Annotated in this window: 50 protein-coding genes (1 of these 50 running past the window's edge); 34 read left to right on the top strand and 16 right to left on the bottom strand. The window is 68.5% G+C overall.

Translation table 11 applies throughout. The annotated features are described in order from the left end of the window. A protein-coding gene (locus tag ACLJRL_RS22910) for a M protein (protein WP_410658283.1) crosses the window boundary here: on the bottom strand, positions 1 to 479 show its 5' portion. It extends 190 nt beyond the left edge of the window; the window shows 479 of its 669 coding nt (coding positions 1-479); the start codon lies at positions 477 to 479; its stop codon lies beyond the left edge, outside the window. Between the two features lie 308 nt (positions 480 to 787). On the opposite strand from ACLJRL_RS22910, the gene ACLJRL_RS22905 reads away from it, so the two are divergent. Next, a complete protein-coding gene (locus tag ACLJRL_RS22905; protein ID WP_410658308.1) occupies positions 788 to 1,393 on the top strand; it encodes a maleylpyruvate isomerase family mycothiol-dependent enzyme in 606 nt (201 codons plus the stop codon). 2 nt (positions 1,394 to 1,395) lie between these two features. Here the strand turns inward: ACLJRL_RS22905 and ACLJRL_RS22900 are convergent, their stop codons facing one another. From ACLJRL_RS22900 to ACLJRL_RS22885, 4 genes are all read right to left on the bottom strand, one after another. Next, complete coding sequence (locus ACLJRL_RS22900) at positions 1,396 to 2,730, bottom strand: copper resistance protein CopC (RefSeq protein WP_410658282.1); 1,335 nt, start codon at positions 2,728 to 2,730, stop codon at positions 1,396 to 1,398. After that, entirely contained in the window at positions 2,727 to 3,305 is a 579-nt protein-coding gene (locus tag ACLJRL_RS22895; protein WP_410658281.1) for a hypothetical protein, read from the bottom strand. The genes ACLJRL_RS22900 and ACLJRL_RS22895 overlap by 4 nt, the downstream gene beginning before the upstream one ends. 132 nt (positions 3,306 to 3,437) lie before the next feature. After that, positions 3,438 to 4,124 (bottom strand): winged helix-turn-helix transcriptional regulator, encoded by a 687-nt coding sequence (locus tag ACLJRL_RS22890; protein ID WP_410658280.1) that lies wholly within the window; start codon positions 4,122 to 4,124, stop codon positions 3,438 to 3,440. 38 nt (positions 4,125 to 4,162) lie between these two features. Continuing rightward, a complete protein-coding gene (locus ACLJRL_RS22885) occupies positions 4,163 to 5,002 on the bottom strand; it encodes an AfsR/SARP family transcriptional regulator (RefSeq protein ID WP_410658279.1) in 840 nt (279 codons plus the stop codon). 220 nt (positions 5,003 to 5,222) lie between these two features. Here ACLJRL_RS22885 and ACLJRL_RS22880 point away from each other — a divergent pair, with 220 nt between their 5' ends. The 17 genes from ACLJRL_RS22880 (at position 5,223) to ACLJRL_RS22800 (ending at position 29,647) form a co-directional block, all read left to right on the top strand. Next, on the top strand, positions 5,223 to 7,499 hold the full coding sequence (locus tag ACLJRL_RS22880) for a TOMM precursor leader peptide-binding protein (protein WP_410658278.1): 2,277 nt from the start codon (positions 5,223 to 5,225) through the stop codon (positions 7,497 to 7,499). Between the two features lie 41 nt (positions 7,500 to 7,540). Further along, complete coding sequence (locus tag ACLJRL_RS22875; protein ID WP_410658277.1) at positions 7,541 to 8,986, top strand: SagB/ThcOx family dehydrogenase; 1,446 nt, start codon at positions 7,541 to 7,543, stop codon at positions 8,984 to 8,986. A 471-nt stretch (positions 8,987 to 9,457) separates the two neighbouring features. Next, positions 9,458 to 10,576, top strand: coding sequence for a sensor histidine kinase (locus ACLJRL_RS22870; protein ID WP_410658276.1), 1,119 nt, complete (start codon positions 9,458 to 9,460; stop codon positions 10,574 to 10,576). A gap of 133 nt (positions 10,577 to 10,709) precedes the next feature. Then, positions 10,710 to 11,612 (top strand): helix-turn-helix transcriptional regulator, encoded by a 903-nt coding sequence (locus ACLJRL_RS22865; RefSeq protein WP_410658275.1) that lies wholly within the window; start codon positions 10,710 to 10,712, stop codon positions 11,610 to 11,612. Between the two features lie 154 nt (positions 11,613 to 11,766). Further along, complete coding sequence (locus ACLJRL_RS22860) at positions 11,767 to 12,744, top strand: DUF1702 family protein (protein WP_410658274.1); 978 nt, start codon at positions 11,767 to 11,769, stop codon at positions 12,742 to 12,744. After that, positions 12,741 to 14,705, top strand: coding sequence for a CRTAC1 family protein (locus ACLJRL_RS22855; RefSeq protein ID WP_410658273.1), 1,965 nt, complete (start codon positions 12,741 to 12,743; stop codon positions 14,703 to 14,705). The genes ACLJRL_RS22860 and ACLJRL_RS22855 overlap by 4 nt, the downstream gene beginning before the upstream one ends. A 5-nt stretch (positions 14,706 to 14,710) precedes the next feature. Then, positions 14,711 to 15,700 carry an enediyne biosynthesis protein gene (locus ACLJRL_RS22850; RefSeq protein ID WP_410658272.1) on the top strand — a complete coding sequence of 330 codons (990 nt, stop codon included), beginning with the start codon at positions 14,711 to 14,713 and terminating at the stop codon, positions 15,698 to 15,700. After that, complete coding sequence (locus tag ACLJRL_RS22845) at positions 15,697 to 17,040, top strand: cytochrome P450 (protein ID WP_410658271.1); 1,344 nt, start codon at positions 15,697 to 15,699, stop codon at positions 17,038 to 17,040. The genes ACLJRL_RS22850 and ACLJRL_RS22845 overlap by 4 nt, the downstream gene beginning before the upstream one ends. A 5-nt stretch (positions 17,041 to 17,045) precedes the next feature. Further along, positions 17,046 to 17,603: a DUF5987 family protein gene (locus ACLJRL_RS22840; RefSeq protein WP_410658270.1), complete on the top strand. Its 558-nt coding sequence runs from the start codon at positions 17,046 to 17,048 to the stop codon at positions 17,601 to 17,603. After that, positions 17,600 to 19,252, top strand: a complete 1,653-nt coding sequence (locus ACLJRL_RS22835; protein ID WP_410658269.1) for a GMC family oxidoreductase N-terminal domain-containing protein — start codon at positions 17,600 to 17,602, stop codon at positions 19,250 to 19,252. Before ACLJRL_RS22840 ends, ACLJRL_RS22835 begins: the two co-directional genes overlap by 4 nt. 2 nt (positions 19,253 to 19,254) lie before the next feature. Continuing rightward, entirely contained in the window at positions 19,255 to 20,226 is a 972-nt protein-coding gene (locus tag ACLJRL_RS22830; RefSeq protein WP_410658268.1) for a carboxymuconolactone decarboxylase family protein, read from the top strand. 380 nt (positions 20,227 to 20,606) lie between these two features. Continuing rightward, positions 20,607 to 26,429, top strand: coding sequence for a type I polyketide synthase (locus tag ACLJRL_RS22825; protein ID WP_410658267.1), 5,823 nt, complete (start codon positions 20,607 to 20,609; stop codon positions 26,427 to 26,429). A 1-nt stretch (position 26,430) separates the two neighbouring features. Then, entirely contained in the window at positions 26,431 to 26,871 is a 441-nt protein-coding gene (locus tag ACLJRL_RS22820; RefSeq protein ID WP_410658266.1) for an acyl-CoA thioesterase, read from the top strand. Between the two features lies 1 nt (position 26,872). After that, positions 26,873 to 27,469, top strand: a complete 597-nt coding sequence (locus ACLJRL_RS22815) for a flavin reductase family protein (RefSeq protein ID WP_410658265.1) — start codon at positions 26,873 to 26,875, stop codon at positions 27,467 to 27,469. Between the two features lie 29 nt (positions 27,470 to 27,498). Then, the gene (locus ACLJRL_RS22810; RefSeq protein ID WP_410658264.1) at positions 27,499 to 27,720 is read left to right on the top strand and encodes a DUF6222 family protein; all 222 of its coding nucleotides are present in this window, start codon (positions 27,499 to 27,501) and stop codon (positions 27,718 to 27,720) included. A gap of 158 nt (positions 27,721 to 27,878) precedes the next feature. After that, positions 27,879 to 29,420: an acyl-CoA carboxylase subunit beta gene (locus ACLJRL_RS22805; RefSeq protein ID WP_410658307.1), complete on the top strand. Its 1,542-nt coding sequence runs from the start codon at positions 27,879 to 27,881 to the stop codon at positions 29,418 to 29,420. Between the two features lie 11 nt (positions 29,421 to 29,431). Continuing rightward, a complete protein-coding gene (locus ACLJRL_RS22800) occupies positions 29,432 to 29,647 on the top strand; it encodes an acyl-CoA carboxylase subunit epsilon (RefSeq protein WP_410658263.1) in 216 nt (71 codons plus the stop codon). 40 nt (positions 29,648 to 29,687) lie between these two features. On the opposite strand, the gene ACLJRL_RS22795 is transcribed toward ACLJRL_RS22800, so the two are convergent. Further along, on the bottom strand, positions 29,688 to 29,879 hold the full coding sequence (locus ACLJRL_RS22795) for a hypothetical protein (protein ID WP_410658262.1): 192 nt from the start codon (positions 29,877 to 29,879) through the stop codon (positions 29,688 to 29,690). Positions 29,880 to 30,178: 299 nt separating this feature from the next. Here ACLJRL_RS22795 and ACLJRL_RS22790 point away from each other — a divergent pair, with 299 nt between their 5' ends. The 8 genes from ACLJRL_RS22790 (at position 30,179) to ACLJRL_RS22755 (ending at position 35,203) form a co-directional block, all read left to right on the top strand. Then, positions 30,179 to 30,328 (top strand): hypothetical protein, encoded by a 150-nt coding sequence (locus ACLJRL_RS22790; RefSeq protein ID WP_410658261.1) that lies wholly within the window; start codon positions 30,179 to 30,181, stop codon positions 30,326 to 30,328. 112 nt (positions 30,329 to 30,440) lie between these two features. Beyond that, positions 30,441 to 30,749, top strand: coding sequence for a DUF6235 family protein (locus tag ACLJRL_RS22785; RefSeq protein WP_410658260.1), 309 nt, complete (start codon positions 30,441 to 30,443; stop codon positions 30,747 to 30,749). Positions 30,750 to 31,050: 301 nt separating this feature from the next. Next, entirely contained in the window at positions 31,051 to 31,536 is a 486-nt protein-coding gene (locus ACLJRL_RS22780; RefSeq protein WP_410658306.1) for a DUF6423 family protein, read from the top strand. A gap of 8 nt (positions 31,537 to 31,544) precedes the next feature. Further along, on the top strand, positions 31,545 to 32,876 hold the full coding sequence (locus ACLJRL_RS22775) for an NAD(P)-binding protein (RefSeq protein ID WP_410658259.1): 1,332 nt from the start codon (positions 31,545 to 31,547) through the stop codon (positions 32,874 to 32,876). Further along, on the top strand, positions 32,869 to 33,345 hold the full coding sequence (locus ACLJRL_RS22770) for a DUF6187 family protein (RefSeq protein ID WP_410658258.1): 477 nt from the start codon (positions 32,869 to 32,871) through the stop codon (positions 33,343 to 33,345). Before ACLJRL_RS22775 ends, ACLJRL_RS22770 begins: the two co-directional genes overlap by 8 nt. After that, complete coding sequence (locus ACLJRL_RS22765; protein ID WP_410658257.1) at positions 33,317 to 33,862, top strand: carboxymuconolactone decarboxylase family protein; 546 nt, start codon at positions 33,317 to 33,319, stop codon at positions 33,860 to 33,862. The genes ACLJRL_RS22770 and ACLJRL_RS22765 overlap by 29 nt, the downstream gene beginning before the upstream one ends. A gap of 276 nt (positions 33,863 to 34,138) precedes the next feature. Then, positions 34,139 to 34,330, top strand: a complete 192-nt coding sequence (locus ACLJRL_RS22760) for a hypothetical protein (RefSeq protein ID WP_410658256.1) — start codon at positions 34,139 to 34,141, stop codon at positions 34,328 to 34,330. Positions 34,331 to 34,594: 264 nt separating this feature from the next. Continuing rightward, on the top strand, positions 34,595 to 35,203 hold the full coding sequence (locus ACLJRL_RS22755) for a DNA-binding response regulator (RefSeq protein WP_410658255.1): 609 nt from the start codon (positions 34,595 to 34,597) through the stop codon (positions 35,201 to 35,203). Positions 35,204 to 35,513: 310 nt separating this feature from the next. On the opposite strand, the gene ACLJRL_RS22750 is transcribed toward ACLJRL_RS22755, so the two are convergent. Continuing rightward, positions 35,514 to 37,829, bottom strand: a complete 2,316-nt coding sequence (locus ACLJRL_RS22750; protein ID WP_410658254.1) for a sensor histidine kinase — start codon at positions 37,827 to 37,829, stop codon at positions 35,514 to 35,516. Between the two features lie 347 nt (positions 37,830 to 38,176). Between ACLJRL_RS22750 and ACLJRL_RS22745 the strand changes: the two genes are divergently transcribed. Next, entirely contained in the window at positions 38,177 to 38,797 is a 621-nt protein-coding gene (locus tag ACLJRL_RS22745) for an L-threonylcarbamoyladenylate synthase (RefSeq protein WP_410658253.1), read from the top strand. A gap of 54 nt (positions 38,798 to 38,851) precedes the next feature. Here ACLJRL_RS22745 and ACLJRL_RS22740 read toward each other — a convergent pair whose 3' ends face one another. From ACLJRL_RS22740 to ACLJRL_RS22730, 3 genes are all read right to left on the bottom strand, one after another. Then, positions 38,852 to 39,538: a winged helix-turn-helix transcriptional regulator gene (locus tag ACLJRL_RS22740; RefSeq protein ID WP_410658252.1), complete on the bottom strand. Its 687-nt coding sequence runs from the start codon at positions 39,536 to 39,538 to the stop codon at positions 38,852 to 38,854. Between the two features lie 49 nt (positions 39,539 to 39,587). Beyond that, entirely contained in the window at positions 39,588 to 40,394 is an 807-nt protein-coding gene (locus tag ACLJRL_RS22735) for an AfsR/SARP family transcriptional regulator (protein ID WP_410658305.1), read from the bottom strand. 179 nt (positions 40,395 to 40,573) lie between these two features. Beyond that, positions 40,574 to 41,179 (bottom strand): DNA-binding response regulator, encoded by a 606-nt coding sequence (locus ACLJRL_RS22730; protein WP_410658251.1) that lies wholly within the window; start codon positions 41,177 to 41,179, stop codon positions 40,574 to 40,576. A gap of 449 nt (positions 41,180 to 41,628) precedes the next feature. On the opposite strand from ACLJRL_RS22730, the gene ACLJRL_RS22725 reads away from it, so the two are divergent. Continuing rightward, positions 41,629 to 42,624 carry a DUF1702 family protein gene (locus tag ACLJRL_RS22725; protein ID WP_410658250.1) on the top strand — a complete coding sequence of 332 codons (996 nt, stop codon included), beginning with the start codon at positions 41,629 to 41,631 and terminating at the stop codon, positions 42,622 to 42,624. Positions 42,625 to 42,699: 75 nt separating this feature from the next. Here the strand turns inward: ACLJRL_RS22725 and ACLJRL_RS22720 are convergent, their stop codons facing one another. Then, complete coding sequence (locus ACLJRL_RS22720; RefSeq protein WP_410658249.1) at positions 42,700 to 43,398, bottom strand: AraC family transcriptional regulator; 699 nt, start codon at positions 43,396 to 43,398, stop codon at positions 42,700 to 42,702. A gap of 511 nt (positions 43,399 to 43,909) precedes the next feature. On the opposite strand from ACLJRL_RS22720, the gene ACLJRL_RS22715 reads away from it, so the two are divergent. Beyond that, positions 43,910 to 44,515, top strand: coding sequence for a DNA-binding response regulator (locus ACLJRL_RS22715; protein WP_410658304.1), 606 nt, complete (start codon positions 43,910 to 43,912; stop codon positions 44,513 to 44,515). Positions 44,516 to 44,528: 13 nt separating this feature from the next. Here ACLJRL_RS22715 and ACLJRL_RS22710 read toward each other — a convergent pair whose 3' ends face one another. Then, positions 44,529 to 45,638 carry a glutamate--cysteine ligase gene (locus ACLJRL_RS22710; RefSeq protein ID WP_410658248.1) on the bottom strand — a complete coding sequence of 370 codons (1,110 nt, stop codon included), beginning with the start codon at positions 45,636 to 45,638 and terminating at the stop codon, positions 44,529 to 44,531. Positions 45,639 to 45,765: 127 nt separating this feature from the next. Here ACLJRL_RS22710 and pip point away from each other — a divergent pair, with 127 nt between their 5' ends. Further along, entirely contained in the window at positions 45,766 to 46,713 is a 948-nt protein-coding gene (gene pip / locus ACLJRL_RS22705; RefSeq protein ID WP_410658247.1) for a prolyl aminopeptidase, read from the top strand. Between the two features lie 501 nt (positions 46,714 to 47,214). Here pip and ACLJRL_RS22700 read toward each other — a convergent pair. Together ACLJRL_RS22700 and ligD (ACLJRL_RS22695) are read right to left on the bottom strand one after the other, a co-directional pair. Next, on the bottom strand, positions 47,215 to 48,468 hold the full coding sequence (locus ACLJRL_RS22700) for a DUF222 domain-containing protein (protein WP_410658246.1): 1,254 nt from the start codon (positions 48,466 to 48,468) through the stop codon (positions 47,215 to 47,217). Between the two features lie 184 nt (positions 48,469 to 48,652). Then, positions 48,653 to 49,618, bottom strand: a complete 966-nt coding sequence (gene ligD, locus ACLJRL_RS22695) for a non-homologous end-joining DNA ligase (RefSeq protein ID WP_410658245.1) — start codon at positions 49,616 to 49,618, stop codon at positions 48,653 to 48,655. 46 nt (positions 49,619 to 49,664) lie between these two features. Here ligD (ACLJRL_RS22695) and ligD (ACLJRL_RS22690) point away from each other — a divergent pair, with 46 nt between their 5' ends. The 3 genes from ligD (ACLJRL_RS22690) (at position 49,665) to ACLJRL_RS22680 (ending at position 53,503) form a co-directional block, all read left to right on the top strand. Next, entirely contained in the window at positions 49,665 to 50,582 is a 918-nt protein-coding gene (gene ligD / locus ACLJRL_RS22690; RefSeq protein WP_410658244.1) for a non-homologous end-joining DNA ligase, read from the top strand. A gap of 125 nt (positions 50,583 to 50,707) precedes the next feature. Continuing rightward, positions 50,708 to 52,072 carry a pyridoxal phosphate-dependent decarboxylase family protein gene (locus tag ACLJRL_RS22685; protein ID WP_410658243.1) on the top strand — a complete coding sequence of 455 codons (1,365 nt, stop codon included), beginning with the start codon at positions 50,708 to 50,710 and terminating at the stop codon, positions 52,070 to 52,072. Between the two features lie 42 nt (positions 52,073 to 52,114). Then, positions 52,115 to 53,503, top strand: a complete 1,389-nt coding sequence (locus ACLJRL_RS22680) for an amino acid permease (RefSeq protein ID WP_410658242.1) — start codon at positions 52,115 to 52,117, stop codon at positions 53,501 to 53,503. Here the strand turns inward: ACLJRL_RS22680 and ACLJRL_RS22675 are convergent. Together ACLJRL_RS22675 and ACLJRL_RS22670 are read right to left on the bottom strand one after the other, a co-directional pair. Next, the gene (locus ACLJRL_RS22675) at positions 53,481 to 54,473 is read right to left on the bottom strand and encodes an ROK family transcriptional regulator (protein WP_410658241.1); all 993 of its coding nucleotides are present in this window, start codon (positions 54,471 to 54,473) and stop codon (positions 53,481 to 53,483) included. The two genes, ACLJRL_RS22680 and ACLJRL_RS22675, sit on opposite strands and share 23 nt — an antisense overlap. A gap of 13 nt (positions 54,474 to 54,486) precedes the next feature. Beyond that, positions 54,487 to 54,909, bottom strand: coding sequence for a winged helix-turn-helix transcriptional regulator (locus tag ACLJRL_RS22670; protein ID WP_410658240.1), 423 nt, complete (start codon positions 54,907 to 54,909; stop codon positions 54,487 to 54,489). 145 nt (positions 54,910 to 55,054) lie between these two features. Here ACLJRL_RS22670 and ACLJRL_RS22665 point away from each other — a divergent pair, with 145 nt between their 5' ends. After that, positions 55,055 to 56,443 (top strand): MFS transporter, encoded by a 1,389-nt coding sequence (locus tag ACLJRL_RS22665; RefSeq protein ID WP_410658303.1) that lies wholly within the window; start codon positions 55,055 to 55,057, stop codon positions 56,441 to 56,443. Positions 56,444 to 56,734: the final 291 nt, after the last annotated feature.

Genomic DNA, 56,734 nt, shown 5'->3' with positions numbered 1-56,734 from the left:
TCGGCGACCAGCCGCTCGCCCTGTCCAGTGGCGTCGGCGAGGAGTTTTCGTGCTCTGGCCTGGGCGAGCTCGTCCTGTTCGGCGAGCGCGCGCATCGCCTGCGCCCGGCGCAGGGTCATCGCGCGTTCGAAGTCGTCAGTGATCTTCTTCCGCTCCGCGTCGGCCTTCGCGGCCTCTTCTTCGGCGCGCGCGGTGATGTCGTCGGCCTCTTCGCGGGTGAGCTCGAGCATGCGGCGCGACCGTTCCTGCAGCGCGTCCGGCGCTATCGGGGTCCGGCTGATCCGGTCGACGCTGTCGCGGAGGTCACTGTTTTCCTCTTGCGCGGCAGTGAGTCTGGCGGCGAGGGCCTCGCCGCGGCGGATCGCCTCGTCCCGTTCGGCGGCCACGCGCCTCAGTTCGGTCTCCACCTCGCGGACGAATTCCCGGACCTGGGCGCGATTGAAACCACGCCACGCCAGATCGAAGCCGGGCATCTCCATTAGTCACCTCCACAGTGGTCGATCCGTCGCCGGTGGCGCAATTGTGCGGTTTTCCTTGCCACACGCGGCTTTCTTCGACCAGTGTGCCTGAAGCCGCAACGACACGCGCCACTGGTGGGTGATCTTGCGCCGAACGGTCCGGCGCAAGCGGTGAGAAGGGTGAACATCGAACTGGTGGCACAATAGAGAATCGATCGATTTTCACCCGCTGGAGGTGACGCGTGACGAGCAGCCGAATTCGGGTGCCTGGCTGGAATACGGCGACCGCGGCCGAAGGGTACCGGCAGGTCAGAGAGAACATCTCGATCTTGCTGGCCGACCACCCTGGCACGGGCGACCGGATCGTCCCGGCCTGTCCACAGTGGACCGTCCGGGGCCTGCTGGCGCATCTGACCGAGATCTGCGACCGGGTGATCACCCGATTCGGTGGTGAGCCCTGTCCGGTCCCGGAGGCGGCCTCGGTCGCGGAATTGCTGCGGCTCTGGAACGAGCGCGGGCCCGAGGCCGACGCCCTGCTCGCCGCCGACGGCGACGGCAAGAGCCGCGGCGACATCATGGTGATGGACGCCTTCACCCACGAACTCGATCTCCGGTACGCGCTCGGCGCCCCGCTGCCCGAGGCGCACGCGGCCTGGCTTCGCGGGTTCGAAGTGCTGGTCAGCGGCCTCGGCGCATCGCTGACCAGGCACGGACTGCCCGGGATGCGGATCGAGACCGAGGGCGCGACGTGGATCGCCGGCACCGAGCCGGTCGCCGCGGTGCTCTCGGGTCCGCCCGCCGACCTGTACCGCTCACTCGCCGGACGCCGGAGCCCCGCTCAGATCACCGCCCTGTCGTGGCTGGGCGATCCCGAGCCGTGGCTCCGGGCCTTCACCTGGGGGCCGTTCGCCCCGCCGGAGGAAGCGACCGAGTAGCGCTAGCCCGTCGGGGACATCGAGGACAGCGCCGCGGCCAGGGCGAGCACGACGGCCACGATCAGCACCTCGACCCCGACGCTGACCCGCAGCCGTCGCAGGTCGGCGGTCAGCACGCCGGTGCCGCCGCGGCCGGAGAAGCCGCGGCGCACCGCGTTGCGGCTCAGGTTCGCCACCAGCAGCAACGCGGCGAACCCGGCCAGCTTCACCAGGAAGACGATGCCGTACGCCGACGACCAGAGCGCCTCCACCGACGGGACGAGCCGGAAGCCCAGGTAGGCGCCGCTGATCACCATGATCACGATCGACGTCGTGGCGATCGGGTGGAAGCGGTCCAGCGCCGGTTCGATTTCCGAGGCCGGGTGCTTGCCGCGCAGCAGCACGGCCAGCTGGATCAGCCCGCCGACCCAGACCGCCATCGCGCCGAAGTGGGCGAGGTCGGCGCTGACCGAGAGGAACATGATCTTGTCGGCCACCGCGTGCCCGGTCGCGGAGAAACTCAGCATCACGAGGAAGCCGGCCGCCATGCCGAGGTTCTCGTAGCGGGAGCGCAGCCGCTCCGGCTGATCGGCCGCCAGCAGTTTCCGGGCGATCACGGCCAGCGCGACGATCGCGGCCAGGCGCAGGAGCAGCAGTTTCCCGTAGGCCACCCGCAGGGTCGCTTCGAGCAGGGCGGGGTCGAAGACGGCGTCCACGCCACGTCCGGCCACGTAGGGGCCTTGCAGCAGGAAGCCGGCGACGGCCGTGACGGCGGAGAGCCACACCCCGGCGCTGATCAGCTTCCGCGACAGCGGGTCGGTCCGGCCGCCCGGTCGGCAGACCAGCACGAACACCAGCCCGCCGAGCAATGCGACGCCGCCGAACGAGCCCCAGCGGAACGTGGTGAACAGCGCGTCCGTGACCGGATCCGTGCCGGTCGAGGCGGAGACCGCGCCGGCCGAGGTGATCAGCGGGCCGGTGCCGATGACGAACGCGATCGTGCCGCGCACCGGATGCGAGTCGGTCGAGACGAACGCGTACTCGACGAGGTAGCTGCCGTCGGGGAGATCGGGTTCCAGCTTGACGGCAACCTCTTCGGCGACTTCACCGGGTTGGAACACCGGGCCGGAGACGACGTCGGTGCCGTGGGCGTCGACGACCTTGATGGAGTTCGGCTGGATGCCGATGTTCTCCGAAAGGGTGACGGAGACCTGGGCGGGCGCCGAGGTGAGCCGGGCGCCGTCGACGGGGTTCGAGGAGAGGAGTTCGACGTGGGCCGAGGCCGGGGCCGCGGCGAGAACCGCGACCCCGAACCACGCTGCCACGAGGGCCAGGAGCGCGAAGAGCCTCCTGGTCACGACGCCGTGGTCGCCAGCTCGCGCCGGCTTTCCGGGGCGCAGGTGCAGCCGGTCAGCTTCTGCTCGGCGATCGACGCCCGGCGGTGCACGATCATCGCGATGATCATCGGGATGGTGACGATCGTGTTGTAGAACAGGTGCAGTTCCACGCGCGGGATGAACAGCTGGATGACGCTGCTCGGCGCGGTCCCGCCGCCGAGACGCCAGCCGCTCTGCGCCTGGATCAGCAGGAGCAGATGCTCGATGTGGTGCCAGAACTGCAGGCCCAGCGCCAGGTTCCACCACTGCCGCGAACGGCCTGCGAAGCCCTTGCGCAGGGCGAACAGCGCGACCAGCATGAGAATGGCGTAGCCGTAGTGCAGCCATTCGGAGCTGATCAGTTTGGGGAACGGAATGCCCAGCACGCCGCGGGCGTCGGGGGTCTTCCAGCCGAGAACGTAGATCTGGAACGCCTGCACGAGGTGTTCCGCCCAGTGGGCGACGACGATGACCGCGTAGACGGCGAGCGCCGCGCGATGGTATTTCCCATTGAGCGAGGCGAGCAGGCCTGGACGTGCCGAATCGAGTGCGGCCATAAAAGGGCTCCTTGGGCGAAAAGTCCGACCGGTGACGGAACATGACGATATCCCGCGCAGCGCGTGTTCCCGTTACTCCTGATTGCTGATCTGGCCTGCGGGATTACGCCATTCGGCCGGTTGCGCCGGTGGTCAGCGGACGATGATCCCGCGAGACACCGGGGGTGCGGCCGGGATGTGGAAAAGCTCGGTGAACAGTTCCAGGTATTCGAACGCGCCTTCGATCCGGACCTTGCCGGTCCTGGCCGCCTCGGCGGCGCTGAGTTCGCCGCTCAGCAGGTCCTTGATGAACGGGCCCAGCGGCTCGATCACCGCGTCGGCACCCGGATGCGCGCCGTCCGCGACCTTAAGTGCACCGTCCTCGACGATCGCGTGCAGGACCATCGCGCCCGGGTAATGCAGTTCGTAGGTGGCGTGGACCCCCTTGGCCTTCTCGCTCTGGAAGGTCGTGTACAGCGAAAGAATCGCCGAGTCCAGGGTGAAGACGTCCTCCGGCGCCGGCCGCCCGAGCGAACGCGCGCCCCAGAGGCCGAGGTCGAGCACGATCTGCTCGAGTTCGCTGCCGTACTCGGTGAGTTCGTAGACCACGGCGGCGTCGAGCTCGGGGAGCAGGCGGCGGTGGAGCACGCCGGACTGCTCGAGTTCGTTCAGCCGGGTGGAAAGCGTGCTCGGCGGGATCTTCGGCAGGCCCGCCTGCAACTCGGTGAACCGCTTCGGGCCCAGGACGAGGTCCCGGACGATCAGCAGTGACCAGCGTTCGCCGATGATCTCCAGCCCGCGGGCGAGACCACAGAACTGTCCATAGGTGCGACTGCTCATCTCGTCGATCCTCACTTTCGTTCCCGGTGCCGCCGTCGTCATGCGGGCTCGCCCTCGGAAAGCAGCCCGTGGTGCAGGACTTGCAGATCGTCACAGGGCTCGACGCCCAGTTCATTGTTGAGCCTGCCGCGCAGCTGGCGGTAGGTCGCGAGGGCATCCGAACGCCGTCCACTGCGCCCGAGTACCCGGATCAGCTGGCCGTGCAGCGCCTCGTCCAGCGGGTTCGCGGTGACCAGGGAGCGCAGCTCGCCGATCAGCTCGTGCCGCATCCCGGCCGCGATATCCGCCTCGATGCGCAGGTGCAGCGTGCTGCGCCGTTGTTCGACCAGGTCGACCGCGTAAGCCGACAGCACCGGTCCACAGTTGACGTTCGCCAGCGGCGGCCCGGCCCACAGGTCGAGCGCGGCACGGAAGGACTGCGCGGCTTCGATGTGCATCCCCTTCAGCTGCAGCTCCCGGCCGCGCTTCTGCAGCGTCTGGAACTCGAAGACGTCCACCTGTGACGGGTCGATCCGGAACACGTATCCGGGCGGCTTCGTCGCCAGCATGGTCTCGCCGAAGGGGGCGAGGTTGTTCTCGTCGATGCATCGCCGCAGCTGATAGACGTAGGTGTGCATCGTGGTGCGGACACTGCGCGGCGGGTCGTTGGCCCACAGCTCCTGGACGATCGTGTCGATGTGCACGATCTTCCCCGGGCTCATCACCAGCATGGCGAGCACTTGGAGCAGCTTCGGCGTCGTCGGCGCGTAGTCGATCCCGTCCCGCACGAGTTCGAGCGGGCCGAGCAGGCTGAAACGGATGGGGCTTGCGGACAGGTCCGGATTCGGGTTCGATGCCGAGCCGTGGTGCTTGTCCGATACTCGTGATCCGGCGTACATCGCAAGCGCCCTCCAGATCGATACGCGTCGTGGCCTGTTCCCAGTACGTCGACAGTGACAGAGGGGCCCCACGGCGGGCCAGTGAGCCGTCCACCAGACGTCGCGTGCGTGTGTCCCGATAAAACGTGGATTTTTCATGTCCGACCCGTGAAACGTGCACTGGCCGGTGCGCGCCCGGCGCAGCAGGATTCGGTGACCGCACCGACCTACGGGGGTTCCCATGCGCGAGGCAGTGTCGAACGGGTCCGGTTCCATCACCGGAGGTCTGGGGTTCAAACGGCATCTGCGGGCGGAGATCAGTGAGGGCAACGGCGCCTACCTGTTCTCGGAGCAGGGGGTGATCGCGATGCGCGGCGCGCAGGTCGCCTCGGTCGCGGCCCTGCTCGACGGGACCCGTGACCTCGACGGACTCCTGTCCGCCTGCCCGGAGGGGATGAACGTCGAACAGGTCACCGGGGTGCTGGCCCGGCTCGTCGAGGCCGGTCTGGTCACCGTGCGCGCCGCGGACGAACTGAGCGTGGACGAGCGCGCGCTGGCCTACTGGGACGCGTGCGGTCTCGACGCGTCCGCGGTGACTTCCAGGGAGAAGCCGTCAACGGTGAGCCTGACCGCTATCGGCCGCGGGGTCGACACCTCCCAGGTGCAGAACGCACTCGTCGCGAGCGGCATCGAAGTGGTCGGCGCGGCCGCGGAACTGGCGATCGTGCTGTGCGACGACTACCTCGACCCCCGGCTGGCCGAGATCGACGCGGAGCACCGGCGCACCGGGCGGCCGTGGCTGCTGGCCCGGCCGTCGGGTTCACAGGTGTGGATCGGCCCGATCATGCAGCCGGGACGGTCCGGTTGCTGGCACTGCCTGACCAACCGGCTGTGGGGACATCGGCACGCGGAGGCCTGCGTGCAGGAGGTGCTCGGGCACGACGGTCCGGCCGTGTTCCCGATGCCCGCCGTGCCGCCGCTGACCGCCGCCGCATCGCACCTGATCTCCCTCGAAGCGTCGAAATGGCTGGCAGGGCATCGTTATCCGGGGCAGCAATGCGTCTGGATCCTCGACACGCTCGATCTGCAGGGGCGGCTGCACGAACTGCGCCGTCGCCCGCAGTGCCCGGAGTGCGGGGACGAGAAGATCGTCGCCGCGCGCACCGCCGAGCCGATCGTGCTCAAGGAGGCCAAGAAGGCGACTTCGGGCGGGGGCGGGCACCGGACGATGACCCCGGTCGAAGTCCTCGACCGCTTCGGCCATCTGGTCAGCCCGGTCACCGGCATCATCAAGGAGATCGCCCGCGATCCGAGGGCGCCCGCGTTCGTGAACGCCTACCGCTCCGGGCTCAACGTCGCGCGCCGCGTGCGCGGTGAGGCGGGTCTGCAGGCCGGGCTGCGCGGGGACAACGGCGGCAAGGGCGCGAGCCCGATCGACGCCGAGGTCGGCGCGCTGTGCGAGGCGATCGAACGGTTCTCGGCGAACTTCCAGGGCGACGAACTGCGGATCCGTGACACCTTCCGCGCGCTCGGCGAGGACGCCGTCCACCCGAACTCGTGCATGCTCTTCGACGAACGCCAGTACGCCACCCGGGACGAGTGGAACGCGAAACACGCGGTCTTCCAGCACGTTCCCGAGCGGTTCGACGAGAAGGCCGCCGTCGACTGGACGCCGTTGTGGTCGCTGTCCCAGCAGCGCGCCAAGCTGATGCCGGCGGCGTATCTCTACTACGGCGTTCCGCTGGAATGCGGGATCTCCGGCATGCGCGCCGACTCCAACGGCTGCGCGGCCGGGAGCAGCATCGAGGACGCGATCCTGCAGGGGCTCCTCGAACTCGTCGAACGCGACGCCGTCGCGATGTGGTGGTACAACCGGCTTCCCGTGCCCGGGCTGGACATCGCCTCGTTCGACGACCCGTGGGCCGAGGAGATGGTGGGGCAGTACGCGCGGTCAGGCCGCGAACTGTGGGTCCTCGACCTGACCTCGGACCTCGGCATCCCGGTGATGGTCGCGCTGTCCAGGAGTGTCGCCGGCCCCCGCGAGAACGTCATGATGGGATTCGGCGCCCACCTGGATCCCAGGACGGCGCTGCGGAGGGCGGTCAGCGAACTCAACCAGATGATCCCGGCGGTGTTCGCGAACGACGTCGAACTCGACGATCCCGATGCGGCGCAGTGGCTGCGGCACGCTACGGTCGCCAACCAGCCGTATCTGCGGCCGGCGCCCGGACGGTCGGCGAAACGAGCCGCCGATTTCAAGTTCGTCCGGCGGCCCGACGTACGGGACGACGTGGAGTGCTTGGTACGCAAGCTTTCCGCCCTGGGGATGGAGACGCTGGTGCTGGATCAGACCAGGCCCGACATCGAGCTTCCGGTCGTCCGGGTGGTCGTGCCGGGGCTGCGTCCCTTCTGGAGCCGCTTCGCCCCCGGGCGGCTGTTCGACGTCCCTGTGAAGCTCGGCCGGCTCGCCGAGCCGACCCCCTACGACCGGCTGAACCCCTTCCCCATGTTCTTGTAGATCGGCTGGAGTAACAGTTGAGGACTGATCCCCCTGGCGGTGTGGCCGAGACGATCCCCCTGTGGTCGCTCACCGACGACAGCCTTGTCGAAATCGGTGAAGACGGCTCACTGGTGGTCGTCACGCGCTGGGGGGAGTTCGACTTCGACCATGCCGAGCCCTTGGTCCGTGAATCGTTGCGGCGGATGGCTTTGGGGCCGATCTCGCTGGCGAACGTGACGTCGTCCTGGGAGCCCGTGCGGCGGGAGCCCGATCTCGAAGGCGGGCTGAGCTGGACGGCCGACGGTGCCGACGCGCTGCGCCAGGCGCTCAAGGAACTGGGCGGTTCGGTGGTGCGATCGCTGGGGCTCGCCGACGGGAAGGGGCCGATGCTGTCGGTGATCCCGGTGGTGCTGGCCCCGGTGTTCGCGCCGGATCCGATCCCGGCCGCGCGCCCGATCCGGTTGTCCCGCTTCTGTTCCCTGCGTTCCGACGCCTACGGGATGGGGCTGGAGTCGCCGTCCGCGCGGTACCGCGTCGTGCTGTTCCAGCCGTGGGCGGTCCACGTCGCGGCGACCTTGGCGACGGCCAAGTCGGTGGGGGAGATCGCCGCCACCACCGGGATCGAGACCGGGGTGGTCAGCGCGATCGTGTCCTACCTCGTCGCGGCCGGGGTGGTCCAGGTCGCCGGGGAGCTCGGCCGGTTCGCCGAGGACGACGATCCCGAACTGGGCCTGTGGTCACCGGACGAACTGCTGTTCCACACCACGAGCCGGACCTGGCGGCCCGGTGGTCCGGCCGAACTGCCCGGTCTGGGGAGTCCGCCGGTGGTCAAGGCCGCCACCGGTGAGGGGCCCGTCCACGTCCTGTACCGGCCGGACCTGGCCGTGCGCGCGGAAACGGATCCGACGCTGACGGCGTTGCTGGAGAACGATCACACCTGTCCGGAGTTCAACGACAGCGTGCTGTCCGCCGAGCAGATCGGCGAGTTCCTGTTCCGCGGCGCGCGGATCCGGTCCATCGGCCCGGCGCACCTTCCCAACGGACCGAGTCACAACGCTTCGCAGCGGCCGTACTTCAGTGTCGCCTGCCTGTACGAACTCGAGCTGTACGTCTCGGTCAACCGCTGTTCGGGGGTGGACCGGGGGATCTACCACTACGACCCGCTCGAACACCGGCTCAGCCTGGTCAACGACGACGAAGCCGACCTCGCCGCGATGCTCGACATGGCGATGATCGGCGGTGGCAACCACCGGTGGCCCTCGGCGCTGATCACGGTGACCGCGCGGATGCCGCGGATGGCCTCGGTCCTCGGCGGCGGCGCGTACGCCACGACCCTGGCGCACGTGGGCGCCCTGCAGCAGACGCTCTACCTCGTCGCCAGGGCCATGGGGCTGGCCGCGCACGCCGTCCCCGTCGACGCCGGGGACCGGGTCGACCGCGCGCTGAAGCTCGAATGGCCGGCCGAGGTCGGGGTCGGGGAGTGCGTGCTCGATCTCCCCGCCTGATCGCGGCACTCGTGTCTTGAGTCAGAGATTCGCGTCGTAAGTCCCTTGCGGCAAGGGGGTGCTGGGTCACGAGGGTCGGTGACGCGGCACTGTGTGGATTTTGGGACGTCAGATGTCCCAAAATCCACACAGTCATCGACCCGGCGCCGGCACAAGCCGCCTTGAGGGGGACTTTGCCCTCATACGATGACCTCGTGGTTTGTTCGGTGAGCGACGCCCGTCGCTTGGTCGTGGTCCTGCTTACCCTTGCCCCCTTTTCCGGTGAAGGGCGCGATTCGTGTGTCCAGACAGCGAACACGCGTGTTTGGAGACCGAACATGCGTGATTGGAGTCGGAACACATGTCCACGCGGACTTCAGGCACGAATTTGCGTCGCAGGACACTAGGTCTCGGTTGTCCTACTTTTCCGCCACCGGTTCCGCGGTTGGTTACCTTGTGTATCCGGGGGTAACTGCGGGATCTGGGGTGGCCATGCTGAGTGCTAATCAGGCCGGGCTTTCGCGAAGAACGGTAGGCCTCGTTTTCTGCGGCACCGGGATCCTGGTGGCGATCCGCCCGATGGCCGAGGCCGACCACTGGTTCGACGCGCTCTTCGGCGTCCTCTGGGCCGCGGCGATGGTCGCGGCCCAGCTCGTGTTCCTGCACCGGCCGGTCCCCGACGGCGGGCGCGGAGTGCCGCAGCTGGCCCTGCAGGTGGCGCTGACGTACCTTCCGTTGCTCTGGTTCGGCCCGGCCTGGGTGGCGTTCAGCGGCTTCCTCGCCGGCAACCTCCTGCTGACCCTGCAGCGGACCCCGGCCGTCGCCGGTATGGGCGTCGGCGTCGTCGCCGTGCTGTCCGGGCTGATCGCGGCCTACGCCAACGCCTTCGTGGCCGATCCGGCCACCGTCGCGGTGCCGACGGCGGTGCTCGCGACGCTCGTCGTCGGGCTCGTCGTCCACGCGCTGACCCAGGCGGCGCGCTGGGCCGACGACCGGCGCGAACTCGCCCGGTGGGCGGTGACCGAGGAACGGCTGCGGTTCTCGCGGGACACGCATGATCTGCTCGGCCTCAGCCTGAGCGCCATCACGCTGAAGAGCGAGCTGACCAACCGGCTGATCGTCGAGCAGCCCCAGCGGGCGCAGGAGGAACTGGCGGAGATCCTCGTGATGTCCCGGAAAGCGCTCGCTGACGTCCGTTCGGTGGCCGCGGGCTATCGGGAGCTGTCCTTGTCCGAAGAATGCCGGGTTGCCAGATCCGTGCTGCGGGCCGCCGACATCACGGTGCGGGTGGACTGCGACGAGGTCGCGCTCTCCTGCCCGGCGGGGACGACCCTGGCGACCGTGCTGCGCGAGGGGGTCACCAACATCCTCCGGCACAGTACGGCGACCTGGTGCGAGATCACCGTGCGTGTGCAAGACGGGATGGTCCGGCTCGAGGTGCTCAACGACGGTGTCCTGCCGCCGGTCGATCCGGCGGGCTGCGGTCTCGGCAATCTCGCCTACCGGGTCGGGTTGCGCGGGGGCGATCTGCAGGCGGGCGTCCGCCGCGACGGGGCGCACCGGCTGACCGCTCGAGTTCCGCTGGAGACACCGGAACGCGCCGCGGGATGACCGTCCGGCGATCGCGCAGCCGAGAATAACGCCTGCGTAGGCCGTACCTCGATCGCCTGTCGAGTGCATTGAAATCGTTGCCGAGTTTGCTGACTGGCAGAGGAAAAGCGACAGCGAATCCGAGGTTGGTCTGATGCAGCTACGAACAGTCGCCACGGCGGCGAACGAGAAAGGCGTCATCGAACCCGGTCGGCTCCCCGAGCCGGCGTCTCCCTTGCAACCTGCGGTGCTGCAGGCCATCTCGTCGATGCACGCGAGGTACTTCGACCCGATCACTCTGGGCGACCTGGCATCCGAGGTCTTCGTCAGCCCGTTCCACTTCTCCCGGATCTTCACCAAGGCCACCGGGGTGACCCCCGGCCGGTACCTGACCGCGATCCGGCTCTTCGAAGCGAAACGACTGCTCCTGACGACATCGCTGACGGTGTCGGACATCGTGTGCAGCGTCGGCTACAGCAGTGTCGGCACGTTCACTAGCCGCTTCACCCGTGCGGTCGGGATGACCCCGACCCAGTACCGCGATCCCGAGGTCAGCGAGCTGCTCGTGGCGCTGGCACCGCATTTCCAGCGGCTGCCGTCGCTGGAGGCGTTGCACACCGCCGGAATGGGCTGCGCGTCGATGCGCACCGGTACCGGGACGATCAGCGTGCGCGTCGTGGCGCCGCGCGGGGCGGGTCCGGCGAGTGTCCTCATCGGACTGTTCGCGGAGTCGATCCCGCAGTGTGGTCCGGTCGCGTTCGGCGGCCGGGCGAACGTCCTTTCGGGCGACATCGAGATCGAGAACGTGCCCGAGGGGCGCTGGACCGTCATCGCGGTCGCCGAGCACGCCGCCGGCACCGCCGCGTCGACGTTCTCCGTGGGCACCCTGCCCGGCCGGGTGGACATCACCCGCTACGGCCGGGTCCATCTGCGGATGCCGATGCGCAGCCTGCAGCCGACCGACGCGCCGATGGCGATCACCCTCGCCGGTGGCCCGAGCTCCACCGGAAACCGGATGATCATGCCGGCTCCGAACTACCTTCGCGCGGTGGCTTGAGTAGCGCGCGTTACTCGGTGTATTCCCCGGTTCTCCCGGTTACGCAAACCGGGAGAACCGCGGGCGCAACCGTGGAGTAGCTGCCTTATCGCTACGCATGTGAGCCTTGAACAAGTCCGCAGAATTCGAATCCACCCGTTAGGGGGAGAGTGCGTTGGGCAATGGATGGCGCACGTTCAGACGTCGTATCATCACGCCGGACGTCTCCGAGACGTCGCTGGACAAGCGGGGTTTCCACAAGAAGAGCCCAGCCGCTCAAGAATTGCTGGAGACGGTCGGTGAGAAATTCCTGCTCGGGTACGCCCACGCGGTAGAAGCGCGGACCACCGAACAGGCCGAGGAATGGCTCGAGCGTATTCCGGTCAAATACCGCGGCTTCGCCTACGAAGGCGCGGGAATGGGCTACGGAATGCTCGACGGCCTGCCGGGCGGCGGGCGTGGGCATATCGCGGACTTCCTCGACGGTCCCGCCGAGAAGCACGACTACATCATCTACGTCGGCGTCGGCTGGGGGATGGCGCGGTTGCCGCGCTTCCGCTGGCCGTCCGCCGAGGACTTCGACCCGTTGCTGCGCTGGCTGGTGCTCGACGGGTACGGATTCCACCAGGCCTACTTCAAGACGGCCAAGTACATCGACGGGCAGTTCCAGGACCCGGACTTCGCCTGGCCGGCCGGCAACAACGGCTATTCGTTGCGGGCGATCGACCAGGGCATCGGCCGGGCGCTGTGGTTCATCTGCGGCACCGACGTCGATCTGGTCACCGCGGCCATCGCGAGATTCCCCCAGCAGCGCCGCGGAGATCTGTACGCCGGAGTCGGGCTCGCCTCGACGTATGCGTGCGGTGTCACCTCCGACGAACTCCTCAAACTCGCCGAGTTCGCCGGTGAGTATCGCGGGAATCTGGCTCAGGGCAGCGCTTTCGCCGCCGAGGCCAGGGTCCGCGCCGGACTGCTGATCCCCGAGACCGAGGTCGCCACGCAGGCGATCTGCGGGCTGCCGGCCGAGCGCGCGGCGGCCATCACCCAGGAGGTCCGCCCGGCTGTCGTGGTCGACGGCGAACTCCCGGCTTTCGAAACCTGGCGACAGCGCATCGCCGCCGAGGTACTCACTTCTGGAGGTGCAGGCAAATGACGGCGACCTTGGGCTGGCTCCGCAAGCAGCTTGCGGGCATCGTGGCGCTGTTGCTGATGGCGGGACTGTTCGTGGTGGCACAGCTGCCGACGGTCTCGACCGCCGAGGCGGACACCATGGCCTCGAAGTACGCGTTCGAGCCGTTGACGATCGCACTGCCGGAGGCGGCGAAGAGCCAGTCGATCCGGACGGTGAACAAGGAGTACGAGCACATCCGCGCCTGGATCTCGTCGGTCGGCGCCGCGATCGCGGTGAACGACCTCGACGGGGACAAGCTCGCGAACGACCTGTGCTTCGTGGACCCGCGCAGCGATCAGGTGGTCGTCACCCCGACGCCGGGCAAGGGCGGTGACCGTTACGCGCCGTTCGCGCTCGACACGGCGCCGCTGCCGATGGGCAAGTACATCGCGCCCATGGGTTGTGTGCCGGGCGACTTCAACGAGGACGGCCGGGTCGACCTGCTGGCCTACTACTGGGGCCGCACGCCGATCGTGTTCCTCGCCAAGCCTTCCGCGGCCACGCCGGCGGCGAAGTCCTACGTGCCGGTCGAACTGGTGCCGGGCAACAACGTCAAGAACGGCGAGTATTCCGGTCCACTGTGGAACACCAACGCCGCGACCGTCGGTGACTTCGACGGCGACGGCCACCAGGACATCTTCATCGGCAACTACTTCCCCGACAGCGCGGTGCTGGACGACCGGGTCTTCGGCGGGGTCGAGATGAACAAGTCGATGTCGCACGCCGACAACGCGGGCGGCAAGTACATCTTCCGCTTCACCGGCGCCACCCAGGGCGACCAGCCTTCGGTCACCTTCGTCTGCGACGACCAGGCCATCCCGGCCGACGCACGCGGTGGCTGGGCGCTGGCGGTCAGCGCGACCGACGTCGACGGGGACAACCTGCCGGAGCTCTACATCGGCAACGACTTCGGTCACGACCGCCTGCTGTACAACAAGTCCACGGCGGGCAAGGTCTCCTTCGCCGAGGTGAAGGGCGTCCGCGGCGGCACCGAGCCGAAGTCCAAGGTGGTCGGCAACGACTCCTTCAAGGGCATGGGCGTCGACTTCGGCGACCTGAACCACGACGGCCTCTACGACATGTACGTCAGCAACATCACGACGTCCTGGGGCATCGAGGAAAGCCACTTCCAGTTCATGAACACCGCCAAGGACACCGCGGATCTGCGCGGCCGTCTGCAGGGCGGAGAGGCACCGTGGGTGGACCGCAGCGCACAGGCGGGCACCGCGTGGTCCGGCTGGGGCTGGGACGTCAAGATCGCCGACTACAACAACAGCGGTGAATCGGTGATCACCCAGGCGACCGGCTTCGTCAAGGGCGACGTCAACCGCTGGCCGCAGCTGCAGGAACTGGCGACGTCCAACGACGAACTGCTGAAGCACCCGTACTTCTGGCCGAACATGGTGGCCGGTGACGACGTCGGCGGCGACCACACCCTGCACTTCTGGGCCAAGAGCGCCGACGGCCGCTACACCGACCTGGCCCCGCGCCTCGGTCTCGCGGTCCCGGTTCCCACCCGCGGTATCGCCACCGGCGACGCCGACGGTGACGGCAAGCTCGACTTCGCCGTGGCCCGCCAGTGGGAGCAGCCGATCTTCTACCGCAACGTCAGCCCGGACGCGGGTTCGTACCTGAACCTGAAGCTGCTCCACGACATCCCGGCCGCGGCCGGGATGTCGAAGGCGGCGGGCACCGCGGCGATCGGCGCTCAGGTCACCGTCATCACCCCCGACGGCAAGAAGTACATCGACCGTGTCGACGGCGGCAGCGGCCACTCCGGCAAGCGCAGCCACGAAGTGCAGATCGGCCTCGGCAAGGTCACCGGGCCGGTGAAGGTGTGCGTGCAGTGGCGTGACCTGACCGGGCAGATCCGGATGCAGGAGATCCAGCTGGCCCCGGGTAGCCACACGCTCCAGCTCGGCTCCCAGGTGAAGGGAAAGTAACCGTCATGGCAGAGCAGACAATCGCCGCCCCGAAGAGCAACAAGACGATCACGGCCCTTCGCCGGTTCGCGATCTCGATCACGGTCTTCAACATCATCGGTTACACCGTGCTCGGTTTCGAGCAGCCGTGGGTCTACCCGTTCATCGCACTGGGTACCGCCTACGCCACGGAAATCCTGCTGGAGATCCTCGGAGCGCGCGTCCAGAACCGCGACGTCCGCTTCAAGGGCAACGGGTTCAAGGGACTCGTGGAGTTCCTCTTCCCGGCGCATATCACCGGTCTCGCGCTCAACATGCTGACCTACGTCAACGACCAGGTCCTCGTGATGATCTTCGGCGTGGTCGTCGCCGTCGGCGCCAAGTGGATCCTGCAGGCACCGGTGCGCGGCCGGCTCCGGCACTACATGAACCCGTCGAACTTCGGCATCACGATCATCCTGCTGCTGTTCCCCTGGGCGAGCATCGCGCCGCCGTACCACTTCACCGAGCAGGTCGACTCCTGGGTCGGCTGGGTGATCGTCGGCATCATCATGGTGTCGGGCACGGTGCTCAACGCGATGCTGACCCAGCGGATGTGGCTGATCGGCGCCTGGCTGATCACGTTCGCCCTGCAGGCGATCATCCGAGGTCTGGTGTTCGACACCGCCATTCCCGGCGCGCTCGGGATGATGACCGGGGTGGCGTTCGTGCTCTACACGAACTACATGGTCACCGACCCGGGTACGACCCCGTCGAAGCCGGCGTCGCAGATCCTGTTCGGCTCGGGAGTGGCGATCGCGTACGGGTTCTTCATGGTGGTGCACGTGGCGTACGGCCTGTTCCTGGCCACCGCGCTCGTCTGCCTCATCCGCGGCATGTTCCTGTGGGGCCTGCACTTCTCGCAGAAGGCCACCGCGAAGTGGGAGGCCGACCAGGTGAAGGACGCCGAAGTCACGACCCTGCCCAAGCCGGTCGAGGAGAAGCCCGAGACCAGCACCGGAGCCGTGGCGGCATGACCCCAGAGGTGGTACCGACCAGGGCAGTGCCGCCCGGACCGCCGCGCCGAGCGACGTTCGGTCTGCTGAAGAAGCTCTTCACCGACCGGCTGGCGCTCATGTCGGACTCGGCGGGGGACTACGGGGACGTCGTCCGGATCGCCATCGGTCCGAAGACGATGTACCTGGTCAACCACCCCGATCTGGCGAAACACGTGCTCGCGGACAACGCGGCCAACTATCACAAGGGAATCGGCCTCCAGGAGGCGAGGCGGGCACTCGGCGACGGGTTGCTCACCAGTGACGGCGACGTCTGGAAGAAACAGCGCCGCACGATCCAGCCGGTGTTCCAGCCCAAGCGGATCGCGCGGCAGGCCTCGGTCGTCGCGAACGAGGTCGAAGGTCTGGTGAAACGCTTGCGTGACACCACCGGGCCCGTGGAGATCATGCACGAAATGACCGGGCTGACCCTCGGCGTGCTCGGCAAGACCCTGCTCGACGCCGACCTCGCCGGGTTCACCTCGCTGGGCCATTCCTTCGAAGCCGTGCAGGATCAGGCGATGTTCGAAGCGGTGACGCTGAGCATGGTCCCGCAGTGGGCGCCGCTGAAGAAACAACTGCGGTTCCGGGAATCGCGGCACGACCTCCGCCGGATCGCCGAGGAACTCGTCGAGCAGCGGTTCGCGAACCCGGTGGAGAACGGCGAAGACGTGCTGTCGCGGCTGATCGCCACCGGGGGCACCCGGGAGCAGATGCGCGACGAACTGATCACCCTGCTGCTGGCCGGGCACGAGACGACGGCGAGCACGCTGGGCTGGGCGTTCCACCTCCTCGACGAACACCCCGACGTGGCGGCGAAGCTGCGTGACGAGGCGGATTCCGTGCTGGGCGACCAGTTGCCCACCCACGACGACCTGCACCGGTTGCCTTACACGGCAAGGGTCGTCGAGGAGGTCATGCGGCTGTACCCGCCGGTGTGGCTGCTGCCGAGGGTGGCGCAGGCCGACGACGAGATCGGTGGCTACCACATCCCGGCCGGGTCCGACGTCGTCGTCGTGCCCTACACCCTGCACCGGCATCCGGCGTTCTGGCCGGACCCGGAGAAGTTCGACCCGGACCGGTTCGACCCGGACCGGCTGAGCGGGCGGCCCCGGTACGCCTACATCCCGTTCGGCGCCGGACCGCGGTTCTGCATCGGCAACAGCCTCGGCGTGATGGAGGCGGTGTTCGTGCTGACCATGGTCCTGCGGGACCTGGAGATCAGAAAGCTGCCGGGCTACGAGGTCGTCCCCGAGGCGATGCTCTCGCTGCGCGTGCGCGGTGGGTTGCCGATGACCGTGCACGCCAGGAACAGGAGGTAGGTTCCGTGGATTCGGACGAACAGATCAAGGTGTCCACATTGGAGGCCTACGCGGACACGATCCTTCCCGGGGAGAAGCGGTTCCCCGACGATCACGCGATCGCCGGCGCCGCTCCCGGGCCGGGTGCGGTCGTGGCGGGAGCGCTCGAACTGCTGCACACCGAGGCGACCGGGGTGACGGTCGGGCTGCCCTATTTGGCGCAGTCACTCAACGACCACGCGAAGGTCTACGCCAAGGACCAGGAACTCACCCTCGACGAAACGCTGCCGCCGTTCGTCGCACTGTCCTTCGCGGACCGGACGGAGCTGGTGCGGTCGCTGACCGCGCCCGGTCACCCGGAGAAGGACGGCTGGGTCAGCCTCGCGCTGTTCTGCAACATGTCCTTCGACTGCGCGGCGCACAAGCACACCGCCGAAGCCATCGCCGAAGGCCACCCGGGTCTGCTGGCGATGGGCTACACCGCGCCGGACGAAGACGGCCTGTGGCGATTCCCGAAGTTCTCCTATCGCCGCGAACTGGCGAAACGCCACCCTGACACGACGCCTTCCGGGAGCCCGGCATGAGTGCCTACGACAAGACCGACGTCGTCATCGTCGGCAGCGGGTTCGGCGGCTCGATCCCGGCGTACCACCTCGCCGCGGGCGGGGCGAAGGTCACCGTGCTGGAACGCGGCCCGTGGCTGGAGGCCAAGGAGTTCGAGCACGACTACCTGCTCGGCTCGTCCTACACCCGGGCGTTCGACTTCGTCGTCGGCGACGGGATGAGCGTGCTGGGCGGGAACTGCGTCGGCGGCGGCAGTGTCGTCTACTTCGCCGCGATGCCGAGGGCGCCGAAGTTCGTCTTCGAACGCCACGGCAGCATCGGCCGCCGTATGTGGCCGTCGGTGCTGTCCCGCGATGCGCTGGAGCCCTGGTACGACCGGGTCTCCGACTCGCTTCCGGTGTCCCAGCAGGACTGGAACGACGTGTCCTACGCGGGCGGGTTGTTCGCGGCCTTCTGCGACCACTCCGGGCGTACCGCCAACCCCGCGCCGGTCGCGGTCGACAACGACCGGTGCGTGAACTGCAACTTCATGATGGCGGGCTGCCGGTTCGACGCGAAACGGTCGCTGCTGACCAACTATCTGCCCGCCGCGCTCGCGCACGGCGCGCAGATCCGGCCGCTGCACGAGGTCCAGCGGATCGAGCGGATCGAGGACGGCGACTACCGCGTCCATTTCACCGTCGTCGACGACGTTGATTACCGCGTGCAGTCCGGCAGCGGGACGATCGACGCGAAGGTCGTCATCATCGCCGCCGGCGCCGGTGCGACGCCGGTGATCCTGCAGCGGTCGGAATCCGCGCTCGGCACCATGCCGCACGCCGTCGGCCGGTACTTCTCGGGCAACGGTGAGCGGCTCAACACCGCGATCATCAACGAGGAGCGGGTCCGCGAGGTGCTCGGGCTGTCCCGTGAGGACGGCAAGGTCTACGAGGCCAACCACATCGGCAAGGGCCCGACCGTGGCGAACTGGGACAAGCTCGACGGTTCGCTGCCGGAGTACGAGCGGTATTCGCTGGAGCAGCTGTACTTCCCGCCCGGGCTCGGCACGATCCTCGCGCAGGTGCCCGACGGCGACGAGCCGCGCTGGTTCGGGGCGCAGAAGAAGGAGATCCTCAAGAGGTGGGCATCCTGGCTCACCATCTTCCTGATGACCGAGGACGACAACGAGGGTGTGTTCGGCGCGCCGCCGCCCACCGGCAACGCCTACCGCATCTCGCAGCAGATGCTCGGCCGCGGCCCGCTGAAGTACGACCCGACCGCGAACACCCGGCACGGCTGGTCGCTGGCCGACGCGGAGTGCAAGGAGATCTTCGAGAAGGACGGCCTGGCGAAGGTGTCGCCCTGGACCAACGACGTCGTCGGCGCCTACACCGTGCACCCGCTGGCGTCGTGCCGGATCGGTGACGACCCGGAGACCTCGGCGCTGCATCCGAACCACGAACTCCGCAACCACCCTGGGATCTTCGTGACCGACAGCGCTTCCGTGCCGGGCGCGCTGACGGTGAACCCGGCGATGACGATCGCGGCGCTGGCCGAGCGTTCGGTGCCGGGGATCGTGCGGGCGCTGCAGGCACGCGGCGTCGATGTCTCCTACGGCGCGCCCACGCCGGACGGGTCCATCACCGGGCGGCGTGCGGTCAGCAAGCTGTCGCTGGTGGCTGGTAGCTGATCATGGCGCCGAAACCGGTGAAGCTCGCGTTGCGACGGGCGCTGCGCGAGACCCGATACGTCCGGCCGGTCCCGGTGGGCAAGGCCACCGGGCTGGTCCGCGACGTCTACCGCCAGCTCGAACGGGACTTCGGCATGCTCGCGCCGCCGGTCGCCCTGCATTCGCCGTCACCACCGGTTCTCGCGGCCACCTGGCTGATGCTGCGGGAATCGCTGGTGGCGGCGGGGGCGACCGGCCGGGCGGACCGGGAGATCGTCGCTTCCCTGGTGTCGCAGGCGAACGCGTGCCCGTACTGCGTCGAGGTGCACGGGATGGCGCTGTCCTCACTCGGCCGTTCCTCGGTGGCCTCGGCCATCGAGGCGGGCGGTGTGGTGGAGGATCCGCGCTCATCGGCAGCTCTGTCGCCGGCGGCTTCGGCCGAGCTGACCGCTGTCGCGTTCTCGTTCCACTACCTGAACCGGGTGGTGAGCGTCTTCCTCGGGCCGTCACCGCTGCCTCCGTCCGTGCCGGATTCCGCACGGGAGAAGGCGAAGGCGGTCCTCGGCCGGTTCCTCCGTCCCATCGAAGACGCTTCGCCGGGCTTGTCGCTGGAGTTCCTGCCCGCCGGTTCGGAAGACTTCGCTTGGGCGGCCGGGAACCCGACGGTCGCCGACGCCTTCTCCCGTGCTGAATCGGTCTTCGCCTCGGTGCCTGTTCCTCCTGCCGTAAGGGATGTCGTTCTTCGGGAACTGTCCTCTTGGGATGGTCGGCCACCGGGGCTGAGCCGATCTTGGGTGGATGCCGTCGATCTCCCCCCGGACGACGTCGCGGCCGCGCGGTTGGCCTTGGTGGTGGCGAAGGCGCCCTACCAGGTCGACGACGCCATGGTCGCCGGTGCGGGGTTGTCCGACCGAGAGCTGATAGAAGTGGTCGGATGGTCGAGTTTCGTTGCCGCGCAACGGTGTGTGGCCCTCGAAGCACACGCCGGCAGGTGACCGCACGACCCTCCCGGGGTTCGTGAGGAACCGGGTCCATCCAGGAGAAGACGGCCGCGGGGTGCCGGGGCGATCCTGAGTGGGCGGACCGAGTGCGGAAGGAAGCGAGCCGGGAGCACCTGCGTCGCCTGCGAGCCGGCTTCCAGGCGCACGAAAGGTCCGAATGAACACGGCGGTCGTCACGGGAGAAGGAACTCCCGAGGCGGCCGCCGGATTCGTTGGTCTGTCTTCAACAACATGAGAGAAGACTCCGCGAGCTGCCCGGTTCATGCTTGACGGGACTGCAGATGCGGACGGTGCCCGGGTTTCTGGGGACAGAGCCCGGCGCTGGAACCGGATTCCGTGACTTGAGTGTTTGAGATCTAGGGGAGTGCGGTGGCATGAGCGTTGAGCGGATTTCGATTGTCGGTATCGGTCTCCGATACCCGGACGCTGGTTCCCCGGACGAACTATGGGAGAACGTCCTCGCCGGCCGCCGGGCGTTCCGCAGACTGCCCGACGAGCGGATGAACCGCGAGGACTACTACTCGCCTGACGCGGCAGCGCCGGACCGTTTCTACGCCCAGAAAGCCGCGGTCCTGCGGGAGTACGAGTTCGACCGCATCAAGTACAAGGTCGCGGGCAGCACGTTCCGCTCGACCGACACCACGCACTGGCTGGCGCTCGAGGTCGCCGCGCAGGCCTTGGCGGACGCGGGTTTCCCCGAGGGGGAGGGCCTGCCGAGAATCGCCACGGGTGTGGTCATCGGCAACAGCCTCACCGGTGAGTTCTCCCGCGCCAACATCATGCGGCTGCGCTGGCCGTATGTGCGCCGCACGGTCGCGGCGGCGCTCGCCGAGCGCGGCTGGGCCGAGGGCGACACCGCCGAGTTCCTCCACGACCTCGAGGCGCAGTACAAGGCGCCGTTCCCGGAGATCAACGAGGACTCGCTCGCGGGCGGGCTGGCCAACACCATCGCCGGGCGCGTCTGCAACTTCTTCGACTTCGGCGGCGGCGGATTCACCGTGGACGGCGCCTGTTCGTCGTCGCTGCTCTCCGTGGTCACCGCGGCGAACGCGCTGTCCGAGGGCGACCTCGACGTCGCCATCGCCGGCGGTGTCGACCTGTCGATCGACCCGTTCGAGGTGATCGGGTTCGCGAAGACCGGCGCGCTGGCGAAGCGCGAGATGAAGGTCTACGACGCCGACTCCAACGGGTTCTGGCCCGGCGAGGGTTCCGGCATGCTCGTGCTGATGCGCGAGGAAGACGCGATCGCGCAGGGCAAGCGGATCTACGCCTCCATCGGCGGCTGGGGTATCTCCTCCGACGGCAAGGGCGGCATCACCCGCCCCGAAGCCTCGGGTCACCGCCTGGCGCTGAAGCGGGCCTACGACAAGGCCGGATACGGCGTCGAGACCGTCTCCTACTTCGAGGGTCACGGCACCGGGACCGCGCTGGGCGACGCCACCGAGATCGAGGCGCTCTCCACCGCCCGCCGCGACGCCGACCCGCTCGCCGACCGTGCCGCGCTGAGCACGATCAAGGGCAACATCGGGCACACCAAGGCCGCCGCCGGCGTCGCCGGGCTGATCAAGGCGACCCTCGCGGTCTACCACCAGGTCATCCCGCCGGCCACCGGCCACTTCGAGCCGCACGAGTCGCTGGTCGGCGACTCCGCGCGGATGTACGTCCCGGTCGAGGCCGGGCTGTGGCCCCCGGACCACCCGGTCCGCGCCGGAGTTTCGGCGATGGGCTTCGGCGGGATCAACTCGCACGTCACCGTCACCGAGGCGCCGGGCGCCGCCCGCCGCAAGGAACTCGACGAGAAGACCCGTGCGCTGGTGTCCGGACGGCAGGACACGGAACTGCTGCTCCTCGACGCCGACGACGCGGCCTCGCTGCGTGGGCAGGTCACCGCGCTGCTGGAGCTGGTACCGAAGCTTTCGCTCGCGGAACTGGGCGACCTCGCCGGCTCGCTTTCCGAGGAGCTGTCCGGGAAACCGGTGCGCGCGGCGATCATCGCGAGCAACCCCGAAGACGCCGAGCGCAAGTTGTCGAAGCTGCTCGACCTCCTCGGTGAGGGCGAGCCGGAAGTCTTCTCGGCCGGTGAGGGCATCTTCGCCAGCTCTCGTTCCGAGGGGCCGAAGATCGGCTTCCTGTTCCCCGGCCAGGGTTCCGGGCAGGGCACGGTCGGCGCGCTCCGCAAGCGTTTCGCCCACGTCGACGACATCTACCGCGCCGCCGGGCTTTCCACCGGCGCCGACCAGGTGAGCACCGACGTCGCCCAGCCGCGGATCGTCACCGGTTCGCTCGCCGGGCTGCGGGTGCTGAAGAGCCTCGGCATCGAGGCGCAGACGGCCGCGGGGCACAGCCTCGGTGAACTCACCGCACTGCATTGGGGTGGCGCGCTCAACGAACGTGAAGTCCTGAAGCTCGCGAAGATCCGCGGCAAGGTGATGGCCGGAGCCAGTGCCGGAAACGGTGCCATGGCGGGGATCGCGGCCGCGCCGAACGTCGTCGAGCGGGTCGCGGACGGCGAGGACGTCGTCATCGCCGGGTACAACGCCCCCGAGCAGACCGTCCTTTCCGGACCGGCCGACGCCATCGACCGGGTGGTCGCCCGTGCCCGCGCCGAAGGGCTCACCGCGACCCGGATCAACGTGTCGCACGCGTTCCACTCGCCCGCGGTCGAACCGGCCGCCGAGGCGATGACCGAGGAACTCGCCGCCTTCGACTTCGCCCGGCTCGACCGGCCGGTGGTGTCGACGGTGACCGGTGACGTCCTGCACGGCGCCGAGGATCTGCGCGATCTGCTGCGCGACCAGGTGGTGCTGCCGGTGCGCTTCCGGGAGGCCGCCGCGAAGGTGGCCGAGCGGAGCGACCTGGTGGTCGAGGTCGGTCCCGGCCGGGTGCTCACCGGCCTGTTCGGCGAGATCGCGCCGGGTACGCCGGTGCTCTCGATCGACACCGACAGCCCGACGCTGGCCGCGGTGCTGAAGGTCGCCGGTGCCGCGTTCGCGTTCGGTGTCCCGCTGGAGACGTCCGCGCTGTTCACCGGCCGGGTCGTGCGGGCCCTGCCGGTGGACGGGCAGTTCGGCTTCCTCGCGAGCCCTTGCGAGGCCGCGCCGTCGATCGTGGCCGAACTGGCCCGCGAACGCGCCGCGGAACCGGCCGAGCCCGCCGCGGCGGGCGAGGCTTCCGAAAGCGGGGGCAGCAGCACGCTCGACCTGCTGCGCAAGCTCGCTTCCGAGCGGGTCGAACTCCCGCTCGAGTCCGTCACCGCCGACACGCACCCGCTCGACGACCTGCACCTTTCGTCGATCACCGTGGGGCAGCTGGTCAACGACGTGACCCGCGCGCTGGGCCGCCCGGCGCTGGAGGGCATGCCGAACTTCGCGACCGTCTGTCTCGGGGAACTCGCCGAGATGATCGACGAACTCGCGCAGACGGCCAAACCGTCCGACAGCAACCAGGCGGAGGTCACCGGTGTCGGGCCGTGGGTCCGGCCGTTCGCGGTGGAGTACGTCGTCGCGCCGAAGCCGGCCCCGGACCTGACCCCGGGCCTTTCGACCGCCGAATGGTCGGCGTTCGCGCCCGCCGGGCACTCGCTGGCCGAGCCGCTGCGCGCGGCGCTGGCCACCGCGGGCCTCGGCGACGGTGTCCTCCTGTGCCTGAACGAGGACAGCGACGCCGACGACGTCGGGCTGTTCCTGGAGGCGGGCCGCGCGGTCCTGGCCGGGCCCAACGGCACGCGGTTCGTCGTGGTACAGCACGGCCTCGGCGCGTCCGGGCTGGCGAAAACGCTGCGCCTGGAGGACCCGTCGGCCCGCACCACGATCGTCGATCTCGCCGACGTCGACCCGGTCGATCCCGAAGTCATCGGCGCCGCGGTGTCCACTGTGGTCACCGAGGTCGCCGCGACCAACGACTTCAGCGAGGTCCGCTACGACACCGCCGGAGTGCGCACGGTGCCGAGGCTCGCCGCCCTGTCGGCCGCCGAAACGATCACGACCCCGCTGGGCGCGGACGACGTCCTGCTGGTCACCGGTGGCGGCAAGGGCATCACCGCGGAGAGCGCTTTGGCACTGGCCAAGGACTCCGGCGCGAAACTGGCGTTGCTGGGCCGGAGCGATCCGGCCGACGACGCCGAGCTGTCGGAGAACCTCGGCCGCATGGAGGCCGCGGGCATCACCTACCGGTACGAGCGCGCCGACGTCACCGCCGCCCAGCAGGTGGCGGACGCGATCGGCCGGATCCAGACCGCGTTCGGCCCGGTCACCGCGGTGCTGCACGGTGCGGGCCGCAACGAGCCGGCCGCGCTGTTCTCCTTGACCGAGGAGACCTTCCGCAAGACGCTGGCGCCGAAGATCGGCGGCCTCAACGCCGTCCTCGACGCCGTCGACCAGGACAAGATCAAGCTGCTGGTCACCTTCGGCAGCATCATCGGGCGGGCGGGCCTGCGCGGTGAGGCGCACTACGCCACGGCCAACGACTGGATGACCGAACTGACCGTGCGGTTCGGCCGCGAACACCCCCAGGCGCGGGCGATCGCACTCGAATGGTCGGTCTGGTCCGGGACGGGGATGGGCGAAAAGCTCGGTGTCGTCAGCGCTCTGATGCGGGACGGCATCACCCCCATCCCGACCGAGGAGGGCATCGAGATCCTCCGCCAGGTCGTCGGCGACCCGGCCGCCCCGTCGGTACTGGTCGTCTGCGGCCGTACCGGGGGACTGGCCACCCTGCCGGTGGAGAAGCGCGAACTGCCGCTGACCCGGTTCGTGGACCGCGCCGTGGTGCACTACCCGGGGGTCGAACTGATCACCGAGGCCGACCTCTCCGCGGGCAGCGACCCGTACCTGGCCGACCACCTGCTGGACGGACAGCTGCTGTTCCCGGCCGTGATCGGGATGGAGGCGATGACCCAGGTCGCCAAGGCGGCGCTCGGGGTGGAAAGCCTGCCGGCACCGGTGTTCTCCGGCGTGGAGTTCCTGCGCCCGATCATCGTCTCGCCGGGCGGGTCGACCACGATCCGGCTCGCCGCGCTCGCCAGGGACGCCGGCACGGTGGACGTGGTGCTGCGCAGCGGGGAAACCGGGTTCAGCGCCGATCACTTCCGTGCGCGGCTCGAGTTCAGCAGGCCGGATCCGCTCGGCGAGACCGTCGTCCGCGACGTCGCGCTGCCGCCCGTCCCGGTGGACCCGACGACCGAGCTCTACGGCACGGTCCTGTTCCAGGGCAAGCGTTTCCAGCGGGTCACCGGCTACCGGCGGGCCAGCGCCCGGCACGCGGTCGCCGAGATCGCGACCGGCGCCAAGGTCGACTGGTTCGCGCCGTTCCTTCCGCAGGAACAGCTTCTGGCCGATCCGGGCACCCGTGACGCGATGATGCACGCCATCCAGTGCTGTGTCCCGGACGCGACCCTGCTGCCGCAAGGGATCGAGCGGCTGTACCTCGCCGAACCCGGCAAGCAGGACCCGGAGTACGTGCTCCTCGACGCCCGCGAACGTTCGCAGGACGGCGACAGCTACATCTACGACCTCGACGTCCGCAACCCGGACGGCACGCTCGTCGAGCGGTGGGAAGGGCTGAAACTGCGCGCGGTCCGCAAACGCGACGGGGAAGGGCCTTGGGTCCCGTCGATGCTCGGGTCCTATTTGGAGCGTGCCGCCGAACGGCTGCTCGGCTCGACGCGGGCGATCGTGGTCGAACCGGACCCGGTGGACGTCTCGGTGGAGACCACGGCGGAGCGCCGGGCGCAGACGGCGCTGGCCGCCGGCCGTGCCGTCGACGCCCCGCTCGAGATCCGCTACCGCCCGGACGGGAAACCGGAGGCCGACGGGGTCGAGGTGAGCGCGTCGCACAGCGCGAAACTCACCCTGGCGATCGCCGGTACCGGCCGGCTCGCGTGCGACGTCGAGACGGCGATCGAGCGGACCCCGGAGGACTGGGCCGGGCTGCTCGGCGAAGACCTCCTCGCGGTGGGTGAACTGCTCGCCGCCGACGCCCGCGAACCGCTTTCCGTCGCGCACACCCGGGTTTGGAGCGCACTGGAATGCGTGCGCAAGACCGGCGACATGACCCAGGCGCTCACCGTGCACCGGGTCGACCCGGACGGCTGGGCGGTGCTTTCCCACGGCAGTGCCCGCATCGCCACCTGGGCGACGACCGTCAACGACCGAACCGATCCCGTGGTCTTCGCGGTGCTCCAGGGAGAGGAAAACTGACATGGCCGACTACTACGAGATCCTTCACACGGTCGGGTTCGAAGAGACCAACCTGGTGGGCAACGTCTACTACGTGAACTACGTGCGCTGGCAGGGCCGGTGCCGCGAGATGTTCTTGAGGGACAAGGCACCCGCGGTGCTCGACGAGGTTCGCAAGGACCTCAAGCTGTTCACCCTCAAGGTGGATTGCGAGTTCTACGCGGAGATCACCGCGTTCGACGAGCTGTCCATCCGGCTCCGCCTGGAAGAGCTGACCCAGACCCAGATCCAGTTCACCTTCGACTACGTCCACCTCACCGACGAGGGTGAGCGGCTGGTGGCGCGCGGACGGCAGCGGATCGCCTGCATGCGCGGGCCGAACACGGCGACGGTGCCCAGCCGGGTGCCCGAGCAGCTGCGTGAGGCGCTGGCCCCGTACGCCGTCAACGGCAAGGGAGAATGACGTGGGCACTCCTGAGCCAGCAGTCGGGTCTCCGTCTCCGGAGCCTGCTCGCCCGGTGCTGAAACGGCTGCCGAGACCCGCCACGCGGCGACGGCTTTCGGCGCAGGCCGGGCTGCGGGAGGTGATGGGCCAGTTCGCCACCGGGGTCACCGTGCTGACCGCCGGGGGCGAGCGGGCCCACGGGATGACCGCCAACGCAGTCACCTCCGTATCGCTGGAACCGCCGATGGTGTTGTGCTGCGTTTCCCGCGCGGCGCGGATGCACGAGGCGATCGTGACGGCCGGCTCGTACGCCGTGACCGTGCTGGCCGCGGAGCAGAAGGACCTGGCGAAGTATTTCGCCGACTGGCGCCGCCCGGCGGGAATCGCGCAGTTCGACTCGGTGGACTGGACGGCCGGTCCGAAGACCGGCGCCCCGTTGCTCGACGGCGCGCTGGCGTGGCTGGAATGCGAGCTGACCGAGGTCTACGAAGGCGGTGATCACTCGATCTTCCTCGGCCGGGTGGTCGCCTCCAGCCGCGGTTCCGGGCAGGACTCCTTGGTCTTCTACAGCGGCGGCTACCACCAGATCGACGGCCGCATCCGCGCATCGGCCTGAAGAGAAGGGCTTGAGAGGAAAGGATTGTCATGACCATCAACGAATCCGCCACCACTCCGCCGGACGAGCCCGGGGCTTCGGTCCACGCGCTCGACCGCCCGCCGGTCGTGACCACGATGCCTCGGCTCGGACGGGGGGTGTGCTGGCGCGACATCGTCCGCGAGATCGAACTCGAAGAACTCGAGCGTGTCAGTGCCGCTTCCTCGGCGGGACAGAGTGCCTCGGGAGGGCGTCTCAAGGAGGTGGCGTGACACTGCAGGGCGATCCGGGCGCCCAGCGCACGGAGGACTCCGAGGTGGTGCCGCTGCCGGAAGAACGGTTGCGGCGCGCCCGGATCCCGCGGGGCGTCGACGGGCAGGTGATCCCGCTCGCCCGCGGCGCCGAACCGGTGCACCCACCCGAACCGACGATGCCCTTGCTGCGCACGCAGCGGAACGAACTGCGCGAACATATCGTCGACGGGCGGCTGGAAGGCGTCCGGAGGCAGCATTCGCTCGGCAAGCACACCGCGCGCGAACGGCTGGATCTGTTGCTGGACCCCGATTCCTTCACCGAGGTCGAGTTGTACCGGCGGCATCAGGCGAGCGGGCTCGGGCTGGCGGAGAACCGGCCCTACACCGACGGCGTCATCGTCGGCTCGGGCACCATCGACGGGCGGCGCGTTTTCGTCTACGCGCAGGACTTCACCCTCTTCGGCGGCTCGCTCGGCGAGGCGCACGCGGCGAAGATCCACAAGGTGATGGACCTGGCGATAGCCACCGGGTCCCCGTTGATCGGGCTCAACGACAGCGGGGGAGCGCGGATCCAGGAAGGCGTCATGGCGCTCAACGGCTACGGCGGCATCTTCCGCCGCCAGGTCGAGGCGTCCGGTGTCATCCCGCAGATCAGCGTGGTGCTGGGGCCGTGTGCCGGCGGGGCGGCGTATTCGCCCGCGCTGGCGGACTTCACCTTCATGGTGCGCGATACCGCCCGGATGTACCTGACCGGGCCGGACGTCGTCCAGACCGTGACGGGGGAACGGGTCAGCCACGAAGAACTGGGGGGCGCGGACGTGCACGGCGCGTCGTCCGGTGTGGCGACCGTGGTGCACGACGACGAGGAGTCCTGCCTCGCCGACGTCCGCTACCTGGTTTCGCTGCTGCCGTCGAACTATCTGGACCCACCGCCCCGTGAGCCGTCGCAGGACGCCGCACGGGACCGGCGGCCCCGGTTCGCGGAAATCGTTCCGGTGGAACCGAATCAGCCCTACGACATGCGGGACGTGTTCGCGGAACTGGCCGACGACGGCGAGTTCTTCGAGATGCACGAGCGGTGGGCGCGGAACGTGCTGTGCGCGCTCGCGCGGGTCGACGGGCGCGTGGTCGGCCTGGTCGGCAACCAGCCGGTGGTGTTCGCCGGCGTGCTCGACGGCCCGGCGTCGCAGAAGGCGGCGCGGTTCGTGCGGTTCTGCGACGCGTTCAGCATCCCGCTGGTGACACTGGTGGACGTCCCGGGCTTCCTGCCGGGTGTCGACCAGGAGCATTCGGGGATCATCCGGCACGGTGCGCAACTGCTGCACGCCTACTGCGAGGCGACCGTGCCGCGGATCCAGATCATCCTGCGCAAGGCTTATGGCGGCGCGTACATCGTGATGGATTCGCGGTCGATCGGGACCGATCTGGCCCTGGCGTGGCCCACCAACCAGATCGCGGTGATGGGCGCCGAGAGCGCGGTCAACGTGCTGTTCCGCAAGGACCTCGCCGCCGCGAGCGACCCGGACGCGTTGCGCGCCCGCCTGGTCGCGGAGTACACCGAGGAGTTCATGAACCCGCAGTACGCCGCCGAACGAGGCCTTGTCGACGACATCATCGACCCCGCGGACACCCGCTCCGCCGTCGCCAGGGCGCTGGACATGCTGCAGGACAAGCGAAAGGCGGCGCCGCAGCGCAAGCACGGCAACCACCCGATCTGAACGGGGGCGCCATGTCACCGTCCGAAAAGGACGCCGAACGGCCCGGGGGCGACTCCGGGACGCCGGTCTTCCGGGTTCTGCGGGGGAACCCGGAAGACTCCGACCTGGCGGTGCTCGTCGCCGTCTTCACCGCGCTCGCGGCCGCGGCGCCCCCCTTCGCCGCGCCCGCCCGCTCGGCGTGGTCTCCGCGGACCCCCGCCACCTGGCGTACTTCTATCCTGCCCTGACGGACGGCTCGCCCCGCGCGAGCCGTCCGTTTTCGTGCGCTCACGCCGCTGTGTCGGCCGCGAGCCGCTCGGCGATGTCCGCTTCCCGGCGCGGAGGATGCGTGCTGTGGTGAGGGTGCACGGCGACGTAGAGGATCCCGCCGGCCATCACCGTCTCCAGGTCCGTTCGCTCCCCAGGCTCGAACGGGCCCCCACAGGCCGCGCAGGTCCGCTGTCGCTGCGCCGCGCTCATGACCGGTCCCTTTGCTCCGGGACGGCCGGGTCGGGCCACGAGAGGCCCAGCAGGTCGACGTCCAGTTCGTCTTCGGCGTAGATCTCATACGGGTCGAGGCGCTCGGTCATGGTGTCCTCCCACGGGATTCCGCGTTTTTCGGGTAGGACCAGATCACTACCAGGAGGCCCTCATCGGCGACTTGTTATTTGCTCATCAGGATCTTCATCCATCCTCGAGCCCGCCACGATCGGTCTTCGACAGGACAGGTCCATCCTTGTTGTCAAGTGATCCGTTCATCGAAGGCCGGGAGGAACATCATGACGGCACAGGTGCGAATTTGGGTGGTGACCGATGACTTCCACCCCGGTGGGATCACCGAGAGCGGGGAGCAGGCGATCATCCCGGAACCCAGGCAGTCGGCCGAAAACGAATTCCCGGCCGAGCACATCGTCCTCGGTTACAACTGAGTTCATGAGCCGCGACCAGCACGGACAGCACAGACGGAGAAGACCCCCGGGTGCATCGGAGGAGACAATGAAGATCGTCCGGAACCCGGCGAGACCTCGAGGAGGCCTTCGGATGGCTATGCGCCTCCAGCTCACGTCGGGCTTGCAGGTTCTGGAGGAATGGGCTATCAACGCCCCGCAAGCCGACCGCAACGTGATTTACGAAGCATTGTTCTCGGTCGCCGACGGTTCCGCGTTCCTCATCTACGATATCTTCGGGGACGGCCGGGATCCGCATCAATTTATTATTCTGGTGAAACACGACCTCGTTATCAGAATAGGCCTCAAGCGCAGTGATTCCTCGTTCGAGATCGTCTATATCGGGGCGCTGGAGCAGGGGACCCCGGCCGCGGTATGGGCCGAGGACAGCGACGCTTCCTGACCTGGTCCGTATGCGGGTGAGGCCGAACAGACCAGGCCTCATACCGCTGAACGGACCAAGATCCCGATGCGCACCCGCCGCGTTCCGGCGGCCTTTCGCACCAGTGGATCGTGGGTTCCTCATCTTGACACCGTCCGCTCCGGCGTGAAATTCTTTCGGTGTTTACAGATGGGGAATTTCTGCGTTGTCGGACAGTGTTGTCGAAAAGAGTGCGGTAATCGAGGTCTGGAGGCATGAAATGTCGTCACCCGAATTTCCTGGATTGGACGTCTCCACGCGGGTGCGCGCGCGTGATATTCAGATGGCCGGGGTGGCCGACGTCCGCCGCCGGGTGCTGATGATCTCCGGCGCGATCGACACCACCGATCACGACGTGTCGGTCAGCGTCAACCTGCCGGAGCCGGGCCGCTGGCAGGTGATCAAGTCCGAGACCAACCTGACCGACAAGACCTGGGTCGCGATGCAGGTCGTCACCGACGAGGATTCGACCTTCGTCAACGACGCCGAGACGCTCGTGCTCTCGCGCCAGTTCTCGAAGTCCTTCATGACCCCGGACCAGCGCCGCCTCACCTTCTACGACGGAGAGGTCCGCCCCGGCGAAGCCGTGCTGAAGGTGTACTCGCTGGACGCGGGCGGCCGGAAGCCGACCTACTCCTATTCCCGGTACAGCCCGATCGCCACCGACACCGCCGAACAGTCCCAGCAGACCCTGGACGACCTGATCAGCAACGGGATGGGGCAACGTCCCGTGATCGAACTGATCGTCCCGGTGACCGTGATCGGCTGAGTCGCCCGGTGATCACCTTCGTTCCGCAACCCCATCTCCTCGATTCGCCGCGCGGGCGGGACTGGCCGGTCCTGCCGGCCACCCGCGCCGCGGTCACCCCCGAACCCCCGCCCGGTGCCGACGTCGTCATCGTCGGAGCGGGCCCGGCGGGCCTCGCCGTCGCTTCGGCCCTGTGGCACCACGGTGTCCGCGACATCGTGCTGGTGGACCGGGACGGACGACCGTGCGGCCGCTTCTTCGATCGCGTCGACCTGCTCGGCCAGCGCGTGCTGCGGTCGCCGTACGAACACCACCCCGGCGTCGAGGGCTACCGCGACTGCGAACTGCTGGACTTCGCCCGGCTGCACTGGTCGGTGCTCACCCCGGTGGAACGCCGCGAGATCCGGATGGCGCAGGCGGGACACCGTTCCGTCGTCCCCGTGGACGTCTTCGAGGCCTACTGCACTCATCTCGCGTCCAGTCACCACGTCACCGAACGGACCTGGCGTGGCTCGGTCCGCGAGGTCCTGCCGACGTCGGACGCGGTCACCGTGCGGGCCGACCGGTTCTCCGTGACCGCCCGCCACGCGGTGCTGTGCCTCGGCGAGGAGCGCCGCTCCGCACCCGATCACTGGTGGGGAGGCGGCTATCCGCCACCCGGCGTCAGCTACTGGGACGAGCCCGTGCCGGTCGGCGGCGACCGGCTCGCCGTGGTCGGCGCCGGTCTCACCGCGGCGCATCTGCTCACCAACGGGCTCGCCCAAGGTCGGCAAGTGCACTGGGTGGTCCGCGAGAGCGCCGAGCGCTACCAGTGCGCCGACGTCAACTCGTCGTTCTTCCGCCCGGAAGGCCGCGCCCGCTTCGACGGCGTGAGCCGGTCCGAGCGGCTCGAACTGATGGGCCGGTTCCGGCGCGCGTCGATCATGTTCGAGTTCCGGCCGATGCTCGAGGCGGCCGAAGCCGAAGGACGGCTGATCGTGCACCGCGGCAAGGCGATCACGAAGGTGACGCCGGGCGCGGGCGGGACGGTCGGCGTCCGGCTCGAAGGCGGCGACACGGTCGCCGTCGACCACGCCGTGCTGGCACTGGGCACGAGCCCGTCGATCGGCACCGGGCTGATGCCCGACGAGGCCGTGCTCGACGAGGGTGGCTGGCCTCGGCTGGACGAGCGCACCTTCGCCTACATCGGCGCGCCCAGGGTCTTCGCCGTCGGCGCGGCCGCGGGCATGGCGCTGGGCCCGGCCGCCCGCAACATCGACGGCCACCGGGTCGCCACCGCGCGGGTCGCGGCCGCCGTCGCGGAGAACCTGCGCCGAGACTCCCCGCTGCGGTCCGCCACGAAGGACGTCGCACGTGTCTGAGCCCTACGACTCCCGGTTCACCCTGCCCTCGATCGACGACGCACCGTCGACCGAGGCCGGGGTGATCATGATGGGACTGGACGCCGAACGCCTGCTCGCCGGCGTCGGCCTCGCCCGGATCGCGGACGAGCCCGCGCTGGTCGCCCTGGCCGTCGACCAGGCCCGGCACGACGCGCTCAGCCTGGACACCGCCGCGATGGTCGAGGCCGGGATCGCCCGCTGGCGCGCGGTCCGGCCGCTGATCGAAGCGGGCCCGGAGATGACGGTGGCCGGTTCCCTGCGCAAGGAATGGGAGCAGACCGCCGCGCGGGTCGCCGCCACGGTGAGCGGGCTGGGGCCGGCTTCGGTCGCCTGCCTCGCGGCCTGCTGGCTGCGCCGCGACGACGTCGACAAGTTCGCCGAACACGGGCGAGCGCCGGAGAAGGGGAGCGGTACGCGCGATGTCCTATCTCGAGTCTTTGCCGACTGACGCCACGTTGCTGCAGGTCTTCCAGAAGTTCCCCGCGCCGGCGTCGAAACTGCTCGACTTCCACGAACTGGTGATGCGGGCGCCGTCGGCGTTCAGCGCGGGGGAGCGGGAGCTGATCGCGGCGTACGTCTCCGGCGTCAACGATTGCCAGTACTGCCACGGGGTCCACACCGTCACCGCGGAGGCTTTCGGCGTGCCGGAAGGGCTTCTGACGGCCGCGCTGGCCGATCTGGGGTCCTCGGCCGTCGACGGGAAGATGAAGCCCGTGCTGGCTTACGTGGGCAAGCTGACGCGGACGCCGTCGAAGGTGACCGAAGCCGACGCCGAAGCCGTGTTCGCGGCGGGCTGGGACGAGGCCGCTCTGCACGACGCCGTCCTCGTCTGCGCGCTGTTCAACTTCATGAACCGGATGGTCGAGGGCCTCGGGGTCCGCGCCGACGCCGCCTACGCGAAGACGTCTGGCGTGCGGCTGCGGGAAGGCGGCTACGCGGGCCTCTCGAAGTTACTTGACAACTAAGCCATTCGTGGCTACGACGCCCGAAAATGACCACGCAAGGTCATTATCGCGGGATGAGAGCACGCGAATACCCAACGTGGCCAAAGGTCGGCTCTCTTACTCCATTTGACCGGCCCTGTCGCGGAAGTGGAGCAGCGAAGGAGAACCCTTCCGGCTTAGGCGAAAAGCACGGCCCCCCGGTGATGCCTGGCACTGGCTGCGAACCCACCCTGGGCAGCAGGATTTCCTCATCGAAGGAAGCACCGCACGCCACCGAAAAGCCTGGGAGCAAACTCGATGAAGAACACTGTGACCGACAACGTCCGCTCGCTCTTCGCCGGCCGGGGGATCGACACCGGCGTCGCCGGTGACCGGGTGGAGCTGGTGATCGACCGGTTCGACAACTGGACCAACCGTCCCGGTGGGCAGGTCTTCGACTGCTTCACCGGTGCCTGTTGCACGGCTCCGCCGCTGGCTGAGGCGGCCTGAGCGCAACCCGCACCCGGCCGGCCGTTTCTCGCGCCCCAGAACGCGAGAGGCGGCCGGCTTTTCGTGCCTGTGGTGGACCGGCGCGCACGCCGCGCTGCCACGGAGAGTCACGGCCCGGCGCGGAGTCCGTAGCCGTGCAGGAGCAAGGTCCGCGCCGGGGATATGCCTTGTCCGCGGCAACTGACCACCCGAACGGTGGAACGCGTTCTGCCCGGCCGTGTTTATGTTGGGTTACCGGGGGGTCGTGCGCGGAGGGGCGGCGCGATGGTGATCAGAGTTCTTGTGGCCGAAGACATGCACATCGTCAGGGGGGCACTTGTAGCGCTACTGAGGTTGGAGCCGGACATCGAAGTGGTGTCCGAGGTGGCGTCCGGTGACGAGATCCTCGCCGCCGCGCGGACTTCGCGTACTCAGGTCGCGGTCATCGACATCGACCTGCCCGGGAAGGACGGCCTCACCGCGGCCACCGAGCTGCACGAGCAGCTCCCCGAGGTCAGGACGCTGATCCTGACCAGCCTCGGCAGGCCCGGCACGCTGCGGCGGGCCCTGGCGGCCAAGGTGAACGGGTTCCTGTTGAAGGACGCCCCCGCGGAGAAGCTCGCCAACGCCGTGCGCGGGGTGGCGGCCGGACGGCGGATGGTCGACGGCGATCTGGCGCTGGCCGCCTGGGACACCGCGGACTGCCCGCTGACCCCGCGCGAGATCGACGTCCTGCGCCTGACCGCGGAAGGCCGCGACACCCTCGAGGTCGCGGCGAAGGCCTTTCTCTCCACCGGAACCGTGCGCAACTACCTGACCACGATCGTTTCGAAGCTCAACGCGCGCAACCGGGTCGACGCGATCCGGATCGCCAAAGAGTCCGGCTGGATCTGATCTGGTCTAGACCGGGACCAGTGTCGCGTGACCTGCTTGCCTTACGCCGCTGCGGCCCACGCGGCCCCCGACTCCCCGCGTTTCGTCCTCTAATCGCGGTAGTTGGTGTCGCGAACTACCGCAACTAGAAGCTTGGAGTCCGTGAAGGCCCCCTTGAGGGACTCAGAGTCCCTCAAGGGGGCCTTCACGGACTTGATAATACGGACAAATATCACTCAAGTGGGCAATTCGGCACAGAATGTGTCCTTAGTGGACGGTCCAGGTTGTCGTAGGCGGGCATTCACGGGCCGCGGGTCACCAGAGGCTGGATCTAGACCGGGACCACCGCGCGGAGCCGGAACCGCCCGTCGGCCTCGACCCCGGCGGTCAGCTCACCACCCAGACCGGCCACCCGGTCGGACATGTTCGTGATACCGCTGCCCGGTGCCTCGACCCGGGCCGGCGTCGGTTTCGGCGGCAGCCCGTTCTGGACGCCGTCGTTGACGATGTCCAGCGAGACCCCGTCCCCGACCCGCCGCACGGCGATCTCGCAGCGCTCGACCTTGCTGTGGCGCAACACGTTCGTCACGCCTTCGCGCAGCACCACGGCCAGCACCGTGCGTACCTGCACCGGAAGGCCCTCGTGTTCGATATCCAGCCGCACCTGGACGTCGGCGGCCACCAGCACCGCCTGCGCCGAACGCGACTCCTGGTCCAGTGAGAGTTCCCGGTAGCCGCTCGCCACCGAACGGACGTCGTTGAGCGCCTGCCGGGTCAGCCCGAGGATCTCCAGCAGCTCGTCGGAGGCCCGCGTCCGGTCGATGTCCATGATCCGGATGGTCAGCTCGCTCTTCAGTGCGATCGCGGACAGGCTCATGCCGAGCAGGTCGTGCAGGTCGCGGGCGAAGCGCAGCCGTTCCTCCGCGACCGCGACCTCGGCGAGGCGTTTCCTGGTCTCGCCCAGTTCGGTCACCAGCCGGATCAGCCAGATGAGCCCGAAGACCATCAGCCCGGTGTTCAGGATGGACGCGAAGCTGTTGAACGCGCCGAGAAAGTCCGTCCCGAACTCGATCCGGATCAGCACGACCCCGGCGACGGTGGCGGTGAACGCCGACCAGCCCGCGATCGGCGGCAGCACCAGCAGCGCGGTGCCGGCGAACAGGCTGGGCAGGCTCACCCAGGACGTTCCGAGCGGGATCAGCGGCAGGAAGATCAGGCAGGCCTGGACGAACAGCAGCCCGTAGCTCTGCCGCGACCGCAGCCGGACGTTCGGCCGGGCGAAATAGGACAGCTGCAGCACGATCAGCGCGGTGAGGTACCCGATGGTGAGCGCGAGCTGCCAGACGTCCTCGGTGCGCACGAAGGCGCGGGTCATCGCGGAGAGACCGAAGAGGATGAAGACCGCCGTGAGCGTCCGCTGGACGTTCCGGGCGTCGATCCGGGACCAGTGACCGGGGCTTTCGGTCACCGCCTCGGTGGGTTCGGCCTGCTCGGGCACCGGGAGTTCGGCGTGGAGCCGCCACCGTCCCGCCGGATCGGGCCCCGCGCTCAGCGTCCCGCCGTGCCCGGTGACCTCGCCGGTGATCTCACGCAGGCTCTCGGCGGTCTCTTCGGGGACGTCCTCGTGCGCGGTCCCGTCGTGGACGATCTCCAGCGAGACCCGGCCCTCGGTCTTGCGCACGGTGATCTCGCAGTGCTCGACGCCGGTGTAGCGGAGCACGTTCGTCACACCCTCGCGCAGGACCTTCGCCAGCAGGGTGCGCAGCTTCACCGGCAGGTCGACCTGTTCGAGGTCCACCCGCACCGCGACGTTCGACGCGGAGAGCAGGGAGACCGCGGTTCGTGATTCCTTGGCCAGCGAGAGTTCCCGGTATCCCCTCGCGACCGAGCGCACGTCGGACAGCGTGCGCTGGGCGATCCCGGTGATCTCGGTCAGTTCCTCGCGTGCCTGGTCCAGCGACTTGCGCAGCAGCCGGTGCACCAGTTCGCCCTTCAGCGCGATCGCCGAAAGACTGAGCCCGAGGAGATCGTGCAGGTCCCTGGCGAAGGCCAGCCGCTGCTCGGCCACGGCCCGCCTCGCCAGTTCGGTGCGGGCCTGGTGCAGCTCGGTCACCAGCCTCGCGAGCCAGGTCAGCAGGTAGACGACCAGCCCGTAGAAGACCGCCGTGATGCTGTCGAACACCGCGCCGAGCAAGGTGTCGTCGTGGGCCCAGAGGATCCACGTCGTGCCCGCCATGAGCACGGTGAACACCGCCCAGCCCGTCCGCGCCCGGAACAGCAGCAGCGAACTTCCCGCCGCGAGGGTGGTCAGCGAGCTGAGCGCCGCCTCGAAGTGCAAAATCGGCAGGTAGGCGAGGCAGGCCTGGATCGCCAGCATGACCTTCGCGCGCCGGGTGTCCAGGCTGACCGCCGGGCGGCTGAAGTACAGCAACTGGATCGCCAGCACCGGCCCGACGTACAGCACGGCCAGCAGGCCATGCCAGAAGTCCACCCCGGGCCGGAGCAGGACCGCGAGCAGGCCGAACAGGCAGGAGTTGACGAAAACGACGGTGATGATCAGACCGGCGAGGAACAGTGCGCGCCGGGGGCGCCGGTCGATCCCGGCTGTCCCCAGAGGTTCGGCGGTCACCGCGAGCTGTTCCGGCACAGGCACCCCAGTGGTAACAGAGACGTCGTCGGTTCTCGTCGTGCTTCGCCCTGACGGCGGCCGTGGCGGGCGCCGTACGACGTTCCCCCTCACGGTGTATTCGGATGTTATCCCATGCCCGTTACCCCGTTGGTCCTCCACCATAAGGGAGACCGTCATACGCCGAGCCGGTTTTTCCTGTGGCCGACTGAGAAAACGCCCGAACTCACCCGTGCAGGTGTGGGCCGTTCGCACCCCCGGGACGATCTCGGAACTCGCCACGATCGAAGACGTGGGTTCCATTGTGTACGCCACGCCGGAGGAGGGTCTCACGGCGAGAGAGGGCCGGTGGCTCTAAGCTTCGGCGCATGGCGAGGTATTTCGACGTGCATCCGGAAAATCCGCAACGACGCGCGCTCGGACAGGTCGTCGACATCCTGCGCCAGGACGGGCTCATCGCCTACCCGACGGACTCCTGTTTCGCACTGGGCTGCCAGCTGGGGAACAAGGAGGGCATCGACCGGATCCGGAGCATCCGCAAGCTCGACGACCGCCATCACTTCACCCTGGTATGCCAGGACTTCGCCCAGCTGGGCCAGTTCGTGCACATCGACAACACGGTGTTCCGCGCCATCAAGGCGTCCACACCGGGCAGTTACACGTTCATCCTCCCGGCCACCAAGGAGGTTCCGCGCCGGCTGATGCACGCCAAGAAGAAGACCGTCGGCGTGCGCATCCCGGACCACGTGGTCACCCAGGCACTGCTGGGCGAACTCGGCGAACCACTGCTGTCGAGCACGCTCCTGCTGCCCGACCAGGAGGAACCGATGACCCTGGGCTGGGACATCAAGGAGCGGCTGGAGCACGTGGTGGACGCGGTGATCGACTCGGGCGAATGCGGGGTCGAGCCCACCACGGTGATCGACTTCTCGTCCGGGGAACCGGAGATCGTGCGCCGGGGCGCGGGCGACGCGTCACGGTTCGAATAGATCCGGCGGGACCGGTTGCCCGGTCCCGCCGCGGAAGTCGTCGTTCTGCCGGTTTCAGTGCGTGACGAGCCCTTCGGACTTGGACGGCGCCGAGGGGATGTGGAACAGCCGGGTGAACATCTCCAGGTACACGGGGTCGCCCTGCACGACCACCGCGCCGCTGGCGAGCGCGGTCGCCGCGTCCATTTCGCCCTTCAGCAGCTTGATCATGACCGGGCCTCGCGGCTCGATGACGAGGTCCGCGTCCGGGTAGGGCCCTTCGCCCGCCTTGATCGCGCCGTCCTCGACCACCGCGTGGACGATCATCTGCTCGCCGTAGTGCAGCTCGAACGACCCGTGGAGGCCGATGGCCTGCTCCGGCTGGAACGTCGTGTACAGCGACAGGATGGCCGAGTCGAGGGTGAACAGCTCGCCGGCGACCGGGTCGTTGAGCGAACGCGCACCCCACAGGCCCAGCTGCAACACGATCTGGTCGAGGTCGTTGCCGTACTCGGTCAGCTCGTAGACCACGCCTGCGTCGAGCTGGGACAGCACCCGGCGCTGGAGGACGCCGTGCCGTTCGAGCTCGTTGAGGCGAGTCGACAGGATGCTCGTCGGGATCTTCGGCAGGCCCTGCTGCAGTTCGTCGAAACGCTTCGGGCCGAGCACCAGGTCGCGGATCACGAGCAGGGACCAACGTTCCCCGATGATCTCGAGCGCGCGGGCGAGGCCGCAGAACTGGCCGTAGGTTCGAGCGGTCATGCTTGACTCCTCAACTTCCTGGATCTGGTCATACGCCGGTGGTACTCGTTCAGCGGATCGAGTGGCGCTCGGAGAGCAGTTCGCGGTGCAGCTCTTGCAGTTCGGCGCAGGGTTCCACCCCCAGTTCGTCGTCGAGTCTCGCCCGCAGCCACAGATACGCCGTGGCGGCGTCGCTGCGGCGGCCGCTGAGCCACAGTGCGCGGATCAGCTGGGCGTGCAGGGTCTCGTCGAGAGGGTTCGCGGTGGTCAGCGACCGCAGGACGCCGAGCATCTCCCGGTGTTTCCCGGCGCTGATCTCGGCGTCGATCCACAGATCACGGGCGTTGCGCCGCTGCTCCAGGAGGTAGACGGTGTAGGCGGCCAGCGTCGGTCCACAGTGGACGTTGGCGAGCGGGGGACCGGACCACAGGTCGAGCGCGGTACGGAAGGCGAGCGCCGCGACGGCGTGGTCGTGCTCGCTCAGGAGATCGCGGCCGAGCCGGTGCAGACGGTGGAACTCGGAGACGTCGACCACGGCCGGGTCGATGTCCAGCCGGTAGCCGGGCGGGCTGGTGACCAGCATGCCGCTCTCGTCGGTGCCGTCCGGGTCGAGGTGGCGGCGGAGGTGGTGGACGTAGGTGTGCAGGGTCCGGCGGACGCTGCGCGGCGGGACGTCGTTCCAGAGCTCGTGGACCAGGGAGTCGATGTGGACCGTCTTGCCGGGGCGGATGAGCAGCATCGCCAGCAGCTGCAGGAGCTTCGGGGTGGTGGGTGCGCGATCGGCGCCGCCGGAGTGCAGCTCGATCGGGCCGAGAACGCGCGCGCGCACCGCGGCGACGTTCGCGGTGTCTCCCGGTTCGGTACTCATCCCGTGTATCCCCTGCCCCTCCGGCGGACTCCCCCTCTGTGACGGTGACAGAGGAAGAACCTTCGGAACAGTGTGGGAAACACCCAGTGAGCCGTGATTTCTTCTTTGCGCCGCATGCGATCCTCACGACCTGGCGTGCGGAACCCTTTGTGGCAAACCAGAAGACGCGCTCAGGCTCGCGGCACGACTCAGAGCCAGTCGGAATCGGTGGCGATGCGGATGGCGTCGACCCGGTTGCGGGCGTTGAGTTTCGTGACCACCGTGGCGAGGTAGTTCCGTACGGTTCCCGGTGACAGGAACAGCTCCGCCGCGATGTCGGCGACCGTTCGCCCGTTCGCGGCGAGCCGGAGGATCTCGGCCTCGCGCGGCGTCAGCGGGCAATCTTCCGTTTCCCAGGCCGAAAGCGCGAGGTCACTGTCGATGACCCGGCGCCCGATGACGACCGAGCGGACGGCGTTGGCGAGCTTGTCGGCCGGCGCGTCCTTGAGCAGGAAGCCGTTGACCTTGGCGTCGAGCGCGCGGCGCACGGTGCCCGGACGGCCCAGTGAGGTGAGGATCAGCGTGCGTATTTCGGGAAGCTTCTCGTAGAGCTCGGAGGCGGCGGAGAGACCGTCCTTGGCGGGCAGGTCGATGTCGATGATCGCGACGTCCGGCAGGTACTCCGCGGCCATCGGAAGGATCTTGTCGCCCGAGCAGACTTCGGCGACGACCTCGATGTCCTGCTCCAGATTCAGCAGCGCGACCAAGGCGCCGCGGACCATGTGCATATCTTCCGCCAATAGGACTCGGATCACTCCGACCTCCTCATTCCCCACAGTGCTAACTCTTAGTGTACAGATAAAACTCGAAAGAGTGAATCTGTATCGCACGATGCGAGGTTGTGCTTTTTCTGGCGCGTCGTCGGCCGGGCAGAGCCTGGGTGAGCTGCGATGATGCGGAAGATTCGGAGATGCTGAAAATGCGATGATTCGATTACCGTGCGTCAGCTTAGCGGACGGTAAAACTGTCATCGGGCGTGCATTCCATTCCCGCGTGAGTACGTTCCGGTCCGGGTGAATTCAACGGGCGAATGGGTGAACTCTCTTCCTTTCGGCGAGATTTAGGGACTGTTCGGCGGTACCGGCGGGTGCCGGTACCGCCGACCTCGATCAGCCGTCGAGCGCCCGGCCAGCGCGGCGTGGTCTCCTCGCGTGAGCCGAGTTCGCGCGCGCGAAGCCGCGACCATCCACAAAGGACGTATGTGATGACCTCATTGCTGGGTGCCCTGCGCAAGGTCCTGTTCGCGCCATCGCTGGCCTCGGTCAGTTTCGACGGCCGGGACTTCGGGGTGCCGCCGACCCCGGCGACCGCCCGGCTGGAGTCGATCCCGCAGGCGGTGGTGTGCGGCTTCGAGTGGGGGATCGACGGGCCGGCGCTGTGGGAGGCCGAGCGGCGGCTGGACATGGTCGAGCCGGAGATGCGCGGCTTCGCCTACGAGGGCGCGGCGATGGCGTTCACCATCCTCGACGTCATGCCCGGTGGCCGGAAGGACCGCACGGCCGAGCTGATGAGCGGCCCGGGCCGCCCGCATCTGTTCCTGACCTACATCGGTATCGGGTTCGCCATGGCCAGGCTGCCCCGGCCGCTGTGGAAGAAGGTGCTGCCGAACCTCGACGGCGTCCCGTACCACCCGACGATGAGCTGGCTGGCCGTCGACGGCTACGGCTTCGACCGCGCGTACTTCGACACGCGCAAATGGGTGGACGGGCAGTTCATCCCCGCCCCGTACCCCTGGGCCGGCGCGCCGTCCTACTTCGCGCGCGCGTGCGACCAGGGCGTCGGGCGGGCGCTGTGGTTCATCAACGGCGCGGACCCGGTGAAGGTCGCCAGGGCGGTGCGCCGTTTCCCGGCCTCACGCCGTCCGGACCTGTGGAGCGGGGTCGGGCTGGCCGCGACCTTCGCGGGCGGCTGCGACCAGCCGGGGCTGGCCGCGCTGCGCGAGTCGGCGGGCGAGCACCAGGACGAACTCGGTCTCGGTGTCGTGTTCGCGGTGAAGGCGAGGACCTACTCGTCGTTCGTGCCCCCGCACACCCGCCGCGCCGCGCGGGTGCTCGCGGGGCTGAGTATCGAGGAGGCCGTCGATCTGGCGGACCGGACCGAGGTCGCCGAGGACGGTCCCGGGCCGGTGCCCGCTTACGAGCTGTGGCGGCAGAACATCCGCGAGGCCTTCGCGCCTTCGGTGGGCCGCCTGTCCGCCTAGAGGGTCATGTCATGAAAGGGTCTTTCAGGACACTTCTCGTCCTGAAAGACCCTTTCATGACACCTGGGGCGAGGATCAAGCCGCGTGCTTGAACGGCTCGGGCCGGTGCCGAAGGTCGGGGAGTGCGAGCAGGACCGGCGGGTCGAACATCCGCTTGGGGCGCACCCGGAGGTCCGCCAGCCGTGCGGTGACGCCGGGTTCGAGGGTGATCGGGCCGTAGTACCCGGTGTACCCGGTGCCGCGGCGCGTCAGCGGTCCGGTCACGCAGTGCGCGACGAGGTGCCAGGTGCCTTCCGGGACCTCGGTGAGCTGGTAGGGGCCGGGGGCGTCGATGACCGTGTAGCGCACGGGAGCACCCTCGGGGATACGCGTCGGGAAGAGCCCGACGAAGACGAGGCCGGGTGAGATCTCCGGCGGTGCCGAGACGAAACCGCGGACGATCGCCGGCTTCACCCCGGTGCGAGGCTCACCGGTCGGCCGGTGATGGAACCCGCCCTGCTGGCGGTACGCGGAAGGGGAGAGCCCGACGCGGCTGCTGAACCGTGTGCTGAAGGTGCCGACGCTGTTGTAGCCGACGCGGTGGCTGATGTCGGCGACCGTGATCGAGGTGGTCAGCAGCAGGCGCTTGGCCTCGTCCAGCCGCAGCGCGGACAGGAACCGGCCCGGCGAAACGCCGGTGGCCTGCTGAAACACCCGGGTGAAATGGAATTTGCTGAACGTGGCTGCGCGAGCGATGTCGTCGATTGTGAGGTCTTCGCCCAGTTTTTCGTTCATGGCCCCAATGGCTCGCTCCACGGCTCGCCGGACAGTGTCATCCATTGCACGTCCTTTCGCTCGAGGAATTCTGACGTTCTTTGTAGTTCCCGACAGTAGTGTTCGCCGACGCTTCTCCTGAAGTGCTTGATTCACCGCGTGATATGGATTCATGTGTGCCGGGACATGAAAATTTCACGGTCGCCCACCAGGGCCCGGCTCAAGCCCGTCATCACGGGTGGCCCATGCGAAAACCACAGGTCGACGGTGGTACGCACACTGGATCCCGGCGGCGATCACCAGCAGAATTCCTGGTATGCGCATTCACGCCGGAAGCCCCCGGCCGTGTTGGTGCGGTCCGAAGAACGTATTCCCGCGGCAACACAGAACCGGCCCTTGACCGCGTCCCCCGCGGCGGTCAAGGGCCGGTCTCCATTTCCAGGGACGGGTGTGTGAGGATAGTATTGTCGGTTCGGGGATGGGCTTCGGTGATGGGGTTCGGGATGACGCAGGCGAAAGGCAGATGGGGACAATGATCAAGGTCCTGGTCGCGGAGGACATGCACATTGTCCGGGGTGCCCTCGTCGCGCTGCTCGGCCTCGAAGCCGATATCGAGGTCGTCGCCGAATGCGCCAGCGGTGACGAGATCCTCCCGCTGGCCCAGTCCTCCCGCCCGGATATCGCGCTCATCGACATCGACCTGCCGGGCAAGGACGGGCTCACCGCCGCCGCCGAACTGCACGAGCAGATGCCCGGCTGTCGCACGCTGATCCTGACCAGCCTCGGGAGCCCCGGCACCCTCCGGCGGGCCTTGGCCGCCAGGGTCAACGGCTTCCTGCGCAAGGACGCGCCCGCGGACAGGCTGGCCAACGCGGTCCGCGGGGTCGCCGCCGGCCGTCGGGTCGTCGACGGCGATCTGGCGCTCGCGGCGTGGGACAGCGAGGAATGCCCGCTGACCGCGCGGGAGATCGAGGTGCTCCGGCTGGCCTCGGTCGGCTCCGACCCGACCGAGATCGCGGGAGAGCTGTTCCTGTCGGCGGGAACCGTGCGCAACTACCTGACGACGATCGTGTCCAAGCTCAGCGCGCGCAACCGGGTCGACGCGGTCCGGATCGCGCGCGAGTCCGGCTGGCTCTGACTCCCGGCCCGTGTCACCGGGTCGGGACGTTCATCGTCGCGAAAGCGAGATCCGCGGCGAAGTCACCCGGTGAAGCCGCTCCGGCGAGCAACTTGCGTTGGCGGGCCGCGCCCGTCCCGCGCTCGTAAAGCGACCGCAGAGCCTGGTCGACGTCGTCCGCGTCCCCGATGGCTTGCAGCGCGGGCCGGACGAAGTCGACCAGACCCCCGATCAGGTCACGCTGATCGGTCTCCCGGCCGGTGAAGACGTCGACGCCGGGCCCGTCGAGCCCGGTCCGGGCCGCGGCCGAGAGCGCCGCGCCGATCCGGGCGGACCGCGCCCGCCGCAGCGGCAGGCCGCGGCCGATCCACTCGACGCAGGTGGCGACGAGCCCGCGGACCAGCGCCGCGATCAGCACCGCGTCGTCGACGGACAGGCAGACGTCGGCGATCCGTACCTCCACCGTGGGATGCCGTGAGGAGAGCCGCGCGTAGAAGTAGACGCCGGGTACGTCGAGCGCGGCGCCGCGTCGGAGCGCCTCCCGGACACTGCGGTCGTAGGCGGCCGCGCCGGTCCATTCCTCCGGCGGTCCCGCCGTCGGCCACCGGTCCCAGAGCGGAAAACGCCTGCTCGCCCATCCCGAGTCGGCGCCGTTCTCGACCGGCGAGTTGACGCTGATCGCGAGGAGCGGCGCGAGCCAAGGTCTCAGCCCGGCGAGCACCCGCGCGCCCAGATCCCGTGACGGCAGGCCGACGTGCACGTGGCAGGCGCAGGTCCCCGCGTCGTCGATGAGGGTGGGGAAGCTTTCGGCCATTCGCCGGTAACGCGGATCGCGGGTGATCGTGTCCGGGCGCAGGCCGCACGGTGGCATACCCGACGCCACCATCAGGCACCCATCGGCTTCCGCCGCCTTCGCGACGATCTGCCGGAGCCGGGTCAGCTCCGACCGCACTTCGGCGAGGCTCTGGCAGATCCCGGTCGCGGTCTCGATCTGGAACCGCATCAGCTCACCGGTGACGTCCGGTCCGGCGGTGAGATGATCGAGGAGGTCGGGCGCGCGTAACGCCACAGAGCCGTCCAGTGGATCGAGGAGGACGAACTCTTCTTCAACGCCAAGGGTGTAGTTCGTGCCGAAAGCCGCCATGGATCCCCGCCTCAGGTGGTTTTCTTCGCCACTAATGAATCTCCACCTTCTAGCGCGGCGAAGAAAGGGCCGGTGTGCTGAACTTCGTTGCGGAGAAGGTGTTTCACCACTCACGGAAAGGCGGCTGATGATCGAGCTGTACCCACCGATCGAGCCCTACGACCACGGATTGCTCGATGTAGGTGACGGCAACTTCGTCCACTGGGAGGCCTGCGGGAACCCGGACGGCAAGCCGGCCGTCATGCTTCACGGTGGTCCAGGGCAGGGCTGCACGCCGGGCATGCGACGGATGTTCGACCCGGCCCGCTACCGCGCGGTGCTGTTCGACCAACGCGGGTGCGGCCGCAGCACCCCGCACGCGAGCGACCCCGCGACCGACATGCGGCACAACACGACCGAGCATCTCGTCGCCGACCTGGAACGGCTGCGGGAACACCTGGGCATCGAACGCTGGCTCGTCACCGGTGGCTCGTGGGGCGCGACGCTCGCGGTCGTCTACGCCCAACGCCATCCGGAGCGGGTCTCGGAGATCATGATCAGCTCCATCAGCTTGACGCGCCCCACCGAGATCGACTGGCTCTACCGCGGTGCCGGCCGGTTCTTCCCGGAGCAGTGGGAACGATTCCGCGCCGGCGCCCCTTCCGGCGGTGATGACCTCGTCGCGGCGTACGCGCGGCTGTTGGAAGATCCGGACCCGCTCGTGCGAGCCGAGGCCGCCCGCTCATGGTGCGCCTGGGAGGACACCGTTCTTTCACTGGAACCCGGTCCGACTGTCCACAATGGTCCAGTCGGCGAACGGGACCTCGCGTTCGCCCGCGTCGTCACGCACTACTACTCGAACGCGGGCTGGCTGGAGCCCGACGCGGTGATCCGCGACGCCGCTCTGCTGGGCGGTATTCCCGGCGTGCTGATCCACGGCCGCCGTGATCTGAGCTGCCCGGTGGACACCGCCTGGGAGCTGGCCAGGGCGTGGCCCGGTGCGGAGTTGCTGATCGACGACGGGTCGGGGCATCGGGGGAGCGACGTCAAGCGGGCTTGGATGCTGGAGACCTTGGCGCGGTTCGCCGATCTTTGAGCGTTCGATGCGGCTTCTGTGCGATGGGGGCCGAGGGTCGGGTTCTCCCGCATTTAGTCCTCTACTTGCGTTCTTCGCCGCGCGAGATGGGAGGACGCCCCCAGCTACTGGACCAGACTCAAGCGGGCTGTTCCCGAGGCGTGGCGATTCGGGTTCTAGTGGACCTTGATTTGTGTATCCACTGGGCGGGGGGCTTACCGGGCCGGGGTGACGCGAGCCACGCTGGTGAGTGGGGAGGATTTGGGCCGTCCAGTGGCCCAAATCTTCCCCGCTCATCACATGTCGTACCGGCAAACGGACCTCGGCCGCTCGATGATGCGGGAAATGTGGACACTCAACGTCCCAATTTCCCGCATCGTCACTGCCGTGACATCGGATCCAGCCGAGGCCGGACCGCCACTCACGACCACCTGTACCGATGCTTCGTCGCCGGTGCTGGATGTGGTGAAGGGCCCTTTATGTACTTCGTATCGAGCGACCCTGCGCTGATTGCGGGGCGGTCTATGTCCTGAGGTGCATGGTGTTGCGCTTCGGTGTTCTGGTGGGGTCGAGGTAGGTGGGTGCGGTGAATTCGGGGAGTCCGTCTTGAGCGATGCGGACTTTCCATTCGCTGTGGTGGATCAGACGGTGGTGTTTGGTGCAGAGAAGGACGAGGTTGTCGATTCTGGTTTCGCCGTGGTGCTGCCAGAAAACGATGTGGTGAGCGGTACAACGCGGAACGGGCATGTCGCAGCCAGGGAACGCGCAGCCACCATCGCGGATGGTCAACGCATACTTCTGGGCCAAGGAGACGGTGCGTTTGGAGCGGCCGATGTCGAGGGGTTCGCCTGCGGTGCCGAGGACTCCGGGTCGGACGCGGGCGTCGCAGGCGAGGATGCGTGCGTCGGTGGCGCTGATCGGTCCGACCAGGTCGAGGTGGGCTGTACCGAGGTCGCTGATCAGGTCCTCGTAGGACATGGTGATCAGGATGTGGGTGGCTTCCCCGGCTTGGCCGGGAAGGTTCCGGCTGGTGGTCTTGAGTCGCACATAGTCGGCGAAGGCGTCGCCGTAGCGTTCGTCTTGACCGCGGGTGTCGCGGACACCGTCGATGGCTTTGTGCGGCTTCGCCATCGGGTCGAGGTCTGATTTCAGGCGGGCGTAGGTTTCGAGGTCGAGGGTCGCGGCGAGGCCGAGGGTGCCGTTGCGGTGCTTGATGAACCGCAACTCAGGTCGCGTGTCCTTCGGATCCTCGTTGCGGGGTTCTTTGCCGTCGGGGTCGAGGGTGTCCAGCAGACGCCGACCCGCGCGAGTGATCGCCCGAGGACCGGAGTGACGAGCGAAGTCGACCAGAGTCCTCTCACCTTTCCGCACCGCCTCCTCCGGAACACTCGACGGGATGCGATCCAGGGTGTGGATGATCGCGTCGATCTGCCCACCACCGATCGCACCCTCCGCAGCCGCTGAAGCCGTCAGAGGCGCCAACGGCGGCGTGGGATCCCCGAACCCCGGCCCGGGATGCAACGCGAGCACCCGGTCCGCCCGCAACTTCGCTTCCGCCTCGGACACATGAAAGTCCTGCCCGATCAACGCCGCCAACGTCGAATGACCACTACACCCGCGAATCCCGCGCGCATTCAACTCCGCGAGGATCGCATACTGCTCCGCATCCAACTGACGCTTCAGGACTTCGAGTTCCTGCTTACGGGCATGCAGCGTCGCAGTATCGGCACGCCACCACTCGGTGCGCGTCGACGGGGAACTGTTTTCGCTGGCCACGCATTCAACGCTACTCGAATTCGAACACCCGTGCTAGCGCCATTTCCGTAGCGAATGTAAGCAGTGTCTTTAACCCGATAGTATTCTCCGTGCCGTATCGCCGAATACTCTGCGCTCATCGCCGCTTCGGCGAATAGTGGCAATGAGTTCGCCGGCCCTCACGCGCAGCCGGCCCAGCATCGCTTCAAGGCAAGAGAGGCACTTTCACGTCCGAGACCGCCTTATCCGCCCTCAACCCGCGCCAAGTCGTATGCCGTAGCCGCCCGTCAGGCGTCCAGCTCCGATGCACGACCTCCCCGACGAGTTCCGGCGCCACCCACCGCACCCGCCGGGCCCGGTCCCGCGGCACCTCCGAAGCGAACGGCGGTGTCTTCCGTTCCAGCGGCGTGAGCCGGCTGTGCAGATCGTCCAGGATCTTGTCGCTGAACCCGGTCCCCACATCCCCGATGTACTGAAGCTCGCCCGCCTCGTCGTGCGCGCCGAGCAGCAGGGCGCCGAGCGTGCCCGAGCGGCGGCCCTCGCCGGGGCGCCAGCCGCCGATCACGACCTCTTGGGTGTGCCATAGCGCCCGTTTGATCCATTGCCGGGTCCGCTTCCCGGGGTAGTACCGGCTGTCGAGCTTCTTCGCGACCAGCCCTTCGAGCCCGTGCTGCCGGACGACGTCGAACAGCTGGTCGGGGGAGATGTCGTCGTCGGAGTAGCCCGGTGGGATGACCAGGCGTCCGCTCGGCGTGAGTGACGTGAGCAGTTCGCGACGGGCGGCGTAGGGCTCGTCGAGCAGGAGGGTGCCGTCGAGGCTCAGGACGTCGAAGGCGAAGAAGTGCACCGGGCTGCGCTCCAGCAGCGCCGCGTCCGGGGTGCGCAGGTGCCGGGTCTGCAGGAGGGGGAAGCTCGGGCGGCCCTGGTCGTCGAGGACGACGATTTCGCCGTCGAGGACGGCTTCCCGTCCTTCGAGGGCTTCGCCGGTCAGGTCCGGGTAGGTGGCTGTGACGTCGATGCCGCTGCGGCTGGTCAGGCGCGTCTCGCCGCCGCGTGCGACACGCAGGCAGCTGCGGTAGCCGTCCCATTTGTATTCGTAGCCCCAGCCGCCGGTGGGCGGCTCACCGTCGGTCGCCAGCATCGGGGCGATGGCGTCCGGAACGGTGGTCATGCCTCACAATACCCCGGAAACCCCTTCGGTGATCTATCGTCGAAGGGTGCCTGAAGAGCGGATAACGGTCGAGGTCGAGGGACGGCGTCTTAGTCTGTCCAATCTGGACAAGGTGCTCTACCCGGCGCACGGATTCACCAAACGCGAAGTCCTCGACTACTACCGGCGCATCGCCCCGGCGATCCTGCCGCACCTGCGCGATCGCGCCGCCACCTTCCGCCGGTTCCCGGACGGTGTCGACGGCGAGCCGTTCTACGAGAAGAACGTTTCCCGTCACGCGCCCGAGTGGGTCCGCACGGCACGGCTCACCAACCGCGGCCGCCAGGGCGGCGAGGAGACGCTCGATTACCCGGTGGTCGCCGACCTTCCGACGCTGATGTGGGCGGCCAACCTCGCCGCGCTGGAACTGCACGTTCCACAGTGGACGGTCGGTGCGCGTGGTGCCCGGAAACCGCCCGATCTGCTCGTGTTCGATCTCGACCCTGGTCCGCCCGCGGACGTCGTCGACTGCTGCCGGGTCGCGGAAATGCTGAGCGATCTGCTCACCGACGACGGGTTGACCGTGTACGCCAAGACCAGTGGCAACAAGGGAATGCAGCTGTACTGCCCGGTGCGCACCCGCTCCGACGAGCGTACTTCCGAGTATGCCAAGGCGATCGCGGAGGAACTCGCACGGCGCTCTCCGGAGACCGTGGTCGCGCGGATGACGAAGGCGATCCGTCCCGGCCGAGTGTTCATCGACTGGAGCCAGAACAGCACCGCCAAGACCACGATCGCGCCGTACTCGCTGCGCGGCCGCGCGCTCCCGACCGTGTCGACGCCGGTGACCTGGGAAGAGGTCGAGGCCTGCCGTAAGGCCGCCGACCTGCTGTTCACCGCCGATCAGGTGATAGAGCGGGTCGAGGAACTGGGCGACCTGTTCGGCGACATCGCCGAGCATCGCGCGGCCGTGCCCGCCCGTTGAGCCCCCGAACGGCCTGGTGACGCGGCCGCGGCCACCTGGGGGAGGCCGGGCCCTACCGAAGACGGTTGCGCGGACGGTCCGGCGGCTCCTACGTTTTCGGAGCCGAACGATCGAAGGGCGGCCCGATGGACTTCCGGTACTGGCTCGGTCAGGCACTGAGCTCGAACGAGGCGTGGGCGGAGACGTTCGGCCCCGTCCAGCGGCATCCGTCGCTCGAGATCCCCGACGGGCGGTTCGAGACCGCGTTCGAGCGGCTCACCGAGCGGCTCAAGGACAACTACCCGTTCTTCCACCCGTCCTACGCGGGCCAGATGCTCAAACCGCCGCATCCGGCCGCGGTGGTGGGCTATCTGACCGCGATGCTGATCAACCCCAACAACCACGCGCTCGACGGCGGGCCCGCGACGGCCGAGATGGAACGCGAGGTCGTCGGTCAGCTGGCGACGATGTTCGGCTACACCGAGCATCTCGGGCACCTCACCACCAGCGGCACGGTGGCGAACCTGGAGGCGTTGTTCGTCGCCCGGGAACTGCACCCGGGCAAGGGGATCGCCTACAGCGCCGAGGCGCACTACACGCACGGCCGGATGTGCGGCGTGCTCGGCGTCGAGGGGCATACGGTGCCTGTGGACGGCCGGGGCGCGATGGACCCCGACGCGCTCGAAGACCTGTTACGTACCGGGAAGATCGGCACCGTGGTGCTCACCGCGGGCACCACGGCGCTCGGTGCGGTGGAACCGGTGCACGAGGCGATCGCGCTGCGCGAACGGTACGGCGTCCGCGTGCACGTCGACGCCGCCTACGGTGGGTTCTTCCGGCTTCTGTCCGGTTCGGACGGTCCGGAAGGACTGCCGGAGGCGCCGTGGCTCGCCATCGCCGAAGCCGATTCGATCGTCATCGACCCGCACAAGCACGGCCTCCAGCCCTATGGCTGCGGAGCGGTGCTGTTCAAGGATCCTTCGGCCGGCCGGTTCTATCTGCACGATTCGCCGTACACCTACTTCACTTCCGAAGACCTGCACCTCGGCGAGATCAGCCTGGAGTGCTCACGCGCCGGTGCGGCCGCCGCCGCGCTGTGGCTCACCTTCCAGGTGCTGCCCCCCACTCCCGACGGGCTGGGCCAGGTGCTCGCGGCCGGACGGCGCGCGGCCTTGCGGTGGGCGAAACTGCTGGAGGATTCCGACCGCTTCGGCCTCTACCAGCCGCCGGAACTCGACATCGTCGCGTACTTCCCGCGCACCGAACCGTTTTCGCTGTCGAAGATCGACGAAGCCAGCGCGCGGATCATGCGCAACGGAATGGCCGCGGCGAAGGATCCGGTGTACCTCAGCACGCTCCGGGTGAGCGACCGGCAGTTCGGTCTGCGTCACACCGGCGTCGGTGCGGATGCGGACGGCGCGAGGATCCTGCGTAGCGTACTGATGAAGCCCGAAAGCGAGGACCACGTCGACCGGCTCCACGAACGGCTGGAAGAGTTGTCCCGCGGCTGAGCCGAGCAGTACCGAATACCGCCGCAGACGAACGGAACATCCATGCCCGCACCAGGTCCCGCCGAATCCGTGACCGCCGAACGGACCCGGTCCCTCGGCAACGGATTCCGGCGGCGGCACGTCACCATGCTGGCCATCAGCGGCGCGATCGGCGCCGGCCTGTTCGTCGGCACCGGCGCGGGGATCAAGGCGGGCGGCCCCGGCATCCTGCTGTCCTATGTGGTCGCGGGCCTGCTCATGGTGCTCATCATGCGCATGCTCGGTGAGATGGCGGTCACCGAGCCGAGCAGCGGTTCGTTCTCGGTCTACGCGGAAAAGGCGCTGGGGCGCTGGGCCGGGTTCACCGTCGGCTGGCTCTACTGGTCGCTGCTGGTCGTCGTGGTGGCCGCCGAGGCCACCGCTGCGGCGTCGATCGCGAACGGGCTGCTGCCGGTGATTCCACAGTGGACCTGGGTACTGCTGTTCATGGCCGTGCTGACCGCGGTGAACCTGTTCGCCGTGCGGTCGTTCGGGGAATTCGAGTTCTGGTTCGGCGCGATCAAGGTGACCGCGGTGGTCGGCTTCCTCGTGCTCGGCACGCTGGCGGTGTTCGGGGTGCTGCCGGGGACGTCGCCGGTCGGTCTGAGCAACCTCACCGGGCACGGCGGTTTCCTGCCCAACGGGCTGCAGGGCGTGCTGACCGGACTGCTCGCGGTCGCGTTCTCCTTCGGTGGCATGGAGCTGGTCACCATCGCGGCCGCGGAGTCCGACGACCCGGCGGATTCGATCCGCCGCACCACCCGCACGGTCATCGTGCGGCTGCTGCTGTTCTACGTCGGCTCCGTCGCGCTGATGGTGCTGTTGCTGCCGTGGGAATCCGCGTCGGCCAACACCAGCCCGTTCGTCACGATCCTGGAGCAGATCGGGATCCCGTCGGCGGCCCTGCTGATGAGCTTCGTCGTGCTGACCTCGCTGCTTTCGGCGTTGAACGCGAACCTCTACGGCGCCTCGCGCATGGTGTTCTCCCTGGCCGAGCGAGGCGAAGCGCCCCGCGCGCTGCTGAGGCTTTCCGGCGCCGGGGTGCCCCGCACGGCGGTGCTGGTGTCGGTGGCCTTCGGTTTCGTGGCCGTGCTGCTGAACTTCCTCGCCCCGGAGCACGTACTGCCGTTCCTGCTGAACGCCATCGGGGCGAACATCCTGCTGGTGTGGATCTTCATCGCCGTCTCGCAGCTCAAGTTGCGCCGTGCCGCGGAACGCGACGGCTCGGCCGCGGACCTGCCGGTGCGGATGTGGGGCTTCCCCTGGCTCAGCTGGGTCGCGCTGATCGCGATGGCGGGCGTCCTGATTCTCATGTGGACGGACGGGGCCGCACGCACCCAGTTGTTCACCAGCGGCGCGGTGGCCGTGCTGATCCTGGTGATCGGGCTGCTCAGGCGACGTCGAGCACGGTGAACATCTCGCGCTCGACACGGCTCAGCGCCAGCCGGACGGCGCCGAGTGCCACCGAATCCTCGCCGAGCATCGACGTCTCCACGCGGACCGGGAACGGGCACAGCCGGGCGAGTTCGGCGCGCAGCGGCCCGATCAGCAGGTCCGCGAAGCGACCGCCGATCACCACCAGTTGCGCGTCCACGGTGAGCACCGTCGCGGCGATCCTGACGCGGAAGTCGGAGGCGTCCACGATGGCCTCGGCTTCGAAGATCTCGCCCGCCGCGCCGTGGTGGCCCGTGTGCAGTTTCCCGCCGAGCAGCAGTCCCAGCGCCACGGTCCGCCCGGCCCGCGCATAGACGACGTCGTCGGCGCCGTGCGCGGCCCCGCGCCAGTGTTCGGCGAGCGTCGAGAGCTGGGTTTCGTTCCCGGCCAGGACTCGGTACGCGCGCCCGGAGCCGAACTCCGAGGCCAGATCGAGGCCGGTCCAGCCCGGCAGCCGGTCACCGAGGACGACCTTGCCTTCGGCCACGACGCCGAGGGTGCCGATGCCGAGCACCCGCACGTTCACGAAGCCACCGACGGCGTCGCGGAGCACCTGGTGCGCGACGCGGAGACGTTCAGGGGCGCTCAGTTCCGGCGTCACGTCGGCCCTGGCCCGCCCGACGACGTCGCCGCGCAGATCGGCGACGAGACAGAGCGCCTTGTGCGCGCCGACTTCGAGCCCGGCGACATGTCCCGCGCCGGGGCGGAAGCGGTAGCGCTTGGCCGGCCTGCCGACCGGTCTCGGCGCGTCCGGCGCGAGAGGGACCTCCTCGACCAGGCCCAGATCGCCGAGGTCGGCGGCGATCTCTTCGACCGTCGGCCGGGAGACCTCGCTCGCCTTCACCAGTTCGGCGAGGGTGAGTTCCTCGGCCTCGTACAGCGACCGCAGGACCGCTGCGACATTGAGCCGCCGCAGCAGCGACGGATCCCCGCCGGACAGTCTGGCCATACGACTCCTCGGCTCAGGCGGTGACGCGCTGGTCGTACTGGGCGCGCGCGACGGCGATCTCGCCCTGGTGGTCCTCGGTCCAGGTGACCAGCGACTGGATGGTCTGGTGCAGCGTCATGCCCATCGGGGTCAGCTCGTAGTCGACCCGGGGCGGCACGACCGGATAGACGGTCCGGCGCACCAGGCCGTCGCGTTCGAGGTGACGCAGCGTGGTGGTGAGCATGCGCTGGCTGATGCCGTCGATCTTCTTGCGCAGTTCGGTGAACCGGAGCGTGTTCCGGTCGAGCAGCGCGATGACCAGGAGCGACCACTTGTCCGCCACCCTGTCCAGGATCTGGCGGACCTCGCAGTCCTCTCGCGTGTCCCACTGGAAGGCGTCGTAGTCCTCCTCGGTGAGCTCACAACGACTGAGTGAGTTCAAAGTGCCTTCTTCCATGGTCACCGATAGTGTCGGAAACTCTCCTTGGTTACAAGAGGGAACCGACAGGCCGATGAGTAACCAAGCCGGCCGACGGTCCCTTATTCGCTGAGGAGATCCGACCTTGACCACAACGCAATCGCCCCCGCGCGCCGCCGACCGGATGAGCGGGCGGGCCTGGGGCGTGCTCCTGGTGCTGTGCGGCGCCATCTTCCTGGAGGGCATCGACGTCGCCATGCTGAACGTGGCGTTGCCGTCCATCCGGGCCGAACTCGGCCTGTCGACGGCCACGCTGAGCGGCGTCGTCAGCGCGTACGTGCTCGGCTACGGCGGATTCATGCTGCTGGGCGGGCGGGCCGCGGACATGTACGGCCGGCGTCGCATGTTCCTGACCTGGCTGGTGGTGTTCCTCGTCTTCTCCGGGCTCGGCGGGTTCGCGACCGAGGGCTGGATGCTGCTGCTCGCGCGGTTCGTCACCGGTGTCGCGGCGGCCTTCATGACCCCGGCGGGCCTGTCGATCATCACCACGAGTTTCGAGGAGGGCCCGAAGCGCAACAAGGCACTGCTCGTCTATGCCGGCACGGGGGCGGGCGGTTTCTCGCTCGGCCTGGTCATCGGCGGGCTGCTGGCCAGGATCGACTGGCGATGGGTGTTCTTCACGCCGGTGATCCTGTCCGCCGTCATCCTGCTCGCCGCGTTGTGGCTGATCAAGAAACCGGTGGTACCGGTCCAGCGGGAGCGCGCTCCTCAGCGCGCGGACTTCGCCGGCGCGGTCACCGTCACCCTGGCGATGCTGCTGATCGCCTACGCGGTGGTCCGGCTGGAGCACCCCGGACGAGGCTGGGGCTGGACGCTCGCGTCCTTCGCCGGGGGAGTCGCCGCGCTGGCCGCCTTCGTGGCGATCGAACGCCGCACCGCCGCGCCGCTGGTGCGGCTGGGCATCCTGAAGTCGGGTCCGCTGGTGCGGGCCAACGTCAGCGCGCTGCTCTTCGCGGGCTCGTTCTTCGGGTTCCAGTTCCTTGTCACGCTGTACCTGCAGGAACTCCGGGGCTGGTCGACGCTGGAGACGAGCCTCGCTCTGCTGGCCGTCGGGATCGACGCGATCCTCGCGCCGACGCTGACCCCGAAGCTGGTGGCGAAGTTCGGCAACACCCGGGTGATCTTCGGCGGTCTCGTGCTCGCCGCCGTCGCTTATGGGCTCTTCCTGCCGGTCGGCCTGGATTGGACCTATGCGGCGATGTTCCCGTCGATGATCATTCTCGGGCTGGGTTTCGCCCTCGCATACGGACCGCTCACCATCGTCGCCACCGACGGGATCGCCGAAGACGAACAAGGACTGGCGGGCGGTCTGCTGTACACGGCCTTCCAGTTCGGTGCGGCGCTCGGGCTTTCCGCGGTGACCGCCGTCAACGTCGCCGCACTCGGCGAGGGCGGTACGCCGGAGGCAGCGCTCGGCGGGTTCCGGGCGGCCTTGCTCATCCCCCTGGTGCTGACCGTCATCGCCGTCTTCGTCACCGCCTCCGGACTCGGGCGGTCCGCGCGAACGCGGTGACGCCCGGCGATCGTCCGATCACTGAAAGTCTCATGTGGACAGTCGTGCCCGATTACCGGACGGATAAGCGTTCCCCGGCGTCCTGTTTCGGCGGATATGGGTTCTTTCCTGAACCGGATTGCCGTCAGTAGCAGGGGTTTCACCATTATTGATCCATTCAGGTGATCCACTGACGAGCAATGGTGACCCGTGTTAGCCTGCGGCTGCTTGTTCTTCAGCAGTCTGGCGCTTGGGCAGGGGAGCCCGCGCCATCTGGGGTCACGAAACATCGTGGTGGGAACCGCTGGGGAA

It is taken from the genome of Amycolatopsis sp. lyj-112 (genome assembly GCF_046549055.1).
Lineage (GTDB): Bacteria > Actinomycetota > Actinomycetes > Mycobacteriales > Pseudonocardiaceae > Amycolatopsis.
This window is presented reverse-complemented; position numbering and strand designations above follow the sequence as displayed.

What these genes read in the sequence shown, in the direction of transcription:
- ACLJRL_RS22825 (WP_410658267.1), top strand. Translation starts at nt 20,607, where the DNA reads ATGAGCGTTGAGCGGATTTCGATTGTCGGTATCGGTCTCCGATACCCG.
- ACLJRL_RS22670 (WP_410658240.1), bottom strand. Translation starts at nt 54,909, where the DNA reads ATGGAAGAAGGCACTTTGAACTCACTCAGTCGTTGTGAGCTCACCGAG.
- ACLJRL_RS22755 (WP_410658255.1), top strand. Translation starts at nt 34,595, where the DNA reads ATGGTGATCAGAGTTCTTGTGGCCGAAGACATGCACATCGTCAGGGGG.
- ACLJRL_RS22780 (WP_410658306.1), top strand. Translation starts at nt 31,051, where the DNA reads ATGGCCGGGGTGGCCGACGTCCGCCGCCGGGTGCTGATGATCTCCGGC.
- ACLJRL_RS22720 (WP_410658249.1), bottom strand. Translation starts at nt 43,398, where the DNA reads ATGAACGAAAAACTGGGCGAAGACCTCACAATCGACGACATCGCTCGC.
- ligD (WP_410658245.1), bottom strand. Translation starts at nt 49,618, where the DNA reads ATGACCACCGTTCCGGACGCCATCGCCCCGATGCTGGCGACCGACGGT.
- ACLJRL_RS22725 (WP_410658250.1), top strand. Translation starts at nt 41,629, where the DNA reads ATGACCTCATTGCTGGGTGCCCTGCGCAAGGTCCTGTTCGCGCCATCG.
- ACLJRL_RS22800 (WP_410658263.1), top strand. Translation starts at nt 29,432, where the DNA reads ATGTCACCGTCCGAAAAGGACGCCGAACGGCCCGGGGGCGACTCCGGG.
- ACLJRL_RS22850 (WP_410658272.1), top strand. Translation starts at nt 14,711, where the DNA reads ATGGCAGAGCAGACAATCGCCGCCCCGAAGAGCAACAAGACGATCACG.
- ACLJRL_RS22880 (WP_410658278.1), top strand. Translation starts at nt 5,223, where the DNA reads ATGCGCGAGGCAGTGTCGAACGGGTCCGGTTCCATCACCGGAGGTCTG.
- ACLJRL_RS22715 (WP_410658304.1), top strand. Translation starts at nt 43,910, where the DNA reads ATGATCAAGGTCCTGGTCGCGGAGGACATGCACATTGTCCGGGGTGCC.
- ACLJRL_RS22680 (WP_410658242.1), top strand. Translation starts at nt 52,115, where the DNA reads ATGCCCGCACCAGGTCCCGCCGAATCCGTGACCGCCGAACGGACCCGG.
- ACLJRL_RS22820 (WP_410658266.1), top strand. Translation starts at nt 26,431, where the DNA reads ATGGCCGACTACTACGAGATCCTTCACACGGTCGGGTTCGAAGAGACC.
- ACLJRL_RS22710 (WP_410658248.1), bottom strand. Translation starts at nt 45,638, where the DNA reads ATGGCGGCTTTCGGCACGAACTACACCCTTGGCGTTGAAGAAGAGTTC.
- ACLJRL_RS22790 (WP_410658261.1), top strand. Translation starts at nt 30,179, where the DNA reads ATGACGGCACAGGTGCGAATTTGGGTGGTGACCGATGACTTCCACCCC.
- ACLJRL_RS22855 (WP_410658273.1), top strand. Translation starts at nt 12,741, where the DNA reads ATGACGGCGACCTTGGGCTGGCTCCGCAAGCAGCTTGCGGGCATCGTG.
- pip (WP_410658247.1), top strand. Translation starts at nt 45,766, where the DNA reads ATGATCGAGCTGTACCCACCGATCGAGCCCTACGACCACGGATTGCTC.
- ACLJRL_RS22885 (WP_410658279.1), bottom strand. Translation starts at nt 5,002, where the DNA reads ATGTACGCCGGATCACGAGTATCGGACAAGCACCACGGCTCGGCATCG.
- ACLJRL_RS22830 (WP_410658268.1), top strand. Translation starts at nt 19,255, where the DNA reads ATGGCGCCGAAACCGGTGAAGCTCGCGTTGCGACGGGCGCTGCGCGAG.
- ACLJRL_RS22740 (WP_410658252.1), bottom strand. Translation starts at nt 39,538, where the DNA reads ATGACCGCTCGAACCTACGGCCAGTTCTGCGGCCTCGCCCGCGCGCTC.
- ACLJRL_RS22865 (WP_410658275.1), top strand. Translation starts at nt 10,710, where the DNA reads ATGCAGCTACGAACAGTCGCCACGGCGGCGAACGAGAAAGGCGTCATC.
- ACLJRL_RS22835 (WP_410658269.1), top strand. Translation starts at nt 17,600, where the DNA reads ATGAGTGCCTACGACAAGACCGACGTCGTCATCGTCGGCAGCGGGTTC.
- ACLJRL_RS22765 (WP_410658257.1), top strand. Translation starts at nt 33,317, where the DNA reads ATGTCCTATCTCGAGTCTTTGCCGACTGACGCCACGTTGCTGCAGGTC.
- ACLJRL_RS22890 (WP_410658280.1), bottom strand. Translation starts at nt 4,124, where the DNA reads ATGAGCAGTCGCACCTATGGACAGTTCTGTGGTCTCGCCCGCGGGCTG.
- ACLJRL_RS22665 (WP_410658303.1), top strand. Translation starts at nt 55,055, where the DNA reads ATGAGCGGGCGGGCCTGGGGCGTGCTCCTGGTGCTGTGCGGCGCCATC.
- ACLJRL_RS22745 (WP_410658253.1), top strand. Translation starts at nt 38,177, where the DNA reads ATGGCGAGGTATTTCGACGTGCATCCGGAAAATCCGCAACGACGCGCG.
- ACLJRL_RS22805 (WP_410658307.1), top strand. Translation starts at nt 27,879, where the DNA reads ATGCCCTTGCTGCGCACGCAGCGGAACGAACTGCGCGAACATATCGTC.
- ACLJRL_RS22675 (WP_410658241.1), bottom strand. Translation starts at nt 54,473, where the DNA reads ATGGCCAGACTGTCCGGCGGGGATCCGTCGCTGCTGCGGCGGCTCAAT.
- ACLJRL_RS22795 (WP_410658262.1), bottom strand. Translation starts at nt 29,879, where the DNA reads ATGAGCGCGGCGCAGCGACAGCGGACCTGCGCGGCCTGTGGGGGCCCG.
- ACLJRL_RS22760 (WP_410658256.1), top strand. Translation starts at nt 34,139, where the DNA reads ATGAAGAACACTGTGACCGACAACGTCCGCTCGCTCTTCGCCGGCCGG.
- ACLJRL_RS22785 (WP_410658260.1), top strand. Translation starts at nt 30,441, where the DNA reads ATGGCTATGCGCCTCCAGCTCACGTCGGGCTTGCAGGTTCTGGAGGAA.
- ACLJRL_RS22810 (WP_410658264.1), top strand. Translation starts at nt 27,499, where the DNA reads ATGACCATCAACGAATCCGCCACCACTCCGCCGGACGAGCCCGGGGCT.
- ACLJRL_RS22870 (WP_410658276.1), top strand. Translation starts at nt 9,458, where the DNA reads ATGCTGAGTGCTAATCAGGCCGGGCTTTCGCGAAGAACGGTAGGCCTC.
- ACLJRL_RS22895 (WP_410658281.1), bottom strand. Translation starts at nt 3,305, where the DNA reads ATGGCCGCACTCGATTCGGCACGTCCAGGCCTGCTCGCCTCGCTCAAT.
- ACLJRL_RS22685 (WP_410658243.1), top strand. Translation starts at nt 50,708, where the DNA reads ATGGACTTCCGGTACTGGCTCGGTCAGGCACTGAGCTCGAACGAGGCG.
- ACLJRL_RS22845 (WP_410658271.1), top strand. Translation starts at nt 15,697, where the DNA reads ATGACCCCAGAGGTGGTACCGACCAGGGCAGTGCCGCCCGGACCGCCG.